This window comes from Winogradskyella sp. PC-19 (genome assembly GCF_002163855.1).
Taxonomy (GTDB): Bacteria; Bacteroidota; Bacteroidia; order Flavobacteriales; family Flavobacteriaceae; genus Winogradskyella.
Map to the genome: position 1 here is coordinate 1,472,874 of NZ_CP019332.1, position 57,671 is coordinate 1,530,544.

Below are 57,671 nucleotides of genomic sequence, written 5' to 3' on the forward strand. Positions count from 1 at the left end.
CACGCCATTTTAATCTAGAGGTTACACCTGTATGTAATATAGTATCATCAATATCGCTTATAACTCCAAATCTAGCTTTATTAGAAGGCACAAGCATTTGACCTTCAAAAGTATTATTCTGCTGTATTGAACGCTTTAAATTATTTTCAGTGTACTTTACTTTATAGTCTAACCAACCTTCAATATCTGTATTCAGTTTTATTTTAGAAGTTTTATCTAGAAGATAATAACCTTCTGCATCAGTTTTTAAATCAAATTTAGTATCAGAAATATTAATTTGTATAGCAGAATTTCTGATTTCGTCTGTCTCAAAACGTTTCCAAGAATTTACTAGAAGACTGAACCAACCCTTTTTTGATAAGTCGATATCTTCATCTTCAAGTGCACGACCACGTAAATACAAATGTGTCTTAGTTCCGTAAGTTAGAAACGGAATAATTTGCAAGGGGTCTTTTTTAAGCATTTTCAAATATAAAAAAACCACGCTAAATTAAGTTTTTAGCGTGGTTATATAATTTTAACAATTGTATACTCTTAATTGCTCTTTTGCTCTTTTGCGTAAGCTTCAGCTTTTTTAGCTACCTCTTCAAGATTACCTTCAAAAGTTTTTTCTTTAATTATAGTTTCTCCATCACCGATTTTAGTTTTGGTAATGATTTTTGCAACTGCCGTATCATCTAAAGTTTTGTCTCCTTTGGTTTCCACTGAAATTTCTTTGATGATTTCAACGTTTTCGTTCATAGCAACACCTTCTTCAGTATGTCCACCTAAAATTGGCGCTATAACCAAACCAATTAAACATGTTAATTTAATTAAAATATTCATTGAAGGCCCAGAAGTATCTTTAAATGGATCACCAACAGTATCTCCTGTTACTGCTGCTTTGTGAGCGTCAGAACCTTTGTATGTCATTTCTCCGTTAATTTCAACACCTGCTTCAAAAGACTTCTTAGCATTATCCCATGCACCACCAGCATTATTCTGGAAGATTGCCCATAAGACTCCAGAAACTGTGACACCTGCCATATAACCACCTAACATTTCGGCAATAGCTAAATTATCCATACCAAATAACATTGGCACAAATGCAATTACAAGAGGAAATCCAATAGTTAATAGACCTGGCAGCATCATTTCTTTTAAAGAGGCTTGTGTAGAAATCGCAACACATTTATCATATTCTGGCTTTCCAGTACCTTCCATAATTCCAGGAATGTCTTTAAACTGACGACGCACTTCTTGAACCATTTCCATAGCAGCTTTACCAACGGCATTCATCGCTAAAGCAGAGAATACTACTGGCACCATACCACCAACAAATAACATAGCTAATACTGGTGCTTTAAAAATATTAATTCCGTCTATTCCTGTAAACGTAACATAAGCAGCAAATAATGCTAATGATGTTAATGCAGCAGAAGCGATAGCAAATCCTTTTCCTGTTGCAGCAGTTGTATTACCAACTGAATCTAATATATCTGTACGTTCTCTTACGATAGGTTCTTGTTCACTCATTTCTGCAATACCACCTGCATTATCAGATATTGGTCCAAAAGCATCAATAGCTAACTGCATAGCTGTTGTAGCCATCATAGCAGATGCCGCTAATGCTACACCATAAAAACCTGCGAATGCGTAAGACGCCCAGATAGCTCCAGCAAATAATAATACTGAAGGAAATGTAGATATCATACCTGTAGCTAAACCAGCAATAATATTGGTTCCTGCACCCGTTGAAGATTGTTGTACTATCTTTAAGATTGGACTTTTACCTAATCCTGTATAGTATTCAGTAACAGAAGAGATTACAGCGCCAACAAATAAACCAACTAAGGTTGCGTAAAATACACGCATTGCCGATATCTCAACTAAACCTTCTCCAAAAAAGTTCATTTTCATTGTTTCTGGTAACATCCAAGTTACTAGACCAAAACATGATACAGCTACTAAAATAATAGATGTCCAGTTTCCAATATTTAAAGCGCCCATTACTTGAGCTTCTTTAGCGTCGTTACTTTTAATTTTCACTAACACGGTACCGATAATTGAAATAATAATTCCTGCACCAGCAATTGCCATTGGCAATAAGATTGGTCCAATACCTCCGAAAGCATCAGAGATTGCACCACCCATATCTTTAATAACGTAGTTACCTAATACCATTGCTGCTAATACAGTTGCTACATAAGACCCAAATAAATCGGCTCCCATACCAGCAACATCACCAACATTATCACCAACGTTATCTGCAATAGTAGCAGGATTACGAGGATCATCTTCTGGGATTCCAGCTTCTACTTTACCAACTAAGTCTGCACCAACATCAGCTGCCTTCGTATAAATACCACCACCTACACGCGCAAAAAGTGCGATAGACTCTGCTCCTAACGAGAAACCAGCTAGTGTTTCTAACACAATAGTCATATCCATTGTATTTGTCCACTCGCCACCCATAAAAAATCTAAAGAAAATTATAAAGAAAGCTGTTAATCCTAATACTGCTAAACCTGCAACACCAAGTCCCATTACTGTTCCACCTCCAAAGGAGATTTTAAGTGCGTTTGGAAGACTAGTACGTGCAGCTTGTGTTGTTCTAACGTTTGTTTTAGTGGCTATTTTCATTCCAATGTTACCAGCATATGCAGAAAACACAGCTCCAAAAACAAAGGCAATTACGATTAGCCAATGTGTAGTTGGCACAACAAAAGACACAATAGTCAATAAAACAGCTACTATTAATACAAAAATTGCTAGTAATCTATATTCGGCATTTAAGAATGCTAAAGCGCCTTCATAGATGTGGTCTGAAATCTCTTTCATTTTACCGTCACCAGCATCTTGTTTCATAACCCACGATTTCTTTACAAGCATGTAAATTAATCCTAAAAGTGCCAAAGCTATTGGCATATAAATCATGTATGATTCCATATTATATTTTTAATTTGATTAGTTTTTAGCTGGGCAAAAGTAACAAAATAGACGCTAAAAGAAAAACCCTTTGACGACTATTGCCAAAGGGTAATTTTATTGTTGATATTTATGGTTATTTATATTGTAAAATCACCATTAATTTTATGCTCACTATTTTCGTAACGCGCTACACATTTATTTAAAATATCATATGCCTCTTTTGCATCTCCCCAACCGCCAACGTCTACTTTCTTTTCTTCTAAATCTTTATAAACTTGAAAAAAATGAGTGATTTCTTTTTTACGATGCGGATTTAAATCTGACAAATCGTTATAGCTATTCCAAATTGGATCCGTAACTGGTACACAAATTAGTTTTTCATCTGGTCCTTTTTCATCAGCCATATGGAATACACCTATTGGCTTAACTTCCATAACGCACATTGGAAATGTTGGCTCTGTTCCCATAACCAATACATCTAATGGATCTCCGTCCAATGCCAAAGTTTCTGGAATAAACCCATAATCTCCTGGATACATCATCGATGAAAATAACATACGGTCAAAGCGTATTTTATTTAATTCAAAATCGTACTCGTATTTGTTTCGGCTTCCTTTAGGTATTTCTATTAAAACGTCAAATGTTAATTTTCCTGTTGCTGTCATAAATCTTTCTTTTAAAAAGGGCTGCAAAGATAGTTTATTGTTTGAGTATTACAAGAGTAAATACATGTAAAGTATAGCTATAAAAAATCTAGAAAAACTGATTGTTTTAAAAGAAAAAACCAAAACTACCTGTAACTCCGAATCGTCTAGCATCTGGTAAATCCAAGTAATTACCACGGAAATTAAAGTCTATTCTTAGAATTTTAAAAATGTTAGCAACACCAACACTATATTCGTAATACACTTTAGAATCTGGTGCTCTTAAAACTATTTCTGCTGGATTACCTGTTGTACTTAGCAATCTGTTTTCGTCTGACAATTCTCCCCAAACGCCACGCAGTCCTAAGACAGCTCTAAGATTATATTTCTTTAAAAATGGAATACGAGAAAAAATACGTCCATTAAAATTATGTTCTATATGTAAAGACGTATACGTATCTGTAACAAACTCATAAAACTCTAGTTGAGGAAAGGTATTATAAATTGAAAAATAGGTTTGGTTTCCTGGCACTACACTTAATAGTGCTAAAGGTACTTCACCAAATGTTTTACCTGCTTCAACTGATGTGGTTAATCGTCCAAAACCACCAACTTGCCACGGCTGAATGTATGAAAACTGTAGCTTAGTGTAATCAAAATCACTATTCAAAAAACCTTTATCTCCACGACTTATTTGTGCAAATAGTCTTGCGAAATTGTCATTTTTCTCTTTGCGTTCTACACCAAAACCTGTCATTTGACGTTTTGGATAATAGGCGGCAGATAATCGTGTTTCGAACTGATTTACTTCTGAAGATATTCCTGAAACTACATCTTGATCGTTATAATCTAAACTGAATGTTGGTGATGCAGAGCGTAACTCTCGATAACTTCCGTCTAGTCGCAATACAAAATTACGCGATGGCTCAATAGAAAAACCTAGATTAGTGAGATTAATATTGGTCAGCTTATCGTTAGCACCAGTACCAATTACGGCAGATGATGCTAGACTTCGGCCTAAAACATCAGTAGAACTGGTAAGACTAGCTCCTATTTGCTCTACGTCTCGCCGATTTCCTCCAAAAATCGTAAATCTGCTTTTTTTGTCTAAAAGCCATTTGCCTGATATGCCATATTTAAACTTATCATCTCTAAATCCATATGCGACAAAACCTTCTAGTCGCCATAAGTCATTTGGACCAAAATAAGTTCGTCCACCAGCTCTAAGTCTTAAGCCTTCAACATCATTAAAACCAAATGTGGAAAAAATTGGACCATAATCTAATGGTAAGCTATTAAACTCTATATAGCCGGATGCCAGAATACTTCCTAAATTATAAAGTCTTTTAAACTTTTTGACTGTTTTTAAAGTATCTAACATCTTGTAGACACCTTTTTCGTCTTTGTTAAGAGCTTCTAATCTATTTTGTTGCCAAAAATCTTCTTTACGATTATAAACGTCCTGATCATAATTATAAACTTCTTTATCGTAATATTTTGGGTCTTTTGGAATATCGAATTTGTAATTATCGTAGAGGGTTGTTCTTTTTCCGTAGACACCACGAGATTTTTCTTTTTTATTTAATGCAAAATCAGACAAAAAATAGTCGCGCTTAATAAGGAATAGCGAATCATTAAGAACCTCAAATTCTTGTTCTATATATATTTCTTTAACCCAATTAATATTAGCGCTTTTCGATGCTTGTAGATTAATTTCTTTTATAGCATATGTAGAGTCATTTACCCAAAAATCACCTTTAAAGGTTAACTCATTTTTTCGCCTTGGATAGTATATTATATTATAACACCATTTGTTATCAATAAAAGCACTATCAGAAAGCACATAATTATAGGTCTGAACACCTGTCCTGCTTAAAGGACTTACAAAACTCTTATCAAAAAACTTAAGGTAATTATCATAAATATTATACTCCGAATACAAATCATCTATAAAATCTATGATTACCTGATTATTACTGAAACCTGAGTTTTTATTACCTATTAAATCTTCTCGTTTTTTCCCAAGCTCATTATCTCCTGAAATCTTTTTTACAGATTCGTTTAAAAAAATTGGCAGATACGTTTTTCCTGTTACTCGAGACGTATCAACTTCTTCGAAAACAAATTCCATACCTCTAAAGAGTTTACTTTTTACGAGAGCACTATCTATAGTATTTAAATCAAATTCGACTTTTTCGTATTGATCGTATTCGTATTGTTTAAATTGACTGAGTCCATTTTGACGTTTACGTTCCCATATTTTTTTGAGTATTCGTATCGCAGGGTTTTCAGATGCTTTTTTAGATTGCTTACCTGTAACAATAACTACAGCGTCTAGAGCTGCAGCTTCTTCTTTCAAAGTAAATTTAAGTTCGTAGTTAACACGCTTTGGCAAAGCATAAGTAAGAATTTCATAACCTAAAAAAGAGACTTCTAATGTATCCCAGTTTTCTTCAGACTCTAAATAAAATTTACCGTTTTCGTTTGTAGTAGTACCAATGGTTGAGCCCTTAAAAATAACACTTGCGTAAGCAACGGGTTCATTAAATTCATCAAAAACGTAACCACTTACTTTTGTTTGTGCAAAAGCATATGCTGAGTTAAAGATTATAATAAGTAGGAGTAGTTTATGCTTCATATTAAAAAACTTCATCAACTATCGTGCTAAAATGCATATTCAATAGTAGATGAAGTTTAATTAACGCAGAAATCTGCGAATTATTTACTTGTACATTACTTTTTTCACTGCTTTAATTACAGATTCATGGTTTGGTAACCATTCTGCTAAAAGAACAGGTGAATAAGGTGCAGGTGTATCTGCTGTATTTATCTTTACAATTGGTGCATCTAAATAATCAAATGCTTCCGACTGAACTAAATATGTAATTTCTGTAGAAACGTTTCCAAATGGCCATGCCTCTTCAAGAACAACTAAACGGTTAGTTTTCTTAACAGACTCCAAAATCGCTTTTCTATCTAAAGGACGAACGGTACGTAAATCTATTATCTCACAAGAGATACCTTCTTTTTCTAGTTCATCAGCTGCTTTGTAAGCTTCTTTTATGATTTTTCCAAAAGAGACGATTGTAACATCCGTACCTTCACGCTTCAATTCTGCAACACCTAAAGGTATCGTATATTCTCCTTCTGGCACCTCTCCTTTATCACCATACATTTGCTCGCTTTCCATAAAAATAACTGGATCGTCATCTCTGATAGCAGATTTTAATAAACCTTTTGCATCATACGGATTAGAAGGCACTACAACCTTTAGACCTGGAGTGTTGGCAAACCAATTTTCAAAAGCTTGAGAATGTGTTGCAGCTAATTGACCCGCAGATGCAGTTGGGCCACGAAATACAATTGGGCATTTAAACTGTCCGCCTGACATTTGTCTAATCTTAGCCGCATTATTTATAATTTGGTCTATACCTACTAAAGAGAAGTTAAATGTCATATATTCTACGATTGGTCTGTTTCCAGTCATTGTAGAACCAATAGCAACCCCAGCAAAACCAAGCTCGGCAATTGGTGTGTCTATAACACGCTTTGCGCCAAACTCATCTAGCATTCCTTTAGAAGCTTTATAAGCACCATTATATTCAGCTACCTCTTCACCCATTAGGTAAATACTCTCATCACGGCGCATTTCTTCGCTCATGGCTTCGCATATAGCCTCTCTAAATTGAATCGTCTTCATTATTCTTTTTTAATTGGAAAACAAAAATAGCAATAAATGAAAAACTTTTAATCTGAAATTTCTTTAAAATTTATTATGCACGCATAGTAAATATTCAAAAAAAAGTATTTATCTTCGTAACCACTTAATTAGTAGGGCGTTTTTATACTTAAAACCCTATAAAACAAAGTGTTTTAATAAAATTTACGATAACGTTATCGTAAAAAATTATATTATTTTAAAAAGAAAAAGAAGACTTATGAAGATTTTAGTATGTATTAGTCATGTACCAGATACAACATCAAAAATTAACTTCACCGATGGTGATACTAAGTTTGATACAAATGGTGTACAATATGTTATTAACCCTAATGATGAATTTGGCCTAACTCGTGCCATGTGGTTTAAAGAAAAGCAAGGCGCATCTGTAGATGTAGTGAATGTTGGTGGCCCAGAAACGGAACCAACTTTACGTAAAGCTTTAGCGATTGGTGCAGATAGCGCAATCCGTGTAAACACAGAAGCAAAAGATGGTTTTGCTGTTGCTAAAGAATTGGCAAAAGTAGTCACCGATGGTGGTTATAATTTAGTCATCGCTGGTCGTGAATCTATTGATTATAATGGCGGAATGGTTCCTGGAATGTTAGCAGGATTAACTGGTGCAAATTTTGTTGCCAACTGTATTTCTTTAGATGTAGATGGCACTAACGCAAAAGCATCTCGTGAAATTGACGGTGGAAAAGAAACTGTAAATACATCACTTCCTTTAGTCATTGGTGGTCAAAAAGGATTAGTTGAAGAAAGCGATTTACGTATACCTAACATGAGAGGTATTATGATGGCTCGTAAAAAACCACTAAATGTTGTTGAGCCAATTGGAGCAAATGCTGAAACTTCAGCAACTAGCTTTGAAAAGCCTGCGCCAAAAGGTGCTGTGAAATTGGTAGATGCAGATAATATAGATGAATTAATAAACTTACTTCACAACGAAGCAAAGGTAATCTAACCGTTAACCCAAAAAGTTTATAACCATTTAAAAAAGAAAAATATGTCAGTTTTAGTATATACAGAATCAGAAAACGGAAAATTAAAAAAAGCAGCATTAGAGTGTGTGTCTTACGCAAAAGCTATAGCAGATGAGATGGGAACTAGCGTAACGGCGGTTACTATTAATGCAGATGATGCTGATGCTTTAGGAAACTTTGGTGCATCTAAAGTATTGAATGTTAAAAATGATGCTCTAAGCACATTTAATGCAAAAAAGTATGCATCGGTTATTGCCGAAGCGGCGAAACAAGAAGGCGCAAAAGTAGCCATCGTAAGCTCAAGTGCAGATAGCAAGTATTTAGCTCCTCTTTTATCGGTAAGTTTAGAAGCAGGTTATGTATCTAACGTGGTAGAAAAGCCATCAAGCTTAGCTCCTTTTACTGTAAAGCGTACAGCTTTTACAAACAAAGCTTTTGCTAACACAGAAATTAGTACAGATGTAAAATTAATAGGTCTGTCAAACAACTCATTTGGTTTAGTAGAATCTGGGGGTTCTGCTTCAGTAGAAGAATTCTCACCAGCAGTTGCAGATTCAGAAGTTTCAGTAGAATCTGTTGATAAAGCCGTTGGAAAAGTAACTATCGCAGATGCAGATGTAGTGATATCTGGTGGTCGTGGATTAAAAGGCCCAGAAAATTGGGGATTAGTCGAAGACCTTGCTGAAGTTTTAGGTGCAGCAACTGCATGTTCTAAGCCAGTATCTGATTTAGGATGGCGTTCACATGGTGAGCACGTTGGTCAAACTGGTAAGCCTGTGGCGACCAATCTATACATTGCGATTGGTATTTCAGGAGCTATCCAACATTTAGCTGGTATTAGTGCTTCAAAAGTAAAAGTTGTCATAAATACAGACCCGGAAGCACCTTTCTTTAAGGCTGCAGATTATGGTATTGTTGGCGATGCGTTTGAAGTAGTTCCTGTATTGACAGAAAAACTAAAAGCTTTCAAAGCACAAAACGCTTAATAATTTTTTGAAATTATAGTGTAAAGAACCGTTTAGATTTGATTGGCAGTTGCTAAAGTCAAAATTTAAACGGTTCTTTGCGTTCAATAACACTTTGCAAAAAAGTCATATTTTTAGGTGTTAAAAGACGAAAGCATTCGGATGTAATTTCGAAATATTTAAACCTCGGTTATCGAGTAAATTATGAGTTTAGTACGTTTAAACATAAAGGGCATATCGTATAGCCAAACCCAAAATGGCGCTTATGCTTTAATATTAAATGAGGTTGATGGTGACCGAAAACTACCTATAGTTATAGGCGCTTTTGAAGCACAGTCTATTGCTATTGCTTTAGAAAAAGAGATTCGTCCTCCTCGACCATTGACTCACGATTTATTCAAAAATTTCTCAGACCGCTTTCAAATAATAGTTAAGCAAGTTATTATTCATAAACTTGTTGATGGTGTTTTTTATTCGAGTTTAATTTGCGAACGTGATAATATTGAAGAAATAATAGATGCACGAACAAGTGATGCTATTGCATTAGCGTTACGTTTTCAGGCTCCAATTTTTACTTACAAAAACATACTAGACAAAGCCGGAATTTATTTAAAAGTAAATCCTAATAAAGAAGAACAAGATGAAGATAGTATTTTAATGGACGAGCTTATTGCTGAAGAAATTGAAACCACTGCCTTTGGAGATGAAGATATTTATAAAGACAAATCGTTAGAAGAATTACATAAACTCTTAGACGAAGCTGTAAATGACGAAGATTATGAAGTTGCAGCAAAAATAAGAGACGAAATTTCTAAACGTTAATTCCACCATCAAAATGAAACATTTTTTATTAGCTGTTGCAGCTATTTTTTTTGGACTGAATATTAGTGCTCAAGAGCTAGAAAAAGAGTGGCAACTAAATACTGGAGAAACTTTTAAATTAAATGATGGAAGCTTCAATCACAATGATTTATCTGGTGATTACATTCGTCAAAACAACTTATTAGTTTTATATCATAACGATTCAATAAATACTGTTGAACGTTACAAAATCACAGAACTTACAGATTCTACATTAGTTTTCGGAAACAGTCTTAAGACTTTCAACCTAGAAAATATTCCTGAGAAACTTGAAATTAATAATAGTATCAACCCACAAGACGAAATAGTTCCAAGTCAAGGTTTTTCATTAAATAGTCTTTGGAGAGGTATTTTAGGAATGGTGACTCTACTGTTTATTGCCTTTTTATTTAGTAGCAATCGTAAAGCTATTAATTGGAAAACCATTGGTATCGGCTTGGCATTTCAACTAGTTATTGCAGTTGGTGTTTTAAAAGTAGAATTTGTAAAAACTGCCTTTGAATTCATAGGAAAAGGATTTATAGAAATCCTAAAATTTACTCAGGCTGGTAGTCAATTCCTATTTGGAGATATGCTTAATATTGATTCTTTTGGATACATATTTGCTTTTCAAGTACTACCAACAATAATATTCTTTTCTGCATTAACTTCAGTACTATTTTATCTTGGAATTATTCAAAAAGTAGTTAAGGGAATGGGATGGCTATTAACAAAAGTATTAGGTATTTCTGGCGCAGAAAGTCTAAGTGTTGCAGGTAATATTTTCTTAGGACAAACCGAAGCACCATTACTTATTAAGGCTTATTTAGAAAAAATGAATAAGTCAGAGATTCTACTTGTAATGATTGGTGGAATGGCTACAGTAGCTGGCGCTGTTTTAGCGGCTTACATTGGATTTTTAGGCGGCGATGATCCAGAGTTACAATTATTTTACGCTAAGCATTTATTAGCCGCATCTGTTATGGCTGCTCCAGGAGCAATTGTAATTTCAAAAATATTATTTCCACAAGTTGAAGAAATTAATACAGATGTTTCTGTTTCCCAAGAGAAAATTGGCTCTAATATTTTAGAATCTATCGCCAACGGAACTACTGAAGGTCTTAGGCTAGCAGTTAACGTCGGCGCTATGCTATTGGTATTTGTAGCTTTTATAGCAATGATAAACGGAATATTAGGTGGTATTGGAGAAATTACATCAATAAACGAATGGGTAGTTGCTAATACACCGTACCAAAGCCTATCATTAGAATTAATTTTGGGTTACACCTTCGCACCTCTAATGTGGTTAATAGGCATTGCTCAGGAAGATATGGCATTAATGGGACAACTTCTAGGAATTAAATTAGCAGCTAGCGAATTTGTAGGCTATATACAATTAGCTGATTTAAAAGATGTGACTAGTGCGACGCATTTAAAATATCAAAAATCTGTAATCATGGCAACTTACATGCTTTGTGGTTTTGCAAACTTTGCGTCTATAGGCATACAAATTGGTGGTATAGGTTCACTAGCACCAGGACAGCGTAAACAATTATCCAAATTTGGGATTAAGGCCTTAATTGGAGGTACAATTGCATCATTAATTTCTGCTACAATAGCTGGAATGATTATTGGCTAGTTTAGTTAATAACTTTTTATATCATTAAAAGTCTTAAACTTTATCGTTTAAGGCTTTTTTTTATTTTAGCTTTAGCGTCATACTGAACTCGTTTCAGTATCTCACCACAAGATTTTAGTTGAATTTAAAAAGATTTCCGTAATCACGGAAAATGAATATGAAGCAATACCACGACCTAGTAAAACACGTTTTAGCCGAAGGTAACCAAAAAGGAGATAGAACAGGAACAGGAACAAAAAGTGTTTTTGGATACCAAATGCGTTTTGATTTAAGTGAAGGTTTTCCAATGGTAACTACAAAAAAGTTACATCTTAAATCTATTATCTACGAATTGCTTTGGTTTTTAAAAGGTGATACAAACATTAATTATTTGACTGAAAATGGCGTTCGTATTTGGAACGATTGGGCTGACGAAAACGGTGACTTAGGTCCTGTTTATGGACACCAATGGCGCAACTGGAATGATGACGAAATAGACCAAATTAGAGATGTAATTAAGACTTTAAAAACTAGTCCAAATAGTCGTCGCATGATGGTATCTGCTTGGAATCCATCAGTAATGCCAGACACTTCAAAATCTTTTTCAGAAAATGTCGCTAATGGTAAAGCTGCGCTTCCGCCATGTCATGCATTTTTTCAGTTTTATGTCGCTGAAGGAAAATTATCTTGTCAATTATATCAACGTAGTGCAGACATATTTTTAGGTGTACCTTTTAATATTGCATCATACGCACTATTCACAATGATGATGGCTCAGGTTTGTGGTTATCAGCCAGGAGACTTTATTCATACTTTTGGTGATGCACATATTTATAATAACCATATGGAGCAGTTAGAATTACAACTGTCAAGAGACATAAGACCTTTACCAAAAATGATTTTGAATCCAGAAATTAAAGATATTTTTGAATTTGATTTCGAAGATTTCACATTAGTAGATTATAATCCTCATCCACATATCAAAGGAGTAGTTGCAGTATAGGTCATGAAGAACTTTTTAACTATTGTATTATTTTTTTAATTTCTTCAATCGGAAACGCTCAAAACAACGAGATTCCACTATTTAAAGATTGCGACTCCAAGGATAATGCATTAGCTTGTTCATATTTTAAAATCCATCAATTAATTTTATCAAAACTTAATCATCTAGATACTTCTTCAATTCAATTAGACAAAGAAGATGAATTAATAATTTCTACAGTACTAAATTTTGATAAAGAAGGTAAATTAAAAAGAAAAAATTCTGTTTTATATTCCTCTTTAATAAATGCAGATTCTGATTTCGAGGAAATTTTAAAATCGATTCCCGAGGTTTATCCAAAACTAAATAATAAAGGTGAACCAAAAGGACAATATTTCAGAAACACATTTTACTACAGATACTCAAATAATTCATTTGAGACGTGGAATAACACTAAAGCTAAAAAAGACGATTTTTTTATGCCAGAAAAAGTTCCTGTTTACAAAGGTTGTAAACCGAAATGGAGTAATAAAAAATTAAAGGATTGTATGTCACTAAAAATTGCACAATACATACTATCAGGATTTAATTCAAAAGAAGCTGTCAAGAAATCTGGACTCATATCAGGTGCTGATGTTACAATATTTGTATTTTTTAAAATAGACGAAACAGGAAAAGTATTTGATATAAAAGCCAAAGCTTCAAGAAAAGCTTTAGAAAAAGAGGTAATTAGATTAGTAAAAGGTTTACCTAAAATTGAACCTGGATATCAGGGAAATAAACCAGTTACAGTTCCCTATTCACTGCCAATACGATTTAAAGTTTCTTTCTAGATCAATAATTAATTTTCAATATCTTTACACTAGATATTTTTATTTCCTATGTTCGGCAAGAAAAAACAAACCTCATCTATAGACAAAGACCAATTAGAGCTTATTGAAAATGCTCAAAAACGTATTAAACAAAAAAAGCGTTTGTACATTCATTTTGTCATATTCTTAATCGGTGCTGTTTTTCTGATTATTGCTAACACCTTTTTGGGTATCGGCGAAGATTTTACAATTGCAGGAATTAATTGGTTTGTTTATGCTATTTTGGCTTGGTTATTTCTATTTATCTATCATTTCGTTAATGTGTTTATCACAAACAAATTCATGGGTAAAGACTGGGAAAAACAGCAACTTGATAAACTTGTTGCAAAGCAGCAACAACGCATTAATAAACTTGAAGAAAGACTTTCTACAAAAGATACAGGTGTAACAAAAGCTAAAGTCATAAAGGAGATAAAAACACCAATTGTTACTTCTAAAAAAAATAAGAATTCTGAGTTAACTATAATTGTAGCGGCAGGAGAAAACAATGCTATCGGTAAGGACAATGACCTTATCTGGCATTTGAGTGATGACCTTAAACGCTTTAAGCAATTAACAAACGGACATCATATTATCATGGGACGTAAAACGTTTGAAAGTTTTCCAAAACCTTTACCAAATCGAATTCATATTGTAATCACAAGGCAAGAAAAATATCAAGCGACCGATGGTGTTATAATCGTTAACTCATTGGCCGATGCTTTAGATGCCGCTCGTTCAGACAAAAATCCTTTTGTTATTGGTGGAGGTGAAATCTACAAACAAGCTATGCCTTTAGCAGACAAATTAGAGATTACTAGAGTACATGCTACTTTTGATGATGCAGACACCTTTTTTCCTGAAATAGATTCTAATTTATGGGAAGAAAAAAGTAGAATCACTCATGATGCAGACGAAAAGCATGCCCATGCGTTTTCTTTTATCACTTACGTAAAGAGATAATTTGATAATCTAGGCAACCATTGGTTGTCTATTTTCGTCTTTATTGGTATAGACCCTTTTTTCTATTTCGAATCAAATTTCTGATATATTGTAACGGATATTAGAAACTGTCGTCTTAATTATAACTATCAATCAAAAAAACCTAACCAATGAGCACATTAAAAATTTCCAATTTATCTAAAACTTACGCTAACGGTGTTAAAGCTTTAGACAATGTATCTTTAGAATTAGAAAATGGAATGTTTGGTCTTTTAGGACCAAATGGCGCAGGAAAATCATCACTAATGCGTACGCTAGCAACATTGCAAGAAGCAGATTCTGGCACAGCTACTTTAGACGATATAGACATCCTAAAACAACCTGCCGAATTACGTAAAGTCCTCGGATATTTACCACAAGAGTTTGGTGTGTATCCTCGTATTACTGCTGAGCAATTGCTTAATCATATAGCAGTATTAAAAGGTATTACCAATCCTAAAGAACGAAAATTACTGGTGAGATATCTACTGGACAAAGTGAATCTTTATGATAAACGAAACAAGTCTGTAAAAGGATTTTCTGGTGGTATGAAACAACGTGTTGGCATTGCTCAGGCACTCATTGGAAATCCAAAACTAATTATTGTAGATGAACCAACAGCAGGTTTAGATCCGGGAGAACGTAACCGTTTTTATAATCTCTTAGCTGATGTTGGTAAAGAAGTCATTGTAATTTTGTCTACACATATTGTTGAAGATGTACATGAACTTTGTACCAAAATGGCAATCATGAACTTTGGCGAAATTGTATATCACGGTTCTCCAAAAGATGCTACCGAAGCACTTAACGGTAAAGTATATCAAAAAATAGTAGGTAGAGATGAGCTAAAAACTTATGCTTCGGATTATAAGATTATCTCAAACAAAATGGTTGGTGGACAACCATTAATACATGTATTTAGTGAAGACCATCCGCAAAATGGTTTTGAACAAGTATCTCCAAATCTGGAGGATGTTTTCTTTTCAAAAATAAATACAGCAAACGTACTTGTTTAATCTTCACTAATCTTATTTATTATGTTTAAGACATTTTTTCTTTCAGAATTAAAGTATACACTGAAACAACCTATGGTGTATATTTTTATGTTTATTATAGGTTTATTAGAGTTTGGAGCTACTGTTAGTGACAACGTTCAAATTGGTGGTGCCATTGGAAATGTTAATATAAATTCCCCATACACCTTAACTATTCACGTTACCATATGGTGCATTTTTTCGTTATTAATGGCTGCTGCATTTTTTAATAATGCAGCTTTAAGAGACCACAACAACGAGTTTAACGAAATTTTATTTACAACACCTTTAAGCAAACCAGGCTACTTTTTTGGTCGCTTTTTTGGCGCACTTTTTATATCTACACTTCCCATCGTAGGTGCTTTTATTGGACTTATACTTGGCTATTGGCTTAATCTCGCCAATGAATGGGTAGACCCAAATCGTTTTGGTCCTTTTTACTTATCGGCTTTTGTAAATAATTACTTGCTATTCATATTACCAAATATGTTTTTAGCAGGAACTGTCATATTTGCTATGGCTAACAAATGGAAGAGTACTATAATTTCTTTTGTTGGTGGACTCGTAATTATTGTGGCTTATATTGTAGCAGGCTCATTCTCTTCTGATGTGGATAATGAAACTGTTGCCGCTTTAACAGATATGTTTGCAGTCAACACCTATCAAATCGAAACAAAGTACTTTACGCCTATTGAAAAGAACACTATAATTCCAGGATTTTCAGGTTTATTACTTTATAATCGTTTGATATGGATTAGTGTTGGCTTAATCATTTTAGCGTTATCTTATTTTAGTTTTTCATTTAAACAAAAAAATAAAAAAGTCAAAAAAGAAAAAACTAAGGCTTCAAAAGTTGAAACTATTTTCGCATTACCTAAGTTAAATCCATCTTTCAATCGTGCTACAAACTGGCAACAATTCAAAAGCTTTTTCTATACTAATTTCCTGAGTATTATTAAGAGTGTGACCTTTAAAATACTCTTCTTATTCTGTGTTATTATTTTGGTGACAGATTTAGCTGGTGGTTTCGAGTATTTTGGATTACAGTCTTATCCTGTAACCTATAAACTCGTAGATTCTATAAATGACAATACAAATATTTTCATCATAATAATAGTAATCTTTTTTAGTGGTGAACTCATTTGGCGTGATAGAGATTACAAAATAAATGAAGTTATAGATGCAACTGCACACACCTCATTTATCTCTATGGTAGCTAAAACCCTATCTCTTGTGAGTATTGCGACCATTCTTAACATGTTTTTTATCATTATTGGAGTTCTTTATCAATTACTCAATGGTTACACAGGTATAGAATTGGATGTCTATCTATTAGATTTCTTGTATAGCAATCTGCCTTTCTTTTTTGTGTTTGGTGCTATTTCTATATTAATACAAGTATTAGCCAGTAATAAGTATATCGGTTATTTTATAGCTGTTCTTATTTTATTTGGGCTGAATATAATTTTGAGTGTTTTTGATATTTACACGAACATGATGTATATCGCTGTTACGCCATCTACCCAATACTCAGACATGAATAATTTTGGACCTGGTCTCAAAGGTGCACTTTGGTTTAACCTATACTGGTGTCTATTTGCCATTATAGGATTATTAATTGCTGGTGCATTATGGAATCGTGGCTCAAAAAGCTCACTTTTAAACCGAATCAAAACAGCCCGAAAAGAAGTCCCAAAAAGTTATAGAGGTCTCATTATTGGCTCAGCTGTCGCATGGATTGCTGTTGCTGCATTTGTATATTATAATACGCAAGTTTTAAATCCGTATTACTCAGGAGACACACAAGAACAACTTGCTGTAGATTACGAAAAAACATACAGTAAATACAGAGATGTAGCTTCTCCAAAAATTACAGATGCAAAGTATTTTATTGATATTTTCCCTAACGAAAGAAGCATTTTGGTTAAAGCAGAGTTAGAAATGACTAATGCAACCAACAAGCCTCTTGATTCTATACATATCTATGGACAAGAAGATTGGGACATGACACTTAACATACCTAACGCCAAGCCTGTATTTAAAGACAGTACGTATTTTTTTACAATTTACAAGTTAACTCCTGCTTTACAGCCTGGAGATACGCTAATTGCTAAACTAGAGAATAATTATGTTACCAAAGGATTTAGTAATGGTCGAGGAAACACCAACATTATTAAAAACGGAACTTTTATAAATAATGGTGGTATTCTTCCTGTAATGGGTTATAATGAAGGTATTGAAATCAATGATAAGAATACGCGTAAAAAATATGACTTACCGGAAAAAGAACGTACTCCTGAGTTAACACCAGGTGTAACAGAATTACACATGGGCAATTACTTATCTGGCGAGCAAGGTGATTTTATAAATGTTGAAACCATTATTTCTACATCAAAAGACCAAACCGCAATAGCTCCAGGGTCATTAATAAAAACATGGGAAGAAAATGATAGACAGTATTTTCATTATAAAATAGACACACCATCGTTAAATTTCTATTCGTTTATATCTGCTGATTTTGAAATTGCTAAACGTAAATGGAATGGTGTAGATATCGAAATTTATCATGATAAAAAGCATACTGTAAATATTGACATGATGCTAGATGCTGTTCAGCGTTCATTAGAATATTACACCAAAAATTTTGGTCCTTATTATCACAAGCAAGCACGTATTATCGAGTTTCCTAGGTATGCAAATTTTGCTCAGGCATTCCCTGGCACAATGCCTTACTCTGAATCTTTTGGTTTTATAACAAATCTCGAGGATGAAACAGAAAACAATGTTATTGACTTTGTTATCGCTCATGAAATGGGGCATCAATGGTGGGCGCATCAACTTATCGGTGCCGAAATGCAAGGTGGCACTATGCTTAGTGAGAGTTTTTCTCAGTATTCTGCAACTATGACAATGAAAGGTATTACTGAAAATCCTATGAAAATGCGTGATTTTTTAAAGTATGACCATGACAGATATTTATCAGGACGAAGTGGTGAACGTCTTAAAGAATTACCGCTTTATAAGGTAGAAAATCAGTCTTATATTCATTATGGAAAAGGAAGCGTTATTTTATATGCACTTCAAGATTATATAGGAGAAGATAAGGTTAACAATGCTATGAAAAGCTTTTTAGAAGAGTACCGCTATAATGCGCCGCCATACCCAAGTTCGCATGACTTTTTACGTCATCTAGAACCACAAATTCCAGACTCTTTAAGTTATTTAATTAAAGATTGGTTTAAGGAAATCACGCTTTATGACAATAGACTTAAAGAAGCGACTTACAAAAAGCTAGATAATGGTAAATACCAAGTAAAGCTAGATATTGAAAGTTATAAAATTAAGTCAGATAGTTTAGGAAATGAAACAAGGGTACCAATTAACGATTGGGTAGATGTTGGTTTCTTTATGGACAATGATGAAGAAAGGCTATACGAACAACGACGATTAAAATTCAATAAAGACAAGTCTACATTGACTATTGAGCTGGACTCACTTCCTGCAAAAGCCGCTATTGACCCAAGACACATCTTAATAGACCGTGTATTTAAGGATAATATTAAAGGACTAAGTATCGAAGAATAGTTTCAACTTATACAAACTATAAAAACACCTTAACTATTAATTTAGCTAAGGTGTTTTCTTTTAATTAGCTTTGTGTTATGGTGAAGGCATTTCAAATACGATTAAATTTACATCAAGAAAAAAGGCCAGATGGTTTACTTAACAAAGCGGCTTACGATTTAGATATTCCTACTTCAAAGATTCATGGAATTAAAGTCTTAAGAAAATCTATCGATGCTCGTAAACGAAAAATCATGTTTAATTACAAAGTTGAAGTTTACATCAATGAACCAATGCCAGAATTATCTGATTACACCTTTGATTATAAAGATGTATCTAACGGAAAGCCAATACATATCATAGGTTTTGGTCCAGCGGGAATGTGGGCAGCATTACGTTGTATTGAGTTAGGTTTTAAACCAATTGTATTAGAAAGAGGAAAAAATGTCCGCGACCGTAGACGTGATTTAAAAGCCATAAACCAAGACCATATTGTCAATGAAGATTCCAACTATTGCTTCGGCGAAGGTGGCGCAGGAACATACAGTGATGGTAAATTATATACGAGAAGCTTAAAGCGTGGAGATGTTCGTCGCATTTTCGAAAGTTTGGTTTACCATGGTGCAACAGACCAAATTCTAATTGATGCACATCCACATATCGGCACAAATAAATTACCGAAAGTGGTAAAAAACATTCGAGAAACTATCTTAGAGTTTGGTGGCGAAGTTCATTTTGAAACACGGGTTACAGATTTCACTTTAAAAGACGATAAAATAGTAGCGATTCAACTTCAAAATGGTAACGAATTAGATGTTTATAAAGTAATTTTAGCAACAGGACACTCGGCACGAGATATTTTTTATTTATTGAATGAAAAGAATGTTGCACTAAAAGCAAAATCATTTGCAATGGGTGTTCGTGTAGAGCATCCACAACAAATAATTGACGGTATTCAATACCATTGCCCAAACGAAGCTAGAGACGAAATTCTTCCAGCAGCAGCATACAGTTTAGTCGAGCAAGTCAATGGTCGTGGTGTGTATTCCTTTTGTATGTGTCCAGGTGGATTTATTGTACCTGCAGCAACTGCAAACGGTGAAGTCGTTGTAAACGGTATGTCACCTTCAAAACGAAATAATAAATTCGCAAATTCGGGTATAGTTGTAGAGATTAATGCTGAACGTGATTTGTATAAATATGAAAAATTTGGTGAATTAAAAGCCTTAGAATATCAGAAAAATTTAGAACGCTTAGCTTTTACATCAGGTGGAAGAAATCAAACTGCACCAGCACAAAAATTGACTGATTTCGTAGAGGGTAAATTATCGGCAGACCTAAATAAAACTTCATACCAACCAGGTTTAAACTCATCACCTTTACACTCATTATTCCCTAAGTTAATTGGTGGTTCATTGAGAAAAGGCTTTAAAGCTTTTGGGGAAAAAATGAAAGGTTTTTATACCGAAGAAGCTAATATCATTGGTGTAGAATCACGGACTTCATCACCAGTAAATATTCCAAGAAATGAAACTTTAGAACATCCTGAAATCTCTAATTTGTTTCCTTGTGGCGAAGGTGGTGGATATGCTGGCGGAATTGTTTCTGCAGCAATGGATGGCGAACGATGTGCTGAGGCTGCATGCACTAAATAATTAAGAATATTTATCCTATTTTTGCGAGACTAATTTAATAACAATGAACGCATATATATTTCCAGGTCAAGGAGCTCAATTCTCAGGAATGGGATTAGACCTTTACGAAAACTCTCCGTTAGCACAAGAATTGTTTGAAAGAGCAAACGAGATTCTTGGTTTTTCTATTACTGATATCATGTTTGAAGGTTCTGCTGAAGACTTAAAACAAACAAAAGTTACCCAACCTGCAATCTTTTTACACTCTGTAATTTTAGCAAAAACTTTAGGTGATAGTTTTATACCAGATATGGTAGCTGGGCATTCGTTAGGAGAATTTTCGGCACTTGTTGCTGCAGGTGCTTTAACCTTTGAAGATGGACTTAAACTCGTTTCACAACGTGCTCAAGCCATGCAAAAAGCTTGCGAATTACAACCAAGTACAATGGCAGCCGTTTTAGGTTTAGAAGATTCGGTTGTAGAAAAAATTTGTGAAGATACAGAAGGTGTTGTTGTCGCTGCAAATTATAATTGTCCAGGTCAATTAGTGATTTCTGGAGAAGTTGAAGCTATTAATCGTGCTTGTGAAGCGATGAAAGATGCAGGCGCAAGACGCGCACTAGTATTACCTGTTGGTGGTGCTTTTCACTCACCAATGATGGAGCCTGCTCGTGAAGAATTAGCTGCGGCCATAGAAAACACAACATTTAGCAAGCCAAATTGCCCAATTTACCAAAATGTAACAGCATCTGCAATCACAGATGAAACTGAGATTAAAGCCAATTTAATTTCACAATTAACAGCACCTGTACGTTGGACACAATCTGTACAACAAATGATTGCCGATGGCGGAAATCACTTTACAGAAGTTGGTCCTGGAAAAGTGTTACAAGGCTTAGTCCGTAAGATTAATCGTGAAGCTGAAACAGCTTCCGCTTCATTTGAAACTAACGCCTAAATTTTATTGTTTTGAACAGAAATTTATTTATTACAGTTATAATTATATTCAACGTTGCTATAGACCAAATCTCAAAAGTTTTGGTTAGAGCAAATATAAGTGAAAGCCCTCGTGAAGAAATCCAATTAATTGGACAGAAATTTATAATGACCAACGTATTCAACGAAGGCGCTTTTTTAGGTATGGGTAGCGATATGAATCCTACATTACATTTTATTTTTTTAAAGCTACTACCACTTTTGGTTTTAGGGTATGTTGTTTATTACATTATAAAAACTAAGGAATTAGACCGGTTAAGTTTAATAGCATTTAGCTGTATTGTTGGTGGTGGGCTATCTAACGTTTTTGATCGTTTCGCCTTTGGAAAAGTTACTGACTTTTTCTATATCGATTTAGGTGGCGTATTTAAAACAGGTATTTTTAATGTCGCTGATGTCGCGGTAACAACTGGTATGTTTATGCTAATATTTAGCAACTTTATTTTGAAAAAGAAAAAGGATATTATTACAGAGAAATAATATGCTTAACTATATAGGAAATAGTTATTATTAATATTCCTTTAGATATGTAACTCCTTTTTTAAGTTCATCAACAATCTCATCTTTGTTAATCTTAAATTGTGTCCTCAAAGTCTTGTATTTATTGTTTTTATCGGTGAGATACAAATCAATATGTAAATGAGGTGCGGTACTCCAACCCACATTACCACTTAGCCCAATATAATCCCCTTTTTCTATTTTTTGTCCTTTACGAACCTTTACACCGTTTTGCTTAAAATGTAAATATTGCATTATTGTACCATCATCATGTAATATTTTGACAAGATTATTATACTCAGCACATTTTGATTCATTACAACGTTTAAAATTTTTTTCAACTACTTGGACAACGATTCCATCTCTGCAAGCCAGTATCTTTGTACCGACAGGCATATCAAAATCAATTGCAAATTTGTTTTGATGAGAAATATTACCATTATAGCCTTGACCAATCTTAAAAGATTTATTGGGTTCAAAAGGTAAATCATAAACAAAATCTTCATCATACTCAGTATCAGTTAAATCACCTAAGTAAGTTTTTGCGTTACCTTTTTTAAATTTCCATCCTTTAGACTTATCTATTTTATCAAATCGCACTACTTCGTAACCTTCCGTCTTAGGTGGAACAACAACAAAAGTCCCATTTGGCTTATCTGCTTTAAGATTTGTTGCATTATAATCTAACACAAAAGTAATTGGCAACCAATTTTCATTATTAGCCAATAGTCGAGTACCACCGTCATAATTTTCCCAATAAGATTTGTAGGCTTTAATCCAGTCTCTATTTTGCGCATTTGTCCCTAAGAAAACTAATAGTATTACTAAGGTGAATAGTTTTTTCATATTAGAATTATTTTTTATAAACTTTACCTTCTTTCATTACAAAAACAACATTTTCCATTGTTTTAATATTTTTTGTTGGGTCTTCATCTACTGCTATAATATCTGCGATGAACCCACCTTTAATTTGCCCTAATTTATCTTCCATCTTTAATATCATTGCATTTGTAGTTGTTGCACTCTGTAAAGTTTCTATAGCTGGCATACCAGCTTCAACCATGTAGAAAAACTCTTTTCCATTATCACCATGATAAAAAACAGCGGCATCTGTACCAAATGCAATACCAACACCAGCTTTATATGCGCGGCTGAACATGCCTTGAATTTTCGGGCCAATATCTAAAGCCTTTGGTACAATGACTTCAGGGTAATACCCTTTTATTTTTGCTTTATCAGACACAAATTTACCAGCACTAATAGTAGGTACTAAATACACATCATTTTTTTTCATAAGTTCCATCGTTTCAGAACTCATTAGTGTGCCATGCTCTATCGTTTTTACACCTCCAAGAATTGCTCGTTGCATACCTTCGTCTCCGTGTGCATGAGCAGCTACATGAAATCCATAGTCTTTAGCTGTTTCGCAAATTGCTTTTATTTCCTCCAATGTAAACTGAGGATTTTGTCCATTCTTTGCAACGCTTAAAACACCACCTGTTGCGGTAATTTTAATTAAATCAGCACCATTTTTGTAGCGTTGTCTTACAGCTTTTTTTGCATCTTCAACTCCATTAACCACACCTTCTTTTGGCCCTGGATTACCAATTAAACTTCGCTTTGCACCATTTGTAGGATCTGCATGTCCACCAGTTGTTGCTAATGCTTTTTCTGCGGTTAAGATTCTTGGACCTTTTACCTTCCCAAGATTTATTGCATTACGTAACGATACATTAACTCCAGATCCGCCTAAATCTCTAACGGTTGTAAAACCATTCATTAATGTAACTTCGGCATAATGGATTGAATTAAAAGCTACATCTGCATCATTCAATGTATACGCTTGCAAATATTTTTTAGGATTAGTTTCTGACTCTATATGTACATGCATATCAATCAATCCTGGCATAACTGTTTTAGATTTCAAATCAATCACAGTCCCATTTTCAGGCTTTACATAACCATCTTCTACACTAGTAATCTTAATACCAGAAACGATAATGGTTTTCTCCGTTAAAACTTTCCCAGACTTCGTATCTATTAATTTACCACAATGCAAATATGTGTTTTGAGCGTATGTACTTATTGCAAATAGTAAAACGCACAATTTTAAAAATCCTTTCATATTATGTTTATTTAGTTCTTATTTTTTGTTCCCATTTCCAAGCATCTAATATGGCATCATTTAAGGAGTATTGTGGTTTCCATCCCAAAGTATTATTCACTTTGGTTGTGTCCGCATATGCAGAAATCACATCTCCTTTTCGCCTTTCGACTATTTTATAATTCAATTTTTGCTTAGAAACATCTTCAAATGCTTTAATAACTTCAATTACCGAACTTCCTTTTCCTGTTCCTATATTAAAAACTTCAAAATTATTTTCTTGCTGATTTTTAAACAACCTTTTTAATGCCGAAACATGTGCCTTTGCAACGTCTACGACATGTATATAGTCTCTTATACAAGTCCCATCTTTAGTCGGATAGTCATTACCAAAGACAGATAACTGCTCTCGAAGTCCTATTGCAGTTTGGGTTATATATGGAACTAAATTTTGAGGAATTCCCTGAGGTAATTCTCCAATATGTGCTGAACTGTGTGCGCCTATTGGATTAAAATAACGCAGTGCGATTGTATTTAATTTTGTGTTTATTTGGCAAGAATCCTTCAGTATTTCTTCTCCTACTTGCTTGGTATTACCATATGGTGAACGCGCTTTTTTTATAGGTGAACTCTCAGTTATTGGCTGTATATCAGCTTCGCCATAAACAGTGCAGGACGAACTAAAAATAAAGTTTTGGTGGTTTAGTTTTTGAAACTCTTGAAGCACATAAATCAAAGTTGATATATTATTTTCATAATAATGCAATGGCTTTTCTACACTTTCGCCAACAGCTTTACTTGCTGCAAAATGTATAACGCCATCAATATCTTGATGGCGTTTAAAGAATTTTTTGACTTTATCTTTATCTCTTAAATCTATATTTTCAAACTCTGGTTTAACTCCTGTAATGTTGGTGATTCCATCAAGAACGTCTTTTGAAGAGTTTGACAAATTATCAATCACTACAACATTATGTCCTTCATTTTGAAGTTCTACAACGGTATGCGAACCAATATAACCAAGTCCTCCAGTGACTAAAACCTTCATATAAAAATATTAAGCATCAATAAAATCCAACACGGTTTTGGTTATAAAATCTATTTGTTCATCCTCCAACTCGGTATGCATTGGTAAGGAAATTACAGATTGTACCAATTGATTTGTCACTGTAAAATCGGCTTCATTATAACGTTCGTCTAAATAAGCTTTTTGCTTGTGCAATGGTATTGGATAATATACACCACATGGAATTCCTTTTTCATTTAAATGTGCAACAAGGGCATCGCGATCTACATTTTTTAAATTTAAAGTATATTGATGAAACACGTGACAATCACAGGTATCACATATGCCACCACATTCAGTTAACCCACTTGGCGTTGTAATTTTTTCGTGTCCTTTAAATGCTGAATTATATTTACGAGCTGCATTTCTACGTGCATCATTATACGAATCTAAATGAGGTAATTTGGCATCCAAAACAGCTGCTTGCATAGAATCTAATCGCGAATTTACTCCGATAACATCGTGATGATAACGTTTGTACATACCATGATTAACAATACCTCTTATGATATGGGCTAAATCATCGTCATTTGTAAAAATAGCACCACCATCGCCATAACATCCTAAATTTTTTGATGGGAAAAATGAGGTTGAAGCTACGTGTCCAATGACTCCTGTTTTGGTTTTAGAACCATCTTTATGGGTGTAATTTCCACCTATACCTTGAGCATTATCCTCTATGACATAAAGGTTATGTTCTTTAGCTAAATCCATAATCTCGTTCATATTTGCAGCTAATCCAAATAAATGTACAGGCACTATGGCCTTAGTTTTTGGAGTTATTGCCTTTCTTACCGCATCGACATCAATGTTAAAAGTTACTGGATCTACATCTACTAAAACTGGTGTTAATTTTAATAGAGCAATAACCTCTACAGTTGCTGCAAAGGTAAAATCTGCTGTTATAACCTCATCACCTTGCTCTAAACCTAAGCCCATCATGGCAATTTGTAAGGCATCAGTTCCGTTTGCACACGGAATAACGTGTTTAACGTCAAGGTATTCTTCTAAGTTTTTTTGGAACTGGTGGACTTTAGGTCCATTTATAAAAGCAGCACTTTCTATAACTTCATTTAAAGATGGATTAATAACATCTTTAATTTTTGCGTATTGGCCTTGTAAATCGACCATTTGAATCTTTTTCATTCTCGTTGGATATTAAAAATAAGATAGCCTTTTGACTACTAGCGAAAGTACAAAATTGTTATGGCTCGTCAATGTAATTCATTCAAAGAAATGTATTTTAGCATAAATCAAATGTCTTGAGGTTACTTTACACAATAGGAATTTATTTAACTGGTCTAGTCCTAAAGGTTATATCATTATTTAGCTCTAAAATAAAACTTGGTGTTATTGGGAGAGCTAAAACATTTGATATACTAAAAAATAAAATCTCAACTACAGACAAAATTATTTGGATGCATTGTGCGTCTCTCGGGGAATTTGAACAGGGTTTACCTTTACTACAAGGCTTAAAGAAAGAGTATAAAAATTATAAAATTATAGTTTCATTTTTTTCACCATCTGGTTATCAAGTTAAAAAAGATACACCTGCCGCAGACGTGGTTGTTTATTTACCTTTGGATACTCCAACAAATGCAAAGCGTTTTTTAGATATTGTTCGTCCCGAATTGATTCTTTTTGTGAAATATGAAATTTGGCCAAATATTATTTTAGAAGCAAAAAAAAGAAAAATACAATCATTATTAATATCAGCTACTTTTAGGCCTAAACAAGTGTATTTTAAATGGTATGGTAATCTTATGCGAAAAGCATTACTTTCTTTTAATCATATTTTTACTCAAGATAAAGACTCTAAAAACCTAATAAAAAGTATTGGCTATGATTCAGTAACAGTTTCTGGTGATACACGTTTTGACCGCGTGAATCAACAGCTAAATGTAGATAATAAAGTTTTATTTGTCGAAAATTTTACTGGAGATAAAACCACTATTGTTTTTGGAAGCTCTTGGCCTGCAGACGATGAACTTTTTATACCGTTTATAAATTCAAACAATACTAATGGTATAAAATATATAATTGCACCTCACAATATCAAACCCAGCTATATAAATTCAATAAAAAAACAGTTGAAAGTTAAAACGATTTGCTTCTCTGAAATAGATGAAAAAAATCTATCTGATTATGATGTATTTATATTAGACACTATAGGTTACCTAGGTCGTGTTTACAGTTATGCAGATATTGCTTATGTTGGTGGTGGTGCTGGACATACAGGATTACATAACATTTTAGAGCCAGCAGTTTTTGGAATACCAATTGTTATTGGCAAAAACTATAATAATTTTCCAGAAGCAGAAGCACTTGTAAAACTTAAAGGTGTTACAGTTGTTAAAAATGAAAATGAATTTAATAATGTGCTTACAGAACTTTTGAATAACTACTCCAAACAAAAAGTCCAAGGTGAAATAAACTCATCATACATTAAGAGAAATATTGGAGCAGTCATCCAAATTATGGATTATATACGTATATAACGTATTGCTAAAACATTTTTTAGTAATTTTAAAAAATCAACCAAATAAAACTAAAATTAAGATGAAAAAAATCGTAAAAACTTTATCGCTTTGCGCAATGGTAGCATTAGCATTTACTTCTTGTAAGGAAACAAAAGCTGAAGCTGAAAAAGCAGCAGACAAGATGGAAGAAGCTGCCGAAAAAACTGGTGTTGCAATTGATGAAGCTGCCAAAGACCTTAAAGATGCTGCAAACGAAACTGCAGATAATGCTAAAGATGCAGTTAGTACTATGATGGCTGACGCTCAAAATGAATTAAAGGCTGCAGAAGAGGCACTTGCAAACGCTACTGGTGAAGCTAAAGAAAAAGCTCAAGCAACTGTAGATGCTGCAAAAGCAAAACTTGAAGAAGTTAAGAATAAAGCTTCTGAGTCTGTAGAAGATGCAAAAGATACTATAGAAGGTGTTAAAGATGCAGCCAATTATGCTGTTGATGATGCTGTTGATGATGCAAAAAAAGTAGAAAGCGACGCTGTGGATAAACTAAAAACAGGTAATTAATATTATCTAATTTTATAGCTTAAAAGGTCTAGAAATAATCTAGGCCTTTTTTTGTGTTGTATCATTAAAGATTAGCTCACTTTTTACCATTATAGTTTTATGAGGTATCTTATATACAGATCCTAAATGGTTTAATAGTAACTCAGCTGAATTTTGGCCTATCTCAAAGGCTTTTTGATCTATTACTGATATCTTTGGACTAGAAACATACTTAGCATCTTCATAGCCAAAACCAATAACAGAGATATCCTCAGGGATACGTTTACCAACTAATTTAGACTTATTTAAAGCCATAATACCTGTAATGTGATCTATGGAAAGAATAGCATCTATTTCAGGATTTTTATTTAGGTAATTATAAATAAATGTTCTGGGATTTTTTTCTCTTCCTAGTTTTAAAATATTTGGACTTAAGCCAGATTCCTCGATCGCTTTATTGTAGCCATTGATACGGTACTTACCCACACTCAACTCTTCAATATTACTTATTAGAAGGATTTTTTTTCGGTGCTCTTCTTGGATTAAATATTTAGTAGCATCATAAACTGATTGAAAATCGTCTACAACAACCTTAGTGCATTCTACGTCATTAATAACTCTATCAAACATTATGATAGGCGTATTTTTACCAACTCTATTAAAATGGTTAATACTATGCTTAGTTTGTGTTTCTCTTGCTACTGCAACAATAAAACCATCTACACTTCCTGTAGATAATAAATCAAAACTTCGTTGTTCTTTTTCTAAACTCTCATTAGATATACATACGGTCATATCGTAATTATGATTATCTAAAGTAGTTTCTATACCATGTACAACTTCTGCAAAAAAAGGATTCATTAGACTTGGCACAACGACACCTACAACCATTGTCTTACTAGACTTAAGTTGTTGTGCAATTCTGTTAGGTTTGTAATTAAGCTCTCTTGCAAGCTCATTAACTCTGTTTTTTGTAGTCTCGCCAATTTCATTACTATCACTCAACGCTTTAGAAACTGTAGAGATAGAAACATTTAATAATTTTGCAAGTTCTTTTAAGGTTACCATAGTATTGAATTAAAAAGCCACACTAATATAGTGTGGCTTTTGTTATATGTAAAGATTAATGAAGATTAATTTTTTACCAATTTAATTGTCTTAGTAGCACCATTAGAGTATAACTTAGCTAAGTAAATACCTGTACCTAAATTTGAAGCATCAATTGTTACTTGTTGGCTATTTGGGCTAAGATTTAAAACTCTTTTTCCAAGAAGGTCATATATTTCTATAGTATCAATAGATATATTTGAAGATTCAATGTTCCATACGTCATTTGAAGGATTTGGTGATACTTTCAAATCGTTGATTGAAAAATCATCCGCGCCAAGTACTGTGCCTTTATGGAAATAAAAATTTGTAAGATAAGTAGGTCCAAAAGCAGCACCCTGAGCAACTATTTGAATTTGTTGTATATTATTTTTTGCTAAAGTAGGGTTAGAAAAACTAGCCAAATCTATGTCTACAGTGTTCCAAGTTTCAACACCTGGAGTGTTTACATCTATTGTGGCTTCTAAATTATGCTGAAAAGCTCCTGAAACAGGATCAAATTGTTGAAGTATAATCCTAATAACAGAGTCCGCCGCACCGGCGTCTAAAACCCACGAGTCTAAATGTACAGTGGTAAAGTTAGTTAAATCTAAACCTGTATCTGTACCAAAAAAATATTGATACTGAGCACCATCACCTGGAGATGGTGTTGTCAATTCTCTTGCGTCATCCGTTGTGACTGCGGTGTAATTTACAAACGTCGCACCCCCAAATTGCTGCACACCAGAAGGTGGTACATCTAAGTAAGCAGGACCAAATACCGATAAAACATCTAATAATGGTCTAGCAGGAGCAGCAACTATTGTAGTTGGTGGTTGAGGACATACATTTGGACAAGTACCTCCACAATCTACACCCGTTTCTGTACCATTCTGTATTCCATCTGTACACGTAGCAGCAGGGTCAGCAACAACAGTTATATCATCAAACCAGTATGTGCCAAGAGCAGTATTACCAACACCAGAATCAGCAAAAATAACAATAGTTGCAAAAGTCCCAAGTCCAGCAGGGAAATTAACAAGTACTGTTTGCTCGTCAGGCCCAACGGTATTGAAATATAATTCTGCAACTACAGGTCCACCAACTCCTCCTTCAAATTTCAGTAAGTGAGTTCTTTCCTCAGCTGCACCAAGGGCGTCTTGTGGATCCACTGTTAATGATATTGTATTGTTTGAAGCATCTGACAAATCTACTGCCACAGCTAGAGCTAGGAAAGTTCCGTCAAAATCGGCTCCATTACTTACGAGTTGAAACACGTTGTTAGTTCCAGAACCATCGTCAATAACTGAAGAAGCTGCACCGTTAAAGACACCCCATGCATTATCAGCTGCATCTTCAAAGTCTAATGGAAACTCTTGGGAAAAACTAATCGATGTGATCAGTAATGAGAGAATAAATGTAATTTTTTTCATAGTTTAGAATTTAAGTTATTACTAAGTTGTAAAGTTATTGATTTTTTTTTATTAAATAAGTTGTATTGCACCACAACACTACCTATACAATTCTCAATATTATGTTAATATTTTATCAATTATCGAAATTACAAGCATTTAAAATTTCAAATTCTCGTTTTTATCCCATAATCCCCAAAATGCACCTACGTCTCCTTCATCACCAGTTTTCCAAGATTCGTCAAAAGATGAGAAGTAGAAAATTGGTATATCATTTTCTTCTGTCCAGCGAATAGTGTCTATAAAATATTTCATCGCGGCTTCCTCTCCAGCAAAAGCGCCTTTAAGATTTCCGCCTTGACTTGGCCATCCAGTTTCTGTAATTATTATAGGTTTTCCTTGAGCAGCATCTACAACTTGACCATACATAGCTTGCATATGACCCAAAGCATACTCAATAGGGCATCCTTCCCAATATGGATATAAGTTAGCTAATATTACATCAGAATGTTCAACTAATTCTGGATGTCTAGAAAACTCGTAATAGGCATCTACATATCCAACAGGAATATCTAATCCTGAGAGTGCTTCTTTTACTCTTTTTATATAACCTAGTAATTCTTCTAATGATAAATCATCGCGGTATAACACTTCGTTTCCGACTGCAGCTACATCTACATGTCCTGCTTTTGCTAAAGCTATTAAACCTTCAATTTCCTTTTCATTATCTTCTTTATCGTCACTTAACCAAGCACCAACAAGAGTCTTTAAGCCATGCTTTTTTGCAACCACAGGAATGTGCTCATTACCTTCAATACAAGAAAAAGAGCGAATTCCTTTTACAAAAGGCTTTAATATTTTTACACGACGCTCGACTTGACCAATACTTATTTCGTCACCTGGTACTTGACCATCTTCGTACATACTAAAACAAATACCATGCATTCCATGTTCTATGGCCTTTCGCCACATTACCTTTAATTCTTCAATGGAATATTTTGAAGCATCAATACCCTGAGTATTAATTTGACTGTAATTTGATTTATAATAGGATTCTTCTCTGTATGACATTTTGTTATTTATATTTTTAGCTTTATAACTCGCCTCTTCGTTCTACTAATATTTCTTTGATTTCTTTTGCTCGCTTTTCATTCAAGCTATACTTCCACATAACCAGCATTGCTAAACCAGCGGTAACTGCAGGTACTACAATATCAGCAATTCTAAGAGAAGTCATAGTTTCCATTGCTTGTTCGGTTATATTTTGATCAAAACCAACAATTTTAAGTATAACACCACTCAATATGATTGCTATGGCTTGACCTAATTTTACCATCCACCAGTAGATTGCACCGAAAGTACCTTCTTTACGAGGCATACCGTTCTCTAATTCATCTAAATCACAGACATCAGCTGTCATACTCATCATAAGGGTAAATAAGCCTCCCATACCAAAAGCAAAAAATGGAATAGGTAAAAAGATTAACCAAGGAATTCCATTACTAGTATCTATACTAAACCACGACATACCTGCACTTTCTAAATATGGGTTTAAAAACTCAAATAAAGAGGCTACTCCACTAGTCATAGATTGACCAATATCAGTTTGATTGAAACTTTCGTTAAGTTCTATATCAAAGCCCCACCATTTTAATACATAACCAATAATAGATAAAGCTGTAGAGATTAAGAATGCTTTTCTTTTACCCCATTTTGTTGCCATTTTAGAAATAATAGGAATAACAATAAATGCAGTAATAATTGCATTTAATGTATTAAACCAAGCTGGCCAAGTACCTGCCTGTTCCCAACTACCACTATTCATATAAAAAACAATAATAAAAACTGAAAAAGCTGCCACTAACTGAAAACCATTAAAGACCAAAAAGGTCGCTCCACATAATTTCATGAACGGCTTATTCTTTGATACTTGTTTTATACCTCTAAATAACTCTTTCATATTAGAAGAAAGCGTTTTAAAATTTATCACCTGTCGATTTTCCATATTTGCCGAATCTATACCTCTACAGAAAAAAGCCGGTAAAACTCCAAATACTATACAGACTACACCAACAATAACAGCCATGGTTCTGACTCCTTCAGCTGGGTTGTCAAATGTATTAACATCAGGGATAATTACATATAACCAAGGCACAATCATCCAAGCAATTTGCCCCATACTATTTGCTAAACTCATCAATCTAGTTCTTTCATTGTAGTCAGATGTCATCTCATATCCTAAACCTACAAGCGGTGTAGCAAACATGGTGTTACCTACCAAGAATAAAATCTGGAGAATCATTACATACCAGAAGTTGAATGTCTGTGATGCATTTTCGTCTAGCTGCCACATTAAGATAAAAAGTATCCCACTGATTATAGCACCAGCAAATATATAGGGTCTTCGTCTTCCATATCGTGAGTTAGTATTATCAGATATGAACCCCATTACTGGATCAGTCAAAGCATCAAATATTCTAGGTAAACCACCTAAAAGACCTGCCCAAACAGGATCCATACCAAAGGCAGTTAAAATAAAAACTTGAAGATAGACACCAAGTACACCTGGTAAAAGGTTAAGTACAAAATGTCCTGCACCAAAAGCTGCTTTTTGACCAAAAGGAACCTTATTCCTCGAAACTTTTTCAATAGTTGGCATATTAATCTAGATTATTTAGTTAATAATTATAGTTTGTAATGCTTGCGCATTTATGTGAATATCAATAGATTTTTCGTTTAAAGAAAGATTAAAATTTTGTTCAGTTTCGCCTTCATTAAAAACAACAACTGCAATTGTACCGTCAGGATTTTGGGCCGCAGTAATTTGAAGGTCTTTATTACCATTTTCAACACCTAAGACCTCAGCACCAGGGCGAATATATTTACTAAAATGTGCCATAACATAATACAGTGGCGTGAAATAAATCTCGTCGGCATCTGGATCTACAATCACTGGTGCTGCACACCAATTTTTGAACCAGTTTGGTCCACCTTGGCGATCTAAAACCATATTCCAGTCGACCCAACCGTCTACCCAATTATTCATACAACCAATAATATCTCTGGCGTATCTATTTACAGGAGCATATTTAGGGTGTAAATATTTTTCTTCTTCAGAGGCCCAATCCCAACCCCAATCTGTTGCTTCTTTGCTCCAATACCAATTATCATCTTTCCAAGCAGGTACTTCAGAATCTACACAACCTTCAGTTTCAATAAGAAATTTATTTGGTGCTTTGTTATGAGCATATTGTAATTCTTCAGGGAAAACTTCGTATGTACTTTCGTACCAATGAATTGCTGTTCCGTCAAAATACTTTGATGTTTCTTCATCCTTATACATAGAATCAACCCACTCTTTTAATCCAGCTCGGTTTTGATCATAACCTAAAATAATTTTATCGCCATGTCCATCAGATTCTAACTTTGGCCCTAGGTGATTCATAACAAAATTGGTCATCTCATCAGGTGTATAGTGCATACTTTCCCAATTATTACCGTTGCCATGTGGTTCATTTTCTACAGTGAGGCCCCAAATATCAATACCTTGCTCCTTATAGGCATCTATATACTTAGAAAAGAAAAGTGCCCAAGTGTTGTAGTATTTAGGTAGTAGTTTACCTCCAACCCATTCATTATTATCTTTCATCCATGGCGCAGCTGTCCAAGGTGACGCAAAAATTTTAAATCCATCTTCAGAAGTTTGCATAGCATCTTTAATCATAGGAATCAAATCGTCCATATCATCTTTTATGGTAAAATGCTCTAAGTTGACGTCATCTACTACTGGAGAGTATGAATACTGAGATAGTGAAAAATCACAGGAATTCATATGTGTTCTGGTTAACGAATAATTGGCACCTTCTCTACCGAAATATGCATTTATAATTGTATCTCTATTCTTTTTACTAAGTCTATTAAGTAAATAAGCTGATGACTCGGTAAAAGCACCACCAAATCCCGTTATCTTCTGTAATCTTTTAGTTGTATCAATACTTACAGTATCTATGTCCTTATTTGTAGTTTCTTTGAAATCAGTAATCTCAGTTAGTTGATTACCGCTTTTTGAAGTTTCATAAATATTTACCTTCAATTCATTATTATTACTTTCACAACTCATTATTAATACTAAAAAACAAATGCTATAATACGTTACTGATTTCATCTTAAATAGTTTTTATTAATGCGTAGCCATAACCTCATCTTTTGATGGAGGCACTAGAACATCTTTCATTAAATCTACTTTATTGCCATTGTAGGTTTTTCTAATCGTATTCCCGTCTCGAGTTAAACCATCAAAAACACCTTCATCAACTAAATCCCAAATAGGGTATTTAGCTTTTCCATCAATAGTGAATAATCCAAAATGATTTTCTGACCCATTAGGATGCGCAGCGTCTTTCCATTGCTCATTAAAAGCTTCAAAATAAAAACAAGATATACCAGCTCTATTTGTCCATGCTCTCATTTGCTGATGAAATAAGCCTTGCTTATACTCATCTGTTGCTCTAGACCCATTATTACCATATTGTCCACTAGAAACTGAAGCCCAACCTGTTTCTCCGATATGAATAGGTTTTTTAACACCTAGACTCTTCATGTAATTCGTTACACTATCGTATTGTTTTTGAGAAAATTTAATCGCTCGCTCCATAGCCATCTCAATCTTGGTAGTATCTGGCATACCTTTATGAGCATTTGGAACATGCCAAAACTCAGGATTATAATGTGTATTATGATATGGATAAGTATGCATTGAAATGTAATCGACCGCCTTAACTAAATCCTCTAAAGCTTTTACATGGTATTTATCTTCTCCGCCACCCCAAGATGCAAAATCATCCGAACTGGTGATCCACAATTCTTTGGAAAGTTTACCTTCTGTTTTTAAATCCTGTAAATGATTTACCCATTTTAGGATTACATCAGGCTGGACATAGTAACTTGTTGCCCATTTTACCATGGCTTCATTACCAACTGCGATAACTTTTACAATCTCTGGATATTGATTAGCTAAATCAACTGCTCTAGCTATTTCACTGGCATTGTTTGGACTCTCTACATCATGATTTGGCACTTTATCTGTCCAAGCGTTTAAGCAATCAATCCATGCTCCTAACATCACATACATTTCAAAATTTTCGTCCTCGTTCTTTAACTCTGTAATAGCCTTTAAGATGTTTGAAGCGTGAGGTAGTTTTGATTGTACATTATAAGTTCGTATAACTTTAATACCCATGGCAGAGAGAATCTTCATATCCTCTTTTAATTGAGGAATAGTTGGTTGACTATCTCTAGATTTTTTTCTATAACCTCCGTAAGAAATAGCCTGATAATCTGGATTTCCTAGTATGTCTTTTGCTGTCACTTGCTTCTGTGTCTGCATTATTGTTTCTTTTTTCTTTTGATTACAGGCCATGACGAATATTGAAAATAGTATACAAATTGCTATGTTATAATTCGTCTTCATAAAAATTATTTTAATATTGCTGAATTGATATGCACATCTATTCTACGAATAGCTCCTGTTCTAGAAAATAATGAATCACTGAGTTTTACATCCAACTGTAATCCTTCAAAAGTACTTTTTGACTCATCAGTCATAGTAACTTCGATGCTGTTATTCGTTGAAATATGATAGACAACAGGTACTTGACAATAAGTGAAAGCTAGGCTGCCTTTAACTAACTTCAAATCTGTAAATTCCCCATCAATGTTGACATATTTGGTTTCTTTATCTGCTTGTAAAAATTCTTCTTTTCGTAAGAGACAAGGATTAAAAGTTAACCTACCTTCTTCAACAAAAACTCCTAGTTCTCCGAAACGACTTAAAATGTCTTCCTTTACCTGACCGGTCATTCCTGGTTGTTGTGCTCCTTTTCCGCCAGGTGTATGAGAATAAGGATCTGTTGGAAAAGCACCATATAACTCAGGCGATTTGTGAACTCCGATTCCCTCGTTAATCTCGTAAAAGTGCTCTAATAATTGTCCTATGACTACTTCATTTTCTGCTGCATTAACAGCATCTACACAGCATTCCTGAACAGCTAATAACAACTTAGACACCATATGCCAATATATAGAACCTAAACCTTCATAACCGTAAAATGTTCCTGATCGTCCAGTAAATGCTTTATGGTTAAAAACATCTTCAAAAGTCTGCAATACTTTCGGTGTATCTGACTCTAAATACTCACTATACTTGGTTTCAGAAAGTTTTTCTAATGCATCCGATAAATCACCTGCATTTTTGAAATTTCCATTAAAATGATATTCTCCATTAACATCTTGCTCTACTATTTGAGCATTTTTATCTTGTAATAACTCTTGTAATAACCTTGAAGATTGTATAGCTTCTTCGGGAATTGTATTTCTATCTAAAAACCCTTTTAGCTCTTTATTTGGATAAAGCAAATAACTATACTGATCTTGTCTAAAAAGTTTACTCTGTTTAAGCGCATTTAAAACATCAAGTGTCTCATTAGCATTTAAATACCCTGAACTTAAAACAGCAACCTGACCTTCTAACATCTCACTTAAATAAGAAATAGAAACAGAATTATCTTCATTTACTGTCATTAAATTATAAGCATGATATAGATTATCCGAACGCTTATTAGCTCTTATAGAATGCTCTAAATAAGATTTACTAATCGTAACAAAATCCTTTAGTCTATCTATTGAAAGTGTTGTTTTTCTTCCTGAGAATGCATTATTGTATATATTATCTCTAAACTGACTACCTGCTTTACCTAAACTATCTAAAATTAGCTTTTTGTCAGAATCGTTAATTGCATCTCCTAATAATGATTTGTGATTTTCAAAAGTATTTAATACGCCATTGAAAAAATCAAATATTTCGTTAGAAACTTGTACATCTTTAATATTTGTAGTAGCAAGTAGTTCTTCAAAGAAATTAAAGAATCTTCTTAAGTAATAAAGTGTAACCATAGAGACACCATTACCTACCAATGCATTATTAGCATCATTCCATTCTGGTCGCTGGGTATTCATCCATATACCACCTTCAGGTATGAAGTTTGATAATTTAGCTAATGATGTTGCTAATATTTTCTCGACAAAATTAGCTTTAATAATAAATCTGTTTTCGTCTCTAAGTAAAGCACCGTCTGCACCAAGTTGCTGACGTTCTTCATTAATCTTATGGTCTAATGCTTCATCAAAAACAATAGTATCTTTAGGGTCTTTAAGTAAATCTTTGTAAGACTTTATTTTGTATGGCACATTAGCATAGACAAATAAGTCTTTGGAAAAGAAACCTTCTAATTTACCTGGCTGATGATTATTTATAAATTCTAAAAACTTAAGTAGATATATAATTTGGTGATCGCCCCAATAACCAATATATGACCAAGGGTCATCTGGTTCGATAGTTTCCCAATCAAAACCACCTTTTGTTACTCTGTAAGGATTGTAACCGTCGAATGTCGTAGCATTTAGGAATTTATGAATCATACTCTCTATAAACTGAGGATAAGAATGCGCTAAAGCTTCCCAGTTTTGAAATATGTCTCTCCAATTACCTTCGTAATCTAATATTTTTGACCCATCAATTTCGCTTCTTGTATTAATAGAAAATTTGTTCCATGGTCTACTTGGGTCGCCGTGACGACGACTAAACTTTAGTGGCATATATTCAAGACATAGGCGTCTAAAATTTTTGTCTTCACTATTGTAAGCTATGGTTTGTATATCAGCTAAAGAAAATACTTCAGGCAGATTTTCTAGAACTGACTCGGATGTCCTTGCAACTTTCTTATTTGCATTACTTAGATAGTTTTTAAAATCCCATTTTTCTATTTGATAACCATTATCAAAAATACCTCCACGCATTATATTAAATAGTGTATTAGCAAAATGGCGGGTATCTCTTAAACTATCTGCAGAAACTTGAATACCGTCTGAGGCAGCATTCAATTTTACAAGTCGCTTGGTTCCTTCGCTAATGTTTTGGTTGACTTTATCAATTAAAGAATTATCTTCTTTTATCTGTTTTGCTAAATAAGCAATATCTGAATGGTTTTTATTAACATCAGCAACTATCATCCATTGCTTTGAAGTTTGCGCCGATAGTTCTATTTCAGTTGAAACAAAATATGCTCCTTTTTCAGCTTTTATATCTAGTTCTTGAGAAATAGACTTACGCGACCTGAAATTATCTAATTGTAATGACGACAACAAATATGTTGGATTCTCAAAGCCCAAAGACCAAACTACATTGGCCTTTAATGCTTCACTAGCCTCTGCTTTATCTACAAGAATTGCACTAAGTGCAAAAATTCCCATCCCGGTAGGCTCATGTAATTCATTACGCTTGTATGCATCGACCAAATTACTTGCAGAATTTTGTATATCACTGCCAATACTTGCAGGAACAATATTCTGAATCCCGTCAAGTAATGTAACCTTTACAGGAGTTTCTGATGTATTAATTAATTTAGATTTTTTTATAAATCCAAATTGATTTGAAGAACTCCATTGATATCTAAAAGTTAAACCTAAGTCATGATTAATTTCCTCAAAAATCACCTTATTACCATATCGGCTTTTGTAAAGATTTTGGGTTGTATTATACTTGCCTAGTGACCGTATGGCTAATGGCTCCCACATGTATACTTGACCATCTTTTGTGATTTTAAAAACAGATTTATTACCTGTAATATCTGCAGATTCTGTTATTTTATCGTCTGTATAATATGGGAATAAAGCAAATTCAGAATTTTTTCGTCCCGCGGTTAGACCTCCATTACTAGATATAAACATCCAGTGGTTAGAGTCGCTAACGATACTCATAAAAAACGGACGCATCTTGTCGCTGTTAGAGATTTTGAAATAATTTTCATTATCTATAACAATTGTTTTAAGTTCTATATTATTGGTAAAATTCAAGGTTTGCTCTTTTTCTGCTAAAACAGTGTTAGTCATTATACGATTAATGTTAAGTAACATTATTTTATAACAAAAGGCTAACTCTTAGAATAGTAATAGTTAGCCTTTCTATTTATGTATTTAATTTATTCTAAACGGATATTATCGAAGTAAAACACTTTATCTGTTGTTGTAACTTCTGTATCAGTACCGTCAGGGTTATCTGGCTTAATTACCAATTGATTTACACCTGTATTACTTGGCGGTATTCCAGTAAAAGTAATCTCAACTTCAGTCCATGTATTTGCGTTAGTAATTGTTGCAAACTGAGGGCCAGGATTACCAGAGTTAGGATCTTGTGGATCACTATTAATTTCAAAACGCATAACCACATTTGCTTCATTAGTATATACTAAGAATTTGAATGTTCCTGTACCATCAAAATTACTTGGAAATGCATTTTGAATTCCGCCCCAACGATTTATCCCTGCAGATTTATCTACTCGTAATACAAAATCAGACGTATTTAAACCTGAGGCATCTGGGTTATCTGTTAGGCTAGTTGCCATTCCTGCTCCTGTGCTAGAAAACGTACTTGTAAATGACTCACAATCTTCAAAAGTCACTGGGAAAGCTGTTGCTGGAACTGCACCAGTAGTACAACCACCACCAGTTCCGCCACCGCCACCTCCAGGTGTACCGTAAACCATTAAGTCATCAAAATAATATGTACTACCATCTGCAACATTAAAGTTGAAGAAAATCACAAGCTTATTAAATTGTGGTGTTGCAGTTGGAGCAAAATCATAAGTTAATTCTGTCCATGTATTTGCAGCACCTGTTGTTTGCAAAATTTCAACAAAATTTCCAGCATTACCTATTTCTTCTAGTTTTAATAAAACTGGTGTGTTAGCTACTGGCGACCAAACTTTCATTTTCATACCTTCTGAAGTATTGAAGTCTAGCTTATCCGTTAAATCAATTTGTACATTGTCAAATGGAGAAGCATTGAATCTTATAACCTCTGCAACTCTACATGAGCTATTTACAGAACCTGCAAAATCAGGATTATCGATATAAGACACACCAGTATTGTCTCCAATTAAAGCAGGAGTATCAGTCTGGAATGTGATATTTAAATCTGCTGCTGCAATGGACTCTGTAGTTTCAGGAACACAGTTTCCTCCACCGCCACCTCCAGCGCCATAAACCATAATGTCGTCAACAAAATATGTACTAGCATCACCAACATTAAAGTTGAAGAAGATAACCATTTTGTTGAACTGAGGAGTTGCTGTTGCTGGGAAGTCATATGTTAGTTCTGTCCATGTGTTTGCAGCACCAGTAGTTTGTAATATTTCAACAAAATTTCCTGAGTTTCCTATTTCTTCTAATTTTAAAAGAACAGGTGTATTTGCAACTGGTGACCAAACCTTCATTTTCATACCTTCAGAAGTATTAAAATCTAATTTATCAGCTAAATCTATTTGAAGATTATCAAAAGGCGAATTATTAAATCTTGTGACTTGACCAACTCTACAAGACATGTTTGCTCCAGAAGCATCTGGATTGTCAATATAAGAGAAAGCTACATTATCTTCAATTACTGTAGGTGAATCTGTTTGGAATGTAATGTTTAAATCCGCTGCTGCTATTGACTCTGTAGTTTCAGGTGTACAAGCTGGACCAGTATTACCAGAAACTTGTGCAAAATCATCAACATAAAAAGTTCCAGCATCAGTTTGATTAAATGCTACAAATAGCACCATATCATTATAAGAACCAGTAGAGTTTAGAGTAAATGTCAACTCTTCCCAACCAGTACCCATGTGCATTTGATTATCTTCAACATCAGCTTCTGTACCATCTTCAAACTTTAATAAAATTGGAAGCGCTTGATTTGAAAATATTTTTACGCTAACACCTTGGTCTGTAGAAAAATCAATTGGAACATCTAAATTAAAAAATGCATTTTCAAAATTGTCGCCACCATTGGTGATTTGACCTACTTTTGTTGCATCTGCATTGATACCAGATAATTCAGGATTATCAACAACTGTAAAACTAACATTACCTACTATTTTTGCTGCATAATCAATTGTTTCACAATCAAAATCCATTGGGAATTCTAAGTCTGTATCTGTACATGGGATATCAGCTGTGTTAATTTGAGAAATGTCATCTATGTAAAATGTTCCTGCTGTAGTACCTGGACCATCAACAAAAAATGTTACTGTAGAATAGCTAGCTGCTGAGTCAAAGGTAAAATAAAGTTCTTCCCATCCTGTACCACCATGACTAGCTAAAATTTCTGTATCTGCAGCTGTTCCATTTTCTAACTTTAATAGAATATCAATTGGAGAAGTAGACCAGAAAAGTATTTTCACTGTTTTGTCTACAGATAAGTCAAGGTCTACACCTAAATCAAAAAAGAAGCCTTCAAAAGTTGCGCCACTATTTACAATTTCTCCAACATTTGAAACCGTTGGATTTGCTCCTGAAGCATCTGGATTTTCAACTATTTGAAATGCTGTTCCACCAAATACAGTTGCTCCATAATCTACTAATGGATTATCAAAAGAAATAGGGAAACCTACTTCTTCAGGTATAGCGATAGTAAAAGTGTCCTCAAAAGTATCAGAAGCTCCTGCAACATTTGTTGCTTCTAAAACTACAGTATATGTACCCGATGTATATACCTTTATAGGATTTACTTCTGTTGATGTTGTTCCATCTCCTAAATCCCAAGTATAGTTATCTGCATTGGTAGATGTGTTAATAAATGATACAACACCAGTATCTTGATTAATTGTTTGAGTGAACTCTGCATTAATCTGTGGTAAGACTGCATCGTCTTCATCACAACCTAAATATGCTAAAGCCAAAAACAAGACTGACAGCAACTTTATTCCTTTCGTTATTTTTTTCATAATATTATTGTATTGCATGATTTATTATTGTTTGTAAACTCGAACGTAATCTACGAGCATGGTTTGTGGAAATTCTGTTTCTGCGTTTGGTGGTCCTGGCAAGTTACCTCCAACTGCTACGTTTAATATGATATAGAATGGTCTATCATTAAACACCCATTCGCCTTCCCCATTTGTTTCCTCATCTATATCTTCTGGAGTAATCTGATTATATAATACATCGTCAATATAGAAGTTAATATAGTCTGGACCCCACTCAATGCCGTATACATGAAACTCTGTGTCTACTCTTGTATTTTCTAAAGTATAGCTTTTTGATACAGACTCTGCTCCTGAATAACTTGGTCCATGAACAGTACCAAATATTTTAGTTGGTTCGTCACCTACATTTTCCATAATATCAATTTCACCAATTTGCGGCCAAATTGAACCATCACTATCTTCTCCTAACAACCAAAATGCCGGCCACATTCCTTGTCCATAAGGTAAACGTATGCGAGCCTCAAAGCGTCCATATTGTTGTTGAACATTATTTTTTGTTTGCAGTCTTGCTGAAGTATACTGTGCACCATTGAACTCTTCTTGTCTAGGTGTTATTAGTAGATACCCGTTTTCTACAGTGGCATTTTCAGGCCTATCAGTATAATATTGTAATTCATTATTTCCCCAACCTGGTATTCCTTGTGCTGTACCGTCACCAATATCGAAATTCCATATGTCTGTGTCTATCACACCATCCTTATCGAAGTTGTCTTCAAAAACTAAATTACTAAAAGTTGCAACGGTTTGTGTTTCGTCTGTATTACAGCTTACTGTAGAAGCTATTAAAAAAATACCGAGAAGTACATTCCCTAAGGTTAGTTTTTTTGTTGTTTTCATAATCTTCATTTTCATATTACTTTATAAAATATATGTCATTGATACCTTTAATAGAAATAAATATTGTCTACGAAAAGATTTGATATCGTTGGATTTGCTGGTCCACTCTCAGAATTAAATAATAGTAGTCCTATTCTAGATAAATCACTCAATCCTGAAAAACTAGATAATGGGATATCAAAGCTTACCCAAGTATCTTGAGCTAGTTCGCTTCCATTTATTAAGAAGGAGCCAACTGTTTCCGTAGCGCCATAATTAGTAAGTTCTAATAATAGTCTATCTCCTGATTGCAACGCTTCCTGAACATTTATATCTATATGCAATGTCGTTAAATTTGTAGCGTTAACTGGAGGCACTGCTTCTGCTGGGAATATTACATCGTTAAAAACTATACCAACAAAATTTAAATTTGTGTAGCTGATTATTGATTGATTAGCAACAGGCAAAACTCCACCTAGTGTCGTCTGAAAAGGCTCAAAAAATGAATTATATCTAGAGACTGGAATATCAGTGTATGCATCACTGAACAAAGAAACCACTGATGAAGCATCTTGGGTTGGTACAGGTGCAAATTGAAATGGCCCGCTAGTTGTTATCTCTAATGAACCTTCGGCTAAAACTCCATTTAGTTGTGCAGTGATTGTTGCAGAACCTTCGCCAATAATAGAAATCTCTCCAAGTTCATTAACAATAGCAACATCTATATTTGAAGACTCAAAATCAAAATAAGAAGGAGATGCTCCGACCGTTATGTTGCTACCATCTTCTACGTTAAACGTTTGTGTAAGGCCTGTAATTTCTATTGTTGTATCCGTAAAAGCTTGTTGAACTATATCTTGACCATCAAAAATTCTTGGTCTTGGTTGAGCAATCGTTCCAAGATTTTCGAATCTTAACTCATCAATCCAAAATGTAAAACCAAATCCATTAGTACTGTTAGTTCCTGCAGAAAAAATAAACACTCCCTTTTCTTGTATTAATTTTGATGGGTCTGGAATTGGAATTGTATATTTTCTCCAGTCAGTAGAAAGTTGCGTATCTGATTTACCAACGCTATACTTATTTTCTTCAAAATCAGTACCAAATCCAAATAAGCCTACAGTAGCAGTTGTCGAAGCTTTAGCATAAAATGTTAACGCATCAAACCCACTTAAATCTCTTCCTGTTCCTCGATCTAGAAAAATACCTCCAATAAAACCGCCATTTGGGTCGTTTGGTGCAGGCACATCTATTCGTATTGAAGAGTTACCTTCAAAAGCTTCATTTTCGTCAGTACCAAAGCCTTGAGGATTAGCGCCAGCAGCTGGATCAAAAGAAACAAAAAATTCGTCTGTAAGACCTACGGGTGCATCTGTAAATATATCTCCTGTAGCAGGAAATGAAGCAAATTCAACATCGTCTGACAATCCTCTCTCACATCCTAGCATCACAAAAGTAAAAGCTAGAATTGTAAATACTTTATATGTATTAATTTTTTTCATCTTAAAAATTATTTTCCAATATTAATATGTACATAAGTTCTAATTTCCCATTCTTGACCATTATCAAAACCAACGTTACTAATAGGTGGTACTGGCGGGAATGTGTTTGGCGCAACAAAATTAGGTCCAAAGCGAGGTGAGAATTCATTTAATGATCTCCATGTACCTCTTATTCCAATTCTTGTACTTGGCAGAATAAACCAATCTGGTTTTCCTAGGCTAGTTGAAATATCTACCATAAGCTGTAAAGGGAATGTGAGGTTAAAGTCTCTATGATAATCGAATGGTCCCCAATCATTTACCTTAACATGTGTTTGAAGCATCATTTTTTTATAAATAACCCTTACATCTCCTCCAAAGCGTTTAATCAATCTATCACTATCTCCGTTTGCTTGTCCGTTACCATAATAGAAGTTTCCTATTATACCTAAATCGTTATTTAGTTTTGAAACCATTCTTGAGTTAATCTCCCATAAATCTTCAGCTGGTGCTGATTGAGGAAAAGCAAAAAACTGTCTGTTTGCTAGAAATCCAATGTGTGCATCAGTTGTAGTAGGAAGACGACGATATGTAAATCCTAAATTTGCTGCAAATTCAGCATCTTCAGCACGGTCATTATTCCATTCATACATCCATGTTCCTGGTGTTGGATCGTATGTCACTAACATTTCATACCCATAAGTTTCTCTATTACCGTTTCTAACTGCAAAAGGGTCATCAATAACATTTCTTAATCTTCCTGGTCCTTGAACGTCATTAGGCATCTGAGCCACCAAAGGCTTTTGGAACATAAAATTTGGAGCTATCTGGAAGTCTCCCATTGTATATGTAAATCCTGATAATAGGTTAACTTGGTTCCCGCTACCTGAGTCTTTTAATCTCCAACCAGTAAATGTTTGAGTTTGATCAGCACCACCATTGGCAACTAAGCCCATATAAGCACCTTGGCCGTACCAATTAAAACGACCGCCTTGATACATGACCTTAAACTTTCCACCCCAATTATCGCTAGATTGAACTTTATCATTATATACTACATAGTTACCTGAGGTTCCTCTAGTGTCTTGAAAACCAACACCATTTAATGGGCTTCCTGCCCATATACCACCGACCATAACATTGAATTTACCATAGTCTTTTTCTACAGCAACTGTTGCTCTCTCAGTAGGAAAAGCTGGGATAATACCACTTCGTACTTGGTTTGCATCTAATACACGTTGACCAGTATCAGGGTCAATCTGAATTTCTGTTTCAAAATCTCTATGATAAATACCTGTTATATCATACCCTTTATAGTTTTTAGAATATTTGAATAACATTGTAGGGTTTGCACCCCACCAAAGTTGTGGTCCAATTGCAGCTTTTAAACCTTTGAAAGCTCCTTTACCATCAATTTCGGCACCTAATATCTCACCACCGTAAATATCTAAATTAGGTCCATAATTAGCTTCTGGATATAATCCAAAAAAGTCTCCTTCATATCCCCAATGATAATGACCTGTTCTATAAAATCCTCTTAAATCAAAGTCCTTAGCGTTCCACTCAAATTCAGCATTGTAAACTTGAACTCTATTGTTATCATTTATAATAATATCCTCTCCATTTGCACCTTCAACAGTAATAGGTCTTGCTCTGTTTTCATAAAAAATCTCATCTATTGGGTTTTGAGCAACATTACCAGTAATATTAAAGTTTACATTAGCACGCATGTTAGATGAAGGCTTTCCTTGAACTCCAATGAAATAAGATTGCATATGATCAAAACCTAATTGATTTGGAAATGCATTAGAAGCTGGGTCAGGACTATCTGGTGTTGTAATTAGACTACCACCAGTACTAAATGTTGAAAATCTGGCACTTAATTGGCTTATACTTAATTTACCACCATCTTGTGACCCCAAAGCCGCTTTGTCTCCTCTTGCCTTTAAAACAGCATCCATTAAATTAATATTACTGAAATAGTTCTCAACAAAATCAGAATCAACTCCTTCATCATAAGGGTTTAACTGATGCGCTTCTTTTAAAGCATAATACACAGCACGAGGATATAAGTCGTAAAGACCTCTTTCATTTGTTGGCCCTTTTGCACAAATACCAAACCACTCTTCATTCATATTATTACCACCAGGAGCTAAATCTCTCTCATAACCTCCATTTGGCCAAGTAGCCGTTGTATTATGAACGTCGAAGTCTTTTGTTTGATTCCATTTCCACCAACCATCGCTTGACTGAAAAGTGAAACCACCTATTGAGTTTCCTGTCTTACCCAATCCTGCTGCATTTTGATAGATCTCTTTCCAATTACCAATGTTATAGTAAGCTTGACTAAATTGGTCTTCTTTGTTATCTATTGCATTAAATGCATCCGCTCCAAATTCAGCAAAAAGAATAGGTTTATCCAATTCATCATTCACTCTTTGAAACGCATCACTAAATGAAATACCTCTATACATATTTGTACCATATATATCAACATCTTTACAGTACTCTTTAACAATGTCAAGGTATAGTAAATCACCATTACAAATAGCAACCGGAACAGAGTTGTCTATTGCTTTTATTTCTATCGCTGCATCATTGACTGCTTTGTATAATCCCTCAGCTGCTAATCTTATACCTGGATCAACTCCATCGATAGGAATCGCTTCAGTTTCAGCACCTGTCCATGATAGGTGATAATTATTTTCGTTACCAATCATGTATATTAATAGCCCAGGAGTATTCTTGTACTTTTTTGCCATATCGGTAACCTCTTTCATAAGAACTTTTCTTGTTTCAGAGTCGGTGTAGTCGGTTTGTGGTGTCCATGCTCCGTTAATTGTCAAACCATAAGCACCGAATTGGGTATTTAACATTGTGTAAATCCCATAATTCTCATAAATGTACGTTATCCATCTAGGCTCCAAACCATAAGTACGAATGGCATTAACACCCATGTTTTTAAATAGTGCCATTTCAGAATCCAATGCAGCTTTGATAATATCATCTGACTGATTCCATATACCTTTATCAAGAATTCCGTTACCTATTGGAACATAATCCCAATTGATACCATTGACGATAAATTCTTTTCCATTGACAACTAATTTTTTTCCAGAAGTATCACTAACGATGGATATTTTCTCAGTTTGTGTAAAAACTGAGTTTGTAATAAGGATTACTATAAACCCGAGAATTAATTTCTTCATTATTTAAATATGTTTAAATGAATTTTAAAAATTCTATTGATTCTATAATTATCAAATCAACAACTGTAGAAAGAATTTTTTAATGTTTTGTTAAAAATAACTGAATTAATTGCGGATATCACAAATGCTACCACTATAAAAAACATACATCTCTAAAAGTGTTTCTTAAAAAAATTGTATTGTTAAACAAAAACATTTACATAATTGATATTCAATTATTTATAATTTTTAAATAACAGCAAAAACAACACAAAAATTGATGTTTGTATGGCTAATGTTGTAGTTTAAATAAAGAATGTTAACAGATTATATCTCTAAAATATAATTTGTTAAGCTTGTCTCATGTGATAATTCCATCTTTTTACGCAAACGATATCGTTTTACCTCTACACTTCTATGAGAAATATTAAGTAGAGGAGCAATCTCTTTTGAAGATAGGTTTAGTCTAAGATAAGCGCACAGTTTTAAATCATTAGGAGTTAATGCGGGATGCTTCTTTTTTACTTTCTTTAAGAAGTCTTTATCTGCATTATTAAAAGCTTCTTCGAAGAATTTCCAGTCTTCGGTATTATTTATATTTTTATCTATAATTTTTATAATCTTATTTAACTCTTTACCTTTTTCTAAATCATTTAGCTCTTTCTTGAGAGTAGCTAAAAATTCATTTTTTCGAATGAGAGTCATTGTAGATAAACCAAGCTCTCGATTTTTATTCTCAATATCTTGTTGAAGACTTTTATTCTTATACTCCATCAACTGTCGCTGGCTCTCTAATTCTTTTATTTCTAGTTCTTTCTCTTTTGTTGTCAATAAAGAATCCTTCTGTCTTTTGTAGTACAACCTATTTAAATACTGGATTAATGACGCAATAACAATAAATAGTAAAACATAACCAGCTATTGCAAAAGGCTTTAGATACCATGGTTTTTCAATAGTAAAATTGAAAGTGGCAGTATTTGAAGAGATATCACTACCTACTTTTGCCCTGACTTCAAAAGTGTAATCACCATGAGGAAGGTTTTCAAATAATATATCTGATTTAGAAGACCATTCGCTCCAATAATCATAAATACCAACTAGTCTGTATTGATAAAATGATGGGGAAAGTTTAACAAAATCAGACACACTATAAGTAAAGTAAAGATCATTCTGTTTATTCTTTAAAAAAATGTCCGTAGAAATATCGATTGGCTGAATATCTTGTTGCAATATTAAGTAGGACGCATTATCGATTGATATGGTATACTCTTTTACATTGAACTTTTCGGTGTCAATTACCAAATAACCATCCGTTGTTCCTAATAAATAAGAATTATTCTTTAGGTACAAAATATTTTCAAAACCTGGTTTGCTTTTTCTTAAATCACTAGGCAAATCAATGGTATTGATGATTGGTTTTTCTGTAAGTTTACCTGGCTCTATGAAAATTAATTGATTGTTAAAAAAGCTCCACAATCTGTCTTTATTCTCATCATAAACCAGATTGCCTGAGGCGTAATTAGATGCAGTAAAATATGGCTTTAGCAAATCTGTTTTTTTGAATACTTCTTTTTTATCGTCATAAGAAAATACACCATCATGATATACATACAATATCTCTCCTTTATAATGTATAAGACTAGAACCAATACCCTTATCTACTTCAAGTTTATTTGAACTTATAACTTTTGACAAATCATTATCAAGATTTAATTTATAAACTCCTTTATATTCATGACTAACTAAAAGTTCTGAATCATTTACAAACTCAAAATACCTTGAAGAAATATCAAATCCTTCAACTTTATTTCTAAATTTCCAAATACCCGCAGACGACTTCTCTATTACGCTAAGACCATTGTAATTGCCAATCATTAGTAAATCCGGCCTCTTTTTTATAGATTTAATTATCCAAGAACCTTCTTCAGTAGAAATTTCAACAGCAGTACTGTTTTTAATCTCAAAACTTCCCTTATCATGACCACAGAATAAAGTGCCATTAATCTGTTTTAAAAACCATACCTGACCTTTAGTTTTTGGAATTAATTTGAACTTATCTGAACTATTAATTGGCTTATAAAACAAACCTTGATTTGTTCCTAAATAAATATTTTCTGATGTTTTCTCAGATGCATATACGGTTCCTAAATAGCCTTGATTATCGGTGTAAACTCTGTAAGGTGAATTAAGGTTTAATACATTAATACCGTTATCTAAACCCATCCAAATATTACCTGAAATGTCTTGAAAAACAGAAAGAACTGTGTTATTAGATAAACCAGAGTTTTTATTCATCCTAAAAAGTACATTTCCTTTCTTATCTAGCTTAATAATACCGTTAGAAATAGTACCTAAAATAAAATTTCCGTTACGTAACCTAATACTATTATATACACTGACCTGAGACAATAATGGATTAGAGGATATCTCCCATTTTTTTAAATCTCCATTGTAATATTCATAGAATCCGCTTTCTCTTGAGTGAATAAGTAATTTGTTATCATTCTTATATATATTAACTATTTCTTCTTCTTTTAGTAGTTTTTCATCACTAATAAGAACTGCTTTTCCATTTTCTATTTTAGAAATTCCCACACCTGATTCTTGAAAATATATAGATTCATCAACTCTAAATGCCTTTGTTATAGCTGTTTTAGACTTTATAATTCTAAATGTTTTTTTTGATGTGTTATAAATATAAATGCGGTCTAATGATTGAAACAACACAAACTCACCATATGGTATTATGTTCCAAAACTCTTCGTCTTCTAATAAATTTTCATCTAAGTTCTCAGAAATAGATTCGTAAATTAATGTACCAAAACTGTCTCTCTTCCAAAATCCGAAATTCATATAACTTCCGGTATATACTAAATCATTGATTACAGCGACTGACCTAATAATACTTTGATCAGCTAGAGTATATAGATTCCAACGTGCTCCATTATACTCTAATAAACCTTTATTATTAGCTACATATATATTTTTATCATTGTCTTGACTAATTGACCAATTTTGATCATCCGCTTTATAGTCTTGAGGTGTAAACCTTTCGATTGGGGGAAACTCTTGAGCAGAAGCTGAAGTTATAAAAAAGATATATATTAAATAGAATGCAATTTTTTCGAATATGAGCTTGTAGGTTTTTAACAACATCTGTAGAAATTTTTGTTAAGGTAGCAAAAACTTAATAAAGTCTATAAATAGCGACTTAAAAGCTACAGTACAACAATAATGTATTGGTTATAACCATTATAATTTTAAAGAGAAGAAAGTGTTTAGTTACAAAATATGGTTCTTAAAGAAGAAACAAATCACTATACAACTTTATAAAAATCACATACATTCTTAAAAACAAAAAAGCCCAATCTTTCGATTGAGCTTTTTTTGTACTGAAGACGGGACTTGAACCCGTACGAACTAATGTTCATTGGATTTTAAGTCCAACGTGTCTACCAATTCCACCACTTCAGCAACTTGGTTACAGACTGTAACCTGTTTTATATAGAGCGAAAGATGGGATTTGAACCCACGACCTCCACCTTGGCAAGGTGATGCTCTACCCCTGAGCTACTTTCGCAGTTTTTAAAGAACTTGTTTGCTTCTAAAAGCGGATGCAAATTTAAAATATTTATTAGAAAACCAAAGCCTTTTTTTAAAATAAATAGAATTTATTTTAGGCTTGTTTTTTCTTAAGCAACATCCGTTTAATTTCATTAAGCTTCATTAAGGCTTCAACAGGAGTAAGCGTATCAATATCAGTGTGCAGAATTTCATCTTTTATTTCTTCTAACAACGGATCATCTAAATTAAAGAAACTCAATTGTAAATCGTCTTTCAGTGTTTTGACCTTGTCTGTTAATTCTTCACTTGAATGCGACTTTTCTAATTTTGATAGTATTTTATTTGCACGACGTATAACTTGTTGTGGCATACCAGCCATTTTTGCTACATGAATACCAAAGCTATGCTCACTTCCGCCTTCAACAAGCTTACGAACAAAAAGTACATTATCTTTCAACTCTTTTACTGCAACATTAAAGTTTTTAATGCGAGAAAATGTCTCCGTCATTTCGTTAAGTTCGTGATAGTGAGTAGCGAATAAGGTTTTAGGTTTTGCTGGATGTTCGTGTAAATATTCACTAATGGCCCAAGCAATTGATATACCATCATAGGTACTTGTACCACGACCAATCTCGTCTAATAGCACCAAACTTCTATCAGAAATATTATTAAGAATAGATGCAGTTTCATTCATTTCTACCATAAAGGTAGATTCTCCCATAGAGATATTATCACTTGCGCCAACTCTGGTAAATATCTTGTCAACCAATCCTATTCTTGCCTCTTTAGCTGGCACAAAACTTCCTATTTGCGCTAATAAAACGATTAGAGCAGTCTGTCTTAATATTGCCGATTTACCAGACATATTTGGTCCAGTAATCATGATAATTTGCTGAGATTCTCTATCGAGATAAACATCGTTGGCAATGTAAGGTTCACCTAATGGTAATTGTTTTTCGATTACCGGATGACGACCATCTTTAATTTCTAAATCAAAGCTATCATCAATCTGCGGGTAATTATATTTATTAGCTTTTGCCAAACTAGCAAATCCACACAAACAATCTAACTGCCCAATCAATTGTGCATTCTGCTGAACTTGAAGTATGAATTGATGCATCCAAGTCACCAATTCAGCAAACAATTGTTGCTCAATGGCTAAAATACGCTCTTCGGCTCCCAAAATTTTAGCTTCATATTCTTTAAGTTCCTCGGTAATATAACGCTCTGCATTGACTAATGTTTGCTTTCTAATCCACTCTTCAGGAACTTTATCTTTATGAAGATTACGTACTTCAATATAATAACCAAACACATTATTTGATGCTATTTTAAGTGAGGTTATTCCAGTACGCTCACTTTCACGTTGCAACATACTATCTAGATAATCTTTACCAGATTTTGACAAACCTCTAAGCTCATCTAACTCTGCTGAAAAACCTTCTGCGATTGTATGACCCTTTAAAACATTTACCGGTGCTTCCTCGTTAAGTGTTTGTTTAATTTTCTCGCGAAGTAAATCACAATTATTTAAGCTTTCACCTAAAACTTTTAAGGCTTCGTTTTTACAGTTTTCTGCAATTGACTTAATAGGTACAATTGCTTCTAAAGAATTTTTAAGCTGAATCACTTCTCGCGGACTCACTTTGGTAGTGGCAATTTTTGAAATCAATCGTTCAATATCGCCAATATGCTTAATCTGATTCTGAATTTTTTGAAGCTCTTCAGGATTATCTAACAGATATTGCACAACTTCATGACGCTGTTTTATCTTATCTGCATGCTTTAAAGGCAATGCTAACCAACGTTTCAAGGTGCGTCCACCCATTGCAGAAATGGTCTTATCAATAACATTAATAAGTGTCACTGCGTTAGCATTTGTCGAATGGTATAACTCAAGATTTCTAATCGTAAATTTATCCATCCAAACATAATCGTCCGTTGCAATCCTTGAAATTGTAGCAATATGTTCTAATTTATTATGTCTAGTTTCGGACAAATAATGAAGTACAACTCCTGAAGCAATAATACCTTCGTATAAATCGGCAATACCAAAACCTTTCAGTGTTTTTGTATTGAAATGTTTTGTCAAAGTTTCGTTAGCGTAATCTGCTTGAAACACCCAATCTTCTAAATAAAATGTATGAAAATCAGTTCCAAAAATTTCTGTAAATTCTTTTCGGCTTTTTTTAGAAATTAAAACTTCACTAGGGTTAAAATTCTGGAGTAGCTTATCAATGTATTCTGCATTTCCTTGAGATGTTAAAAATTCGCCTGTAGAGATGTCTAAGAATGATATACCGATATAACGCTTATCAAAATGAACTGCTGCTAAAAAATTGTTAGACTTAGAATGCAAAATATCGTCATTAAAAGCCACACCTGGCGTTACTAATTCTGTAACACCACGTTTTACAATTTTTTTGGTTTGTTTTGGATCTTCTAATTGGTCACAAATAGCAACACGCTCTCCAGCTCTTACTAATTTTGGCAAATACGTATTTAAAGAATGATGTGGAAAACCAGCGAGTTCGGTTTCGCTATCGCTACCTGCACCACGCTTAGTTAAAATAATATCTAAAATTTTTGATGCTTTTACAGCATCGCTTCCAAAGGTTTCGTAGAAATCACCTACTCTAAATAACAACAGCGCATCAGGATACTTAGCCTTGATAGCATTGTATTGCTTCATTAATGGGGTTTCCTTTTTTACCTTTTTAGCCAATGGTTTTTATGTATTTTTGTTGAAATTGTAAGATTGCTAATGTAGCTAAATAACAGAGTTCTATAAAGCTAAAAAGCTAGAAGTTATTTACAAAAAGAATAAGATTTCAACATGCGAAAACTAAAAAATAGTGAATTAGACCGTCTAGAGGTTTCTGAATTTAAAGAGGCTAAAAAGTCTCCGATTATAATTATTCTTGATAACATTAGAAGTCTTAATAATATTGGTTCGGTTTTTAGAACGAGTGACGCTTTTTTAATAGAAAAAATATATCTCTGTGGTATAACAGCACAACCGCCACATAACGACATACGAAAAACAGCGTTAGGAAGCACCGAAACTGTAGATTGGGAATACGCTGAAAATACTTTAGATATCATAAATAAATTAAAATCTGAAAGTGTACAAATCTGTTCTATCGAACAAGCCGAAAACGCAACAATGCTTAATGATTTCAAACCTCAACCAAATACTAAATATGCTTTTGTCTTTGGGAACGAAGTTAAAGGTGTTGCACAAGATGTAGTTGATGCAAGTGACGTTGTTATAGAAATTCCACAATTTGGCACAAAGCATTCATTGAATATTTCAGTAAGTGCAGGTGTTGTGATTTGGGATGTGTTTAGTAAGATGAAAAGGGAGCCCATCTAAATCTTCCCTGAGGGAAGACTTTCATATATACTTAAATTAAAAGTTAAGAAATTAAATGGAACAAAATAACATAAACTATGGTACTTTGATAGGTGGTAACACAAGGTTCTATATTAAACTGTTCCTTTTCTACATTAAAGTTATTGGTAAAAAACCTCGAAAAGCAGATTACTTAAATGAACCAAACAAAGAAAAACATTACCTAAAATATACAGACTTTCATTTCAGAAACAGTATAGCAACAATTATCACACTATTCATTTTTCTTTCTGCATTTTTTAAATTTTTAAAAATATTGTTTTAATGCTCAAAAAACCTTGGCCAACCAAAGCAGTAATGGAGCAAATTTATGAGAAGAATCTTTGGGGAGGCAAAGACTTTGATTTTTACTCAGGTATTGGTTCGCACGACCCAATGATGGTTAATCTTTATGTAAAAACTGTTACTGATTTTTTAAAATCTCATGAAAATAAACTGACGATTTGCGATTTAGGCTGTGGAGATTTTAATATTGGAAAACACTTTTTAGAACACTCAGAATACTATTATGCTATTGATATTGTGGAATCGCTTATTGAACGTAACAAAAAGCTTTACAAAGCAGCTAATTTAGAATTTCGGTGTTTAGACATTTCAAAAGATAACTTACCAAAAGCAGACTGTGTGATTTTACGACAAGTACTTCAGCATTTATCTAATAATGAGATTCAGCGTATTCTTAAGAAACTTGAGAATTACAAATACATCATTTTAACAGAACATATTCCTTATGGTAATTTTACACCAAACAAGGATAAAATTGCAGGTCAAGGTATACGATTAAAAGAAAAAAGTGGTGTTGATATTTTGAGTGCGCCTTTTATCTTTAAAGTAAAAAAAGTAGAGCTACTTAACGAAGTGATTTTACAAAATGATAATGGAAAGATTATGACTTCTTTATTTATAGTATAGGAATCCAAATCTCCTCTTCGTTTACGTTCTGTGTCGGGCTGTAACTTGGTGGTAACCTTTCAAAATGAGGCCTATTATCTAATTCAAAATCAGAACTTGGTAACCAGCTAGAATGGATTTTTTGCCAAAACTCAATAAAATCAGGAATTGAACCTTTAAAATCAATAACCAAATATCTTCCTGAAGTTATAGTTAACGTTTCCATATTTTCTGGAACTTCATCTAAACTATTAACTTCTACTCCAATCCACTTCTCAAACATCTCATTAGGATTGAAGTTTTTAAAGTTAAAGCGATTGTAATTTTGAAGTGATAGTGTAAATGTGTTTTTCCTATTTATCACTTCATCTAACCTAGGCATAAATTGCTTTGCTAATTGCCGTGTAACTTGGCTAATATTTTGGAAGTTAGCTTTAGCTTTTAAACCTACAACGAGAATCTCTTCGCTATCAACTACTCTGTACTTCATCATTAATTTCATTTAAAATCCATAGATAGTCTTCACGATTTTTTACAAAATCACGGTCAGAAATATCAATGATTTTTACATTTAAATCTGTTTGAGATTTTAAGAACTCTAAGTAACCAGAATTTAATTTCTCTAGATATTCGTCCTTGATATCGCTTTCGTATTTTCGACCACGTTTTTTGATATTGGCCTGAAGTCTTTGTGTATTTTGGTAAAGATAAACATACAAGTCTGGCTTAGCGATATCTTTATAAACTTGATAAAAGAGCTTTCGGTACAAACGAAACTCGTCCTCAGGCAATGTCACTTTAGAAAAAATGAGTGACTTATTAACGTCATAATCACTAACCATAAAATCCTTAAACAAATCGAGCTGAGATAAATCGTCACTAATTTGCTGGTAACGGTCAGCTAAAAAAGACATCTCCAAAGTAAAGGCGTAACGTTCTGGCTCTTTATAAAACTTTGGTAAAAATGCATTATCTGCAAAACGCTCTAATATTAGTTTTGCATTAAAATCTTCGGATATTTTGTTAGCCAAGCTGGTCTTACCTGCGCCAATGTTACCTTCTATAGCTATATAATTATAATCCTTAAAAGTATAGGATTTACGAGGGTTTTTCAACCAAATATTTATAGGCTCTATAGCAGAATTATCTTCACATTCTTCCAATAAGATTTCTATAGTTTTTTTAAAAACTGGATGTATAAAATCTTTCAGAATATCTAATAACGGTTGTAAAACAAACGTTCGGTTCTGAATCTCCGGATGTGGAATTGTTAGATGCTTATCATTTATGACTTCATCTCCATAAAAAACAATATCTAAATCTATCTCTCTAGATTCGTATTCATCTGTTGTTTTTTGTGCACGACCAAGCTTTTTTTCAATACACTGAAGTTCTTTTAAAAGCTTCTTTGGAGTAAGGTGTGTTTCTACTTTTATACAAGCATTATAAAATTCATCTCCTTCGAAACCGATTGCTGGAGTTTTGTAAACCTTTGATAGCTTTTTTACTGCTCCAACGGTTTCGAAAATGGCATCAACGGCAGATTGC

Annotated in this window: 40 protein-coding genes and 2 tRNA genes (2 of these 42 cut by a window edge); 16 read left to right on the forward strand and 26 right to left on the reverse strand. The window is 33.7% G+C overall.

Annotation, left to right across the window (positions count from 1 at the left end; translation table 11 throughout):
* The 5 genes from BTO05_RS06850 to BTO05_RS06870 all read right to left on the reverse strand — a co-directional run.
* Positions 1 to 463 carry the 5' end (the start) of an App1 family protein gene (locus BTO05_RS06850; RefSeq protein ID WP_087491944.1) on the reverse strand. Its footprint begins 515 nt before the window's first position, so only the first 463 of its 978 coding nucleotides appear in the window; the start codon lies at positions 461 to 463; the stop codon falls past the left edge of the window.
* Positions 464 to 534: 71 nt separating this feature from the next.
* Positions 535 to 2,928, reverse strand: coding sequence for a sodium-translocating pyrophosphatase (locus BTO05_RS06855; protein WP_087491945.1), 2,394 nt, complete (start codon positions 2,926 to 2,928; stop codon positions 535 to 537).
* Between the two features lie 119 nt (positions 2,929 to 3,047).
* The gene (locus BTO05_RS06860; RefSeq protein ID WP_087491946.1) at positions 3,048 to 3,575 is read right to left on the reverse strand and encodes an inorganic diphosphatase; all 528 of its coding nucleotides are present in this window, start codon (positions 3,573 to 3,575) and stop codon (positions 3,048 to 3,050) included.
* Between the two features lie 106 nt (positions 3,576 to 3,681).
* A complete protein-coding gene (locus BTO05_RS06865; RefSeq protein ID WP_198295264.1) occupies positions 3,682 to 6,192 on the reverse strand; it encodes a DUF5686 family protein in 2,511 nt (836 codons plus the stop codon).
* An 84-nt stretch (positions 6,193 to 6,276) separates the two neighbouring features.
* Positions 6,277 to 7,254 carry a pyruvate dehydrogenase complex E1 component subunit beta gene (locus BTO05_RS06870; RefSeq protein WP_087491948.1) on the reverse strand — a complete coding sequence of 326 codons (978 nt, stop codon included), beginning with the start codon at positions 7,252 to 7,254 and terminating at the stop codon, positions 6,277 to 6,279.
* A gap of 238 nt (positions 7,255 to 7,492) precedes the next feature.
* Here BTO05_RS06870 and BTO05_RS06875 point away from each other — a divergent pair, with 238 nt between their 5' ends.
* The 12 genes from BTO05_RS06875 to lspA all read left to right on the forward strand — a co-directional run bounded on the left by BTO05_RS06875 (position 7,493) and on the right by lspA (position 22,203).
* A complete protein-coding gene (locus BTO05_RS06875) occupies positions 7,493 to 8,239 on the forward strand; it encodes an electron transfer flavoprotein subunit beta/FixA family protein (protein WP_087491949.1) in 747 nt (248 codons plus the stop codon).
* 42 nt (positions 8,240 to 8,281) lie between these two features.
* Complete coding sequence (locus tag BTO05_RS06880) at positions 8,282 to 9,244, forward strand: electron transfer flavoprotein subunit alpha/FixB family protein (protein ID WP_087491950.1); 963 nt, start codon at positions 8,282 to 8,284, stop codon at positions 9,242 to 9,244.
* A gap of 183 nt (positions 9,245 to 9,427) precedes the next feature.
* Entirely contained in the window at positions 9,428 to 10,045 is a 618-nt protein-coding gene (locus BTO05_RS06885; RefSeq protein WP_087491951.1) for a bifunctional nuclease family protein, read from the forward strand.
* A 13-nt stretch (positions 10,046 to 10,058) separates the two neighbouring features.
* Positions 10,059 to 11,702: a NupC/NupG family nucleoside CNT transporter gene (locus tag BTO05_RS06890; protein ID WP_087491952.1), complete on the forward strand. Its 1,644-nt coding sequence runs from the start codon at positions 10,059 to 10,061 to the stop codon at positions 11,700 to 11,702.
* Between the two features lie 157 nt (positions 11,703 to 11,859).
* Positions 11,860 to 12,684, forward strand: a complete 825-nt coding sequence (locus BTO05_RS06895; protein ID WP_087493305.1) for a thymidylate synthase — start codon at positions 11,860 to 11,862, stop codon at positions 12,682 to 12,684.
* A gap of 458 nt (positions 12,685 to 13,142) precedes the next feature.
* On the forward strand, positions 13,143 to 13,496 hold the full coding sequence (locus tag BTO05_RS06900) for an energy transducer TonB (RefSeq protein ID WP_087491953.1): 354 nt from the start codon (positions 13,143 to 13,145) through the stop codon (positions 13,494 to 13,496).
* A gap of 48 nt (positions 13,497 to 13,544) precedes the next feature.
* Positions 13,545 to 14,477, forward strand: coding sequence for a dihydrofolate reductase (locus BTO05_RS06905; protein WP_087491954.1), 933 nt, complete (start codon positions 13,545 to 13,547; stop codon positions 14,475 to 14,477).
* Positions 14,478 to 14,626: 149 nt separating this feature from the next.
* On the forward strand, positions 14,627 to 15,511 hold the full coding sequence (locus BTO05_RS06910) for an ABC transporter ATP-binding protein (protein WP_087491955.1): 885 nt from the start codon (positions 14,627 to 14,629) through the stop codon (positions 15,509 to 15,511).
* A gap of 21 nt (positions 15,512 to 15,532) precedes the next feature.
* On the forward strand, positions 15,533 to 19,114 hold the full coding sequence (locus BTO05_RS06915) for an ABC transporter permease/M1 family aminopeptidase (protein ID WP_087491956.1): 3,582 nt from the start codon (positions 15,533 to 15,535) through the stop codon (positions 19,112 to 19,114).
* A 77-nt stretch (positions 19,115 to 19,191) separates the two neighbouring features.
* Positions 19,192 to 20,748: an NAD(P)/FAD-dependent oxidoreductase gene (locus tag BTO05_RS06920; protein WP_087491957.1), complete on the forward strand. Its 1,557-nt coding sequence runs from the start codon at positions 19,192 to 19,194 to the stop codon at positions 20,746 to 20,748.
* Positions 20,749 to 20,791: 43 nt separating this feature from the next.
* Positions 20,792 to 21,685 (forward strand): ACP S-malonyltransferase, encoded by an 894-nt coding sequence (gene fabD, locus BTO05_RS06925; protein WP_087491958.1) that lies wholly within the window; start codon positions 20,792 to 20,794, stop codon positions 21,683 to 21,685.
* A gap of 11 nt (positions 21,686 to 21,696) precedes the next feature.
* Positions 21,697 to 22,203 (forward strand): signal peptidase II, encoded by a 507-nt coding sequence (gene lspA, locus BTO05_RS06930; protein ID WP_317041886.1) that lies wholly within the window; start codon positions 21,697 to 21,699, stop codon positions 22,201 to 22,203.
* Positions 22,204 to 22,233: 30 nt separating this feature from the next.
* Here lspA and BTO05_RS06935 read toward each other — a convergent pair whose 3' ends face one another.
* Genes BTO05_RS06935 through BTO05_RS06950 form a run of 4 tightly spaced genes read right to left on the reverse strand, consistent with a single transcriptional unit; the run spans position 22,234 to position 26,537 of the window.
* Positions 22,234 to 23,067, reverse strand: a complete 834-nt coding sequence (locus BTO05_RS06935) for a M23 family metallopeptidase (RefSeq protein ID WP_087491960.1) — start codon at positions 23,065 to 23,067, stop codon at positions 22,234 to 22,236.
* A gap of 7 nt (positions 23,068 to 23,074) precedes the next feature.
* Positions 23,075 to 24,346 carry a metal-dependent hydrolase family protein gene (locus BTO05_RS06940; RefSeq protein ID WP_087491961.1) on the reverse strand — a complete coding sequence of 424 codons (1,272 nt, stop codon included), beginning with the start codon at positions 24,344 to 24,346 and terminating at the stop codon, positions 23,075 to 23,077.
* Between the two features lie 7 nt (positions 24,347 to 24,353).
* On the reverse strand, positions 24,354 to 25,373 hold the full coding sequence (galE, locus tag BTO05_RS06945) for a UDP-glucose 4-epimerase GalE (RefSeq protein ID WP_087491962.1): 1,020 nt from the start codon (positions 25,371 to 25,373) through the stop codon (positions 24,354 to 24,356).
* Positions 25,374 to 25,382: 9 nt separating this feature from the next.
* The gene (locus BTO05_RS06950) at positions 25,383 to 26,537 is read right to left on the reverse strand and encodes a DegT/DnrJ/EryC1/StrS family aminotransferase (protein ID WP_087491963.1); all 1,155 of its coding nucleotides are present in this window, start codon (positions 26,535 to 26,537) and stop codon (positions 25,383 to 25,385) included.
* 116 nt (positions 26,538 to 26,653) lie between these two features.
* On the opposite strand from BTO05_RS06950, the gene BTO05_RS06955 reads away from it, so the two are divergent.
* A complete protein-coding gene (locus BTO05_RS06955) occupies positions 26,654 to 27,889 on the forward strand; it encodes a 3-deoxy-D-manno-octulosonic acid transferase (RefSeq protein ID WP_087491964.1) in 1,236 nt (411 codons plus the stop codon).
* Positions 27,890 to 27,950: 61 nt separating this feature from the next.
* Positions 27,951 to 28,430 (forward strand): hypothetical protein, encoded by a 480-nt coding sequence (locus BTO05_RS14115; RefSeq protein WP_198295208.1) that lies wholly within the window; start codon positions 27,951 to 27,953, stop codon positions 28,428 to 28,430.
* 39 nt (positions 28,431 to 28,469) lie between these two features.
* Here BTO05_RS14115 and BTO05_RS06965 read toward each other — a convergent pair whose 3' ends face one another.
* The 15 genes from BTO05_RS06965 to mutS all read right to left on the reverse strand — a co-directional run bounded on the left by BTO05_RS06965 (position 28,470) and on the right by mutS (position 54,542).
* Positions 28,470 to 29,477 (reverse strand): LacI family DNA-binding transcriptional regulator, encoded by a 1,008-nt coding sequence (locus BTO05_RS06965; protein WP_087491965.1) that lies wholly within the window; start codon positions 29,475 to 29,477, stop codon positions 28,470 to 28,472.
* A gap of 65 nt (positions 29,478 to 29,542) precedes the next feature.
* Positions 29,543 to 30,928, reverse strand: a complete 1,386-nt coding sequence (locus tag BTO05_RS06970; protein WP_087491966.1) for a T9SS type A sorting domain-containing protein — start codon at positions 30,926 to 30,928, stop codon at positions 29,543 to 29,545.
* Between the two features lie 138 nt (positions 30,929 to 31,066).
* Positions 31,067 to 31,978, reverse strand: coding sequence for a glycosyl hydrolase family 17 protein (locus tag BTO05_RS06975; RefSeq protein WP_087491967.1), 912 nt, complete (start codon positions 31,976 to 31,978; stop codon positions 31,067 to 31,069).
* Between the two features lie 22 nt (positions 31,979 to 32,000).
* Positions 32,001 to 33,566, reverse strand: a complete 1,566-nt coding sequence (locus BTO05_RS06980) for an MFS transporter (RefSeq protein WP_087491968.1) — start codon at positions 33,564 to 33,566, stop codon at positions 32,001 to 32,003.
* Positions 33,567 to 33,581: 15 nt separating this feature from the next.
* Positions 33,582 to 35,072 (reverse strand): glycoside hydrolase family 30 protein, encoded by a 1,491-nt coding sequence (locus BTO05_RS06985; RefSeq protein WP_087491969.1) that lies wholly within the window; start codon positions 35,070 to 35,072, stop codon positions 33,582 to 33,584.
* Between the two features lie 15 nt (positions 35,073 to 35,087).
* Complete coding sequence (locus BTO05_RS06990) at positions 35,088 to 36,377, reverse strand: glycosyl hydrolase family 17 protein (RefSeq protein ID WP_087491970.1); 1,290 nt, start codon at positions 36,375 to 36,377, stop codon at positions 35,088 to 35,090.
* A gap of 5 nt (positions 36,378 to 36,382) precedes the next feature.
* Complete coding sequence (locus BTO05_RS06995) at positions 36,383 to 39,853, reverse strand: hypothetical protein (protein WP_087491971.1); 3,471 nt, start codon at positions 39,851 to 39,853, stop codon at positions 36,383 to 36,385.
* Positions 39,854 to 39,942: 89 nt separating this feature from the next.
* Entirely contained in the window at positions 39,943 to 42,726 is a 2,784-nt protein-coding gene (locus tag BTO05_RS07000) for a PKD domain-containing protein (RefSeq protein ID WP_087491972.1), read from the reverse strand.
* A gap of 24 nt (positions 42,727 to 42,750) precedes the next feature.
* A complete protein-coding gene (locus BTO05_RS07005) occupies positions 42,751 to 43,605 on the reverse strand; it encodes a family 16 glycosylhydrolase (RefSeq protein ID WP_087491973.1) in 855 nt (284 codons plus the stop codon).
* 47 nt (positions 43,606 to 43,652) lie between these two features.
* Positions 43,653 to 45,086, reverse strand: coding sequence for a carbohydrate-binding protein (locus BTO05_RS07010; protein WP_087491974.1), 1,434 nt, complete (start codon positions 45,084 to 45,086; stop codon positions 43,653 to 43,655).
* Positions 45,087 to 45,094: 8 nt separating this feature from the next.
* Positions 45,095 to 48,274, reverse strand: a complete 3,180-nt coding sequence (locus BTO05_RS07015) for a glycoside hydrolase family 2 TIM barrel-domain containing protein (protein WP_087491975.1) — start codon at positions 48,272 to 48,274, stop codon at positions 45,095 to 45,097.
* A 306-nt stretch (positions 48,275 to 48,580) separates the two neighbouring features.
* Entirely contained in the window at positions 48,581 to 51,409 is a 2,829-nt protein-coding gene (locus tag BTO05_RS07020) for a triple tyrosine motif-containing protein (protein WP_087491976.1), read from the reverse strand.
* A 234-nt stretch (positions 51,410 to 51,643) separates the two neighbouring features.
* Positions 51,644 to 51,727: transfer RNA gene (locus BTO05_RS07025), tRNA-Leu, on the reverse strand.
* A 34-nt stretch (positions 51,728 to 51,761) separates the two neighbouring features.
* Positions 51,762 to 51,833: transfer RNA gene (locus tag BTO05_RS07030), tRNA-Gly, on the reverse strand.
* 96 nt (positions 51,834 to 51,929) lie between these two features.
* Positions 51,930 to 54,542, reverse strand: a complete 2,613-nt coding sequence (gene mutS / locus BTO05_RS07035; protein ID WP_087491977.1) for a DNA mismatch repair protein MutS — start codon at positions 54,540 to 54,542, stop codon at positions 51,930 to 51,932.
* A 111-nt stretch (positions 54,543 to 54,653) separates the two neighbouring features.
* Here mutS and BTO05_RS07040 point away from each other — a divergent pair, with 111 nt between their 5' ends.
* On the forward strand, positions 54,654 to 55,193 hold the full coding sequence (locus BTO05_RS07040; RefSeq protein ID WP_087491978.1) for an RNA methyltransferase: 540 nt from the start codon (positions 54,654 to 54,656) through the stop codon (positions 55,191 to 55,193).
* Between the two features lie 303 nt (positions 55,194 to 55,496).
* Positions 55,497 to 56,144 (forward strand): class I SAM-dependent methyltransferase, encoded by a 648-nt coding sequence (locus tag BTO05_RS07050; RefSeq protein ID WP_087491980.1) that lies wholly within the window; start codon positions 55,497 to 55,499, stop codon positions 56,142 to 56,144.
* Here BTO05_RS07050 and BTO05_RS07055 read toward each other — a convergent pair.
* Positions 56,134 to 56,616, reverse strand: coding sequence for a GyrI-like domain-containing protein (locus BTO05_RS07055; protein WP_157662552.1), 483 nt, complete (start codon positions 56,614 to 56,616; stop codon positions 56,134 to 56,136). The genes BTO05_RS07050 and BTO05_RS07055 overlap by 11 nt on opposite strands.
* On the reverse strand, positions 56,594 to 57,671 hold the 3' portion of the coding sequence (gene folK, locus BTO05_RS07060) for a 2-amino-4-hydroxy-6-hydroxymethyldihydropteridine diphosphokinase (protein ID WP_087491982.1). The gene runs 65 nt beyond the window's last position; the window shows 1,078 of its 1,143 coding nt (coding positions 66-1,143); the start codon falls outside the window, past its right edge; the stop codon is at positions 56,594 to 56,596. The genes BTO05_RS07055 and folK overlap by 23 nt, the downstream gene beginning before the upstream one ends.

What these genes read in the sequence shown, in the direction of transcription:
- BTO05_RS06855 (WP_087491945.1), bottom strand. Translation starts at nt 2,928, where the DNA reads ATGGAATCATACATGATTTATATGCCAATAGCTTTGGCACTTTTAGGA.
- BTO05_RS06860 (WP_087491946.1), bottom strand. Translation starts at nt 3,575, where the DNA reads ATGACAGCAACAGGAAAATTAACATTTGACGTTTTAATAGAAATACCT.
- BTO05_RS06865 (WP_198295264.1), bottom strand. Translation starts at nt 6,192, where the DNA reads ATGAAGCATAAACTACTCCTACTTATTATAATCTTTAACTCAGCATAT.
- BTO05_RS06870 (WP_087491948.1), bottom strand. Translation starts at nt 7,254, where the DNA reads ATGAAGACGATTCAATTTAGAGAGGCTATATGCGAAGCCATGAGCGAA.
- BTO05_RS06875 (WP_087491949.1), top strand. Translation starts at nt 7,493, where the DNA reads ATGAAGATTTTAGTATGTATTAGTCATGTACCAGATACAACATCAAAA.
- BTO05_RS06880 (WP_087491950.1), top strand. Translation starts at nt 8,282, where the DNA reads ATGTCAGTTTTAGTATATACAGAATCAGAAAACGGAAAATTAAAAAAA.
- BTO05_RS06885 (WP_087491951.1), top strand. Translation starts at nt 9,428, where the DNA reads ATGAGTTTAGTACGTTTAAACATAAAGGGCATATCGTATAGCCAAACC.
- BTO05_RS06890 (WP_087491952.1), top strand. Translation starts at nt 10,059, where the DNA reads ATGAAACATTTTTTATTAGCTGTTGCAGCTATTTTTTTTGGACTGAAT.
- BTO05_RS06895 (WP_087493305.1), top strand. Translation starts at nt 11,860, where the DNA reads ATGAAGCAATACCACGACCTAGTAAAACACGTTTTAGCCGAAGGTAAC.
- BTO05_RS06900 (WP_087491953.1), top strand. Translation starts at nt 13,143, where the DNA reads ATGCCAGAAAAAGTTCCTGTTTACAAAGGTTGTAAACCGAAATGGAGT.
- BTO05_RS06905 (WP_087491954.1), top strand. Translation starts at nt 13,545, where the DNA reads ATGTTCGGCAAGAAAAAACAAACCTCATCTATAGACAAAGACCAATTA.
- BTO05_RS06910 (WP_087491955.1), top strand. Translation starts at nt 14,627, where the DNA reads ATGAGCACATTAAAAATTTCCAATTTATCTAAAACTTACGCTAACGGT.
- BTO05_RS06915 (WP_087491956.1), top strand. Translation starts at nt 15,533, where the DNA reads ATGTTTAAGACATTTTTTCTTTCAGAATTAAAGTATACACTGAAACAA.
- BTO05_RS06920 (WP_087491957.1), top strand. Translation starts at nt 19,192, where the DNA reads ATGGTGAAGGCATTTCAAATACGATTAAATTTACATCAAGAAAAAAGG.
- fabD (WP_087491958.1), top strand. Translation starts at nt 20,792, where the DNA reads ATGAACGCATATATATTTCCAGGTCAAGGAGCTCAATTCTCAGGAATG.
- BTO05_RS06935 (WP_087491960.1), bottom strand. Translation starts at nt 23,067, where the DNA reads ATGAAAAAACTATTCACCTTAGTAATACTATTAGTTTTCTTAGGGACA.
- BTO05_RS06940 (WP_087491961.1), bottom strand. Translation starts at nt 24,346, where the DNA reads ATGAAAGGATTTTTAAAATTGTGCGTTTTACTATTTGCAATAAGTACA.
- galE (WP_087491962.1), bottom strand. Translation starts at nt 25,373, where the DNA reads ATGAAGGTTTTAGTCACTGGAGGACTTGGTTATATTGGTTCGCATACC.
- BTO05_RS06950 (WP_087491963.1), bottom strand. Translation starts at nt 26,537, where the DNA reads ATGAAAAAGATTCAAATGGTCGATTTACAAGGCCAATACGCAAAAATT.
- BTO05_RS14115 (WP_198295208.1), top strand. Translation starts at nt 27,951, where the DNA reads ATGAAAAAAATCGTAAAAACTTTATCGCTTTGCGCAATGGTAGCATTA.
- BTO05_RS06965 (WP_087491965.1), bottom strand. Translation starts at nt 29,477, where the DNA reads ATGGTAACCTTAAAAGAACTTGCAAAATTATTAAATGTTTCTATCTCT.
- BTO05_RS06970 (WP_087491966.1), bottom strand. Translation starts at nt 30,928, where the DNA reads ATGAAAAAAATTACATTTATTCTCTCATTACTGATCACATCGATTAGT.
- BTO05_RS06975 (WP_087491967.1), bottom strand. Translation starts at nt 31,978, where the DNA reads ATGTCATACAGAGAAGAATCCTATTATAAATCAAATTACAGTCAAATT.
- BTO05_RS06980 (WP_087491968.1), bottom strand. Translation starts at nt 33,566, where the DNA reads ATGCCAACTATTGAAAAAGTTTCGAGGAATAAGGTTCCTTTTGGTCAA.
- BTO05_RS06985 (WP_087491969.1), bottom strand. Translation starts at nt 35,072, where the DNA reads ATGAAATCAGTAACGTATTATAGCATTTGTTTTTTAGTATTAATAATG.
- BTO05_RS06990 (WP_087491970.1), bottom strand. Translation starts at nt 36,377, where the DNA reads ATGAAGACGAATTATAACATAGCAATTTGTATACTATTTTCAATATTC.
- BTO05_RS06995 (WP_087491971.1), bottom strand. Translation starts at nt 39,853, where the DNA reads ATGACTAACACTGTTTTAGCAGAAAAAGAGCAAACCTTGAATTTTACC.
- BTO05_RS07000 (WP_087491972.1), bottom strand. Translation starts at nt 42,726, where the DNA reads ATGAAAAAAATAACGAAAGGAATAAAGTTGCTGTCAGTCTTGTTTTTG.
- BTO05_RS07005 (WP_087491973.1), bottom strand. Translation starts at nt 43,605, where the DNA reads ATGAAAACAACAAAAAAACTAACCTTAGGGAATGTACTTCTCGGTATT.
- BTO05_RS07010 (WP_087491974.1), bottom strand. Translation starts at nt 45,086, where the DNA reads ATGAAAAAAATTAATACATATAAAGTATTTACAATTCTAGCTTTTACT.
- BTO05_RS07015 (WP_087491975.1), bottom strand. Translation starts at nt 48,274, where the DNA reads ATGAAGAAATTAATTCTCGGGTTTATAGTAATCCTTATTACAAACTCA.
- BTO05_RS07020 (WP_087491976.1), bottom strand. Translation starts at nt 51,409, where the DNA reads ATGTTGTTAAAAACCTACAAGCTCATATTCGAAAAAATTGCATTCTAT.
- BTO05_RS07040 (WP_087491978.1), top strand. Translation starts at nt 54,654, where the DNA reads ATGCGAAAACTAAAAAATAGTGAATTAGACCGTCTAGAGGTTTCTGAA.
- BTO05_RS07050 (WP_087491980.1), top strand. Translation starts at nt 55,497, where the DNA reads ATGCTCAAAAAACCTTGGCCAACCAAAGCAGTAATGGAGCAAATTTAT.
- BTO05_RS07055 (WP_157662552.1), bottom strand. Translation starts at nt 56,616, where the DNA reads ATGATGAAGTACAGAGTAGTTGATAGCGAAGAGATTCTCGTTGTAGGT.